This window comes from Gluconobacter cadivus, assembly GCF_015244745.1.
Lineage (GTDB): Bacteria > Pseudomonadota > Alphaproteobacteria > Acetobacterales > Acetobacteraceae > Gluconobacter > Gluconobacter cadivus.
Genome location: NZ_JABCQI010000007.1, coordinates 173,015 through 230,545, shown reverse-complemented (window position 1 = coordinate 230,545; position 57,531 = coordinate 173,015). Strand labels below are relative to the sequence as shown.

General features: G+C 59.1%; 53 protein-coding genes (2 of these 53 only partly in view). 18 read left to right on the top strand and 35 right to left on the bottom strand.

Translation table 11 applies throughout. The features are described from left to right. The 7 genes in view from HKD28_RS11635 to HKD28_RS11605 are tightly spaced (at most 16 nt apart) and all read right to left on the bottom strand, a layout consistent with a single transcriptional unit that may run on beyond the window. Positions 1 to 75, bottom strand: the start of a protein-coding gene (locus HKD28_RS11635; RefSeq protein ID WP_194268252.1) for a FliM/FliN family flagellar motor switch protein. 975 nt of this gene lie to the left of the window's left edge; 75 of the gene's 1,050 nt are visible here — the first part of the coding sequence; it begins with the start codon at positions 73 to 75; its stop codon lies off the left edge, out of view. Next, the gene (locus HKD28_RS11630) at positions 72 to 617 is read right to left on the bottom strand and encodes a hypothetical protein (protein ID WP_194268251.1); all 546 of its coding nucleotides are present in this window, start codon (positions 615 to 617) and stop codon (positions 72 to 74) included. Before HKD28_RS11630 ends, HKD28_RS11635 begins: the two co-directional genes overlap by 4 nt. Then, entirely contained in the window at positions 593 to 2,311 is a 1,719-nt protein-coding gene (locus HKD28_RS11625; RefSeq protein WP_235993438.1) for a FliI/YscN family ATPase, read from the bottom strand. Before HKD28_RS11625 ends, HKD28_RS11630 begins: the two co-directional genes overlap by 25 nt. Then, a complete protein-coding gene (locus HKD28_RS11620; protein WP_194268250.1) occupies positions 2,304 to 2,879 on the bottom strand; it encodes a hypothetical protein in 576 nt (191 codons plus the stop codon). Before HKD28_RS11620 ends, HKD28_RS11625 begins: the two co-directional genes overlap by 8 nt. Before the next feature lie 16 nt (positions 2,880 to 2,895). Continuing rightward, positions 2,896 to 3,513, bottom strand: a complete 618-nt coding sequence (locus HKD28_RS11615) for a hypothetical protein (protein WP_194268249.1) — start codon at positions 3,511 to 3,513, stop codon at positions 2,896 to 2,898. 14 nt (positions 3,514 to 3,527) lie between these two features. Further along, on the bottom strand, positions 3,528 to 4,286 hold the full coding sequence (gene sctJ / locus HKD28_RS11610; protein ID WP_194262435.1) for a type III secretion system inner membrane ring lipoprotein SctJ: 759 nt from the start codon (positions 4,284 to 4,286) through the stop codon (positions 3,528 to 3,530). Positions 4,287 to 4,290: 4 nt separating this feature from the next. Then, positions 4,291 to 4,827: a hypothetical protein gene (locus HKD28_RS11605; RefSeq protein ID WP_194268248.1), complete on the bottom strand. Its 537-nt coding sequence runs from the start codon at positions 4,825 to 4,827 to the stop codon at positions 4,291 to 4,293. 164 nt (positions 4,828 to 4,991) lie between these two features. Between HKD28_RS11605 and HKD28_RS11600 the strand changes: the two genes are divergently transcribed. Further along, positions 4,992 to 5,615, top strand: coding sequence for a hypothetical protein (locus HKD28_RS11600; protein ID WP_194268247.1), 624 nt, complete (start codon positions 4,992 to 4,994; stop codon positions 5,613 to 5,615). 81 nt (positions 5,616 to 5,696) lie between these two features. Here HKD28_RS11600 and HKD28_RS11595 read toward each other — a convergent pair whose 3' ends face one another. After that, entirely contained in the window at positions 5,697 to 6,221 is a 525-nt protein-coding gene (locus HKD28_RS11595) for a hypothetical protein (RefSeq protein WP_194268246.1), read from the bottom strand. Between the two features lie 306 nt (positions 6,222 to 6,527). Between HKD28_RS11595 and HKD28_RS11590 the strand changes: the two genes are divergently transcribed. Continuing rightward, a complete protein-coding gene (locus tag HKD28_RS11590; RefSeq protein WP_194268245.1) occupies positions 6,528 to 7,373 on the top strand; it encodes a tetratricopeptide repeat protein in 846 nt (281 codons plus the stop codon). Here HKD28_RS11590 and HKD28_RS11585 read toward each other — a convergent pair. The 10 genes from HKD28_RS11585 to HKD28_RS11540 form a co-directional block, all read right to left on the bottom strand. Beyond that, positions 7,334 to 8,053, bottom strand: a complete 720-nt coding sequence (locus HKD28_RS11585; RefSeq protein WP_194268244.1) for a hypothetical protein — start codon at positions 8,051 to 8,053, stop codon at positions 7,334 to 7,336. The genes HKD28_RS11590 and HKD28_RS11585 overlap by 40 nt on opposite strands. After that, positions 8,050 to 9,489, bottom strand: coding sequence for a type II and III secretion system protein family protein (locus tag HKD28_RS11580; protein WP_194268243.1), 1,440 nt, complete (start codon positions 9,487 to 9,489; stop codon positions 8,050 to 8,052). Before HKD28_RS11580 ends, HKD28_RS11585 begins: the two co-directional genes overlap by 4 nt. Before the next feature lie 16 nt (positions 9,490 to 9,505). Beyond that, positions 9,506 to 10,207 carry a winged helix-turn-helix domain-containing protein gene (locus tag HKD28_RS11575; protein ID WP_194262442.1) on the bottom strand — a complete coding sequence of 234 codons (702 nt, stop codon included), beginning with the start codon at positions 10,205 to 10,207 and terminating at the stop codon, positions 9,506 to 9,508. A 31-nt stretch (positions 10,208 to 10,238) separates the two neighbouring features. Next, positions 10,239 to 12,380: a type III secretion system export apparatus subunit SctV gene (gene sctV, locus HKD28_RS11570; protein ID WP_194268242.1), complete on the bottom strand. Its 2,142-nt coding sequence runs from the start codon at positions 12,378 to 12,380 to the stop codon at positions 10,239 to 10,241. Beyond that, positions 12,377 to 12,700: a hypothetical protein gene (locus tag HKD28_RS11565; RefSeq protein WP_062029774.1), complete on the bottom strand. Its 324-nt coding sequence runs from the start codon at positions 12,698 to 12,700 to the stop codon at positions 12,377 to 12,379. Before HKD28_RS11565 ends, sctV begins: the two co-directional genes overlap by 4 nt. A 2-nt stretch (positions 12,701 to 12,702) precedes the next feature. Further along, a complete protein-coding gene (locus tag HKD28_RS11560; RefSeq protein WP_194268241.1) occupies positions 12,703 to 13,083 on the bottom strand; it encodes a hypothetical protein in 381 nt (126 codons plus the stop codon). 36 nt (positions 13,084 to 13,119) lie between these two features. Further along, complete coding sequence (locus HKD28_RS11555) at positions 13,120 to 14,022, bottom strand: SctD/MshK family protein (RefSeq protein WP_194268240.1); 903 nt, start codon at positions 14,020 to 14,022, stop codon at positions 13,120 to 13,122. A 108-nt stretch (positions 14,023 to 14,130) separates the two neighbouring features. Beyond that, on the bottom strand, positions 14,131 to 14,319 hold the full coding sequence (locus tag HKD28_RS11550) for a hypothetical protein (RefSeq protein ID WP_141306867.1): 189 nt from the start codon (positions 14,317 to 14,319) through the stop codon (positions 14,131 to 14,133). Positions 14,320 to 14,485: 166 nt separating this feature from the next. Beyond that, on the bottom strand, positions 14,486 to 15,166 hold the full coding sequence (locus HKD28_RS11545) for a hypothetical protein (protein WP_194268239.1): 681 nt from the start codon (positions 15,164 to 15,166) through the stop codon (positions 14,486 to 14,488). Between the two features lie 261 nt (positions 15,167 to 15,427). Beyond that, positions 15,428 to 15,847, bottom strand: a complete 420-nt coding sequence (locus HKD28_RS11540) for a lytic transglycosylase domain-containing protein (RefSeq protein ID WP_194268238.1) — start codon at positions 15,845 to 15,847, stop codon at positions 15,428 to 15,430. A gap of 137 nt (positions 15,848 to 15,984) precedes the next feature. Between HKD28_RS11540 and gspG the strand changes: the two genes are divergently transcribed. Beyond that, on the top strand, positions 15,985 to 16,428 hold the full coding sequence (gene gspG, locus HKD28_RS11535; protein ID WP_194268237.1) for a type II secretion system major pseudopilin GspG: 444 nt from the start codon (positions 15,985 to 15,987) through the stop codon (positions 16,426 to 16,428). On the opposite strand, the gene HKD28_RS11530 is transcribed toward gspG, so the two are convergent. The 5 genes from HKD28_RS11530 to HKD28_RS11510 form a co-directional block, all read right to left on the bottom strand. Continuing rightward, positions 16,405 to 17,262 carry a type II secretion system protein GspK gene (locus tag HKD28_RS11530; RefSeq protein WP_235993437.1) on the bottom strand — a complete coding sequence of 286 codons (858 nt, stop codon included), beginning with the start codon at positions 17,260 to 17,262 and terminating at the stop codon, positions 16,405 to 16,407. The genes gspG and HKD28_RS11530 overlap by 24 nt on opposite strands. A 1-nt stretch (position 17,263) precedes the next feature. Further along, entirely contained in the window at positions 17,264 to 19,573 is a 2,310-nt protein-coding gene (gene gspD / locus HKD28_RS11525) for a type II secretion system secretin GspD (protein ID WP_194268236.1), read from the bottom strand. A 35-nt stretch (positions 19,574 to 19,608) separates the two neighbouring features. Further along, positions 19,609 to 20,238: a type II secretion system protein GspM gene (gspM, locus tag HKD28_RS11520; RefSeq protein ID WP_194268235.1), complete on the bottom strand. Its 630-nt coding sequence runs from the start codon at positions 20,236 to 20,238 to the stop codon at positions 19,609 to 19,611. 5 nt (positions 20,239 to 20,243) lie between these two features. Next, the gene (locus HKD28_RS11515; RefSeq protein WP_194268234.1) at positions 20,244 to 21,170 is read right to left on the bottom strand and encodes a PilN domain-containing protein; all 927 of its coding nucleotides are present in this window, start codon (positions 21,168 to 21,170) and stop codon (positions 20,244 to 20,246) included. Between the two features lie 248 nt (positions 21,171 to 21,418). Then, the gene (locus HKD28_RS11510; protein WP_194268233.1) at positions 21,419 to 22,213 is read right to left on the bottom strand and encodes a prepilin peptidase; all 795 of its coding nucleotides are present in this window, start codon (positions 22,211 to 22,213) and stop codon (positions 21,419 to 21,421) included. Between the two features lie 85 nt (positions 22,214 to 22,298). Here HKD28_RS11510 and HKD28_RS11505 point away from each other — a divergent pair, with 85 nt between their 5' ends. The 8 genes from HKD28_RS11505 (at position 22,299) to HKD28_RS11470 (ending at position 30,612) form a co-directional block, all read left to right on the top strand. Next, positions 22,299 to 23,990, top strand: coding sequence for a GspE/PulE family protein (locus HKD28_RS11505; RefSeq protein ID WP_194268232.1), 1,692 nt, complete (start codon positions 22,299 to 22,301; stop codon positions 23,988 to 23,990). Further along, complete coding sequence (locus HKD28_RS11500; protein ID WP_194268231.1) at positions 23,987 to 25,237, top strand: type II secretion system F family protein; 1,251 nt, start codon at positions 23,987 to 23,989, stop codon at positions 25,235 to 25,237. Before HKD28_RS11505 ends, HKD28_RS11500 begins: the two co-directional genes overlap by 4 nt. After that, the gene (locus tag HKD28_RS11495; protein ID WP_194268230.1) at positions 25,221 to 25,688 is read left to right on the top strand and encodes a pilus assembly FimT family protein; all 468 of its coding nucleotides are present in this window, start codon (positions 25,221 to 25,223) and stop codon (positions 25,686 to 25,688) included. The genes HKD28_RS11500 and HKD28_RS11495 overlap by 17 nt, the downstream gene beginning before the upstream one ends. Next, positions 25,678 to 26,091: a type IV pilus modification PilV family protein gene (locus tag HKD28_RS11490; protein WP_194268229.1), complete on the top strand. Its 414-nt coding sequence runs from the start codon at positions 25,678 to 25,680 to the stop codon at positions 26,089 to 26,091. Before HKD28_RS11495 ends, HKD28_RS11490 begins: the two co-directional genes overlap by 11 nt. Next, a complete protein-coding gene (locus HKD28_RS11485) occupies positions 26,088 to 26,687 on the top strand; it encodes a prepilin-type N-terminal cleavage/methylation domain-containing protein (protein ID WP_328750352.1) in 600 nt (199 codons plus the stop codon). The genes HKD28_RS11490 and HKD28_RS11485 overlap by 4 nt, the downstream gene beginning before the upstream one ends. Before the next feature lie 46 nt (positions 26,688 to 26,733). Further along, positions 26,734 to 27,246: a hypothetical protein gene (locus HKD28_RS11480; RefSeq protein WP_194268227.1), complete on the top strand. Its 513-nt coding sequence runs from the start codon at positions 26,734 to 26,736 to the stop codon at positions 27,244 to 27,246. Positions 27,247 to 27,595: 349 nt separating this feature from the next. Continuing rightward, the gene (locus HKD28_RS11475; RefSeq protein ID WP_407925769.1) at positions 27,596 to 29,272 is read left to right on the top strand and encodes a phospholipase C; all 1,677 of its coding nucleotides are present in this window, start codon (positions 27,596 to 27,598) and stop codon (positions 29,270 to 29,272) included. A gap of 5 nt (positions 29,273 to 29,277) precedes the next feature. Continuing rightward, positions 29,278 to 30,612 carry a cytochrome-c peroxidase gene (locus HKD28_RS11470; protein ID WP_235993436.1) on the top strand — a complete coding sequence of 445 codons (1,335 nt, stop codon included), beginning with the start codon at positions 29,278 to 29,280 and terminating at the stop codon, positions 30,610 to 30,612. A 34-nt stretch (positions 30,613 to 30,646) separates the two neighbouring features. Here HKD28_RS11470 and HKD28_RS11465 read toward each other — a convergent pair whose 3' ends face one another. The 6 genes from HKD28_RS11465 to HKD28_RS11440 all read right to left on the bottom strand — a co-directional run bounded on the left by HKD28_RS11465 (position 30,647) and on the right by HKD28_RS11440 (position 37,375). Further along, positions 30,647 to 32,104: a carbohydrate porin gene (locus HKD28_RS11465; RefSeq protein WP_194268226.1), complete on the bottom strand. Its 1,458-nt coding sequence runs from the start codon at positions 32,102 to 32,104 to the stop codon at positions 30,647 to 30,649. Continuing rightward, positions 32,101 to 32,511, bottom strand: coding sequence for a GlcG/HbpS family heme-binding protein (locus HKD28_RS11460; RefSeq protein WP_194268225.1), 411 nt, complete (start codon positions 32,509 to 32,511; stop codon positions 32,101 to 32,103). The genes HKD28_RS11465 and HKD28_RS11460 overlap by 4 nt, the downstream gene beginning before the upstream one ends. A gap of 95 nt (positions 32,512 to 32,606) precedes the next feature. Further along, positions 32,607 to 34,241, bottom strand: a complete 1,635-nt coding sequence (locus HKD28_RS11455) for a GMC family oxidoreductase (protein WP_194268224.1) — start codon at positions 34,239 to 34,241, stop codon at positions 32,607 to 32,609. A 17-nt stretch (positions 34,242 to 34,258) separates the two neighbouring features. Continuing rightward, positions 34,259 to 35,722 (bottom strand): cytochrome c, encoded by a 1,464-nt coding sequence (locus tag HKD28_RS11450; protein ID WP_194268223.1) that lies wholly within the window; start codon positions 35,720 to 35,722, stop codon positions 34,259 to 34,261. A gap of 19 nt (positions 35,723 to 35,741) precedes the next feature. Beyond that, on the bottom strand, positions 35,742 to 36,293 hold the full coding sequence (locus tag HKD28_RS11445) for a sorbitol dehydrogenase family protein (protein WP_194268222.1): 552 nt from the start codon (positions 36,291 to 36,293) through the stop codon (positions 35,742 to 35,744). A 137-nt stretch (positions 36,294 to 36,430) separates the two neighbouring features. Beyond that, complete coding sequence (locus tag HKD28_RS11440; protein ID WP_207728974.1) at positions 36,431 to 37,375, bottom strand: LysR family transcriptional regulator; 945 nt, start codon at positions 37,373 to 37,375, stop codon at positions 36,431 to 36,433. 151 nt (positions 37,376 to 37,526) lie between these two features. Between HKD28_RS11440 and HKD28_RS11435 the strand changes: the two genes are divergently transcribed. Genes HKD28_RS11435 through HKD28_RS11425 form a run of 3 tightly spaced genes read left to right on the top strand, consistent with a single transcriptional unit; the run spans position 37,527 to position 42,351 of the window. Further along, the gene (locus tag HKD28_RS11435) at positions 37,527 to 39,860 is read left to right on the top strand and encodes a TonB-dependent receptor (RefSeq protein ID WP_194268221.1); all 2,334 of its coding nucleotides are present in this window, start codon (positions 37,527 to 37,529) and stop codon (positions 39,858 to 39,860) included. Between the two features lie 40 nt (positions 39,861 to 39,900). Continuing rightward, positions 39,901 to 41,187, top strand: coding sequence for an MFS transporter (locus HKD28_RS11430; protein ID WP_194268220.1), 1,287 nt, complete (start codon positions 39,901 to 39,903; stop codon positions 41,185 to 41,187). A gap of 27 nt (positions 41,188 to 41,214) precedes the next feature. Then, a complete protein-coding gene (locus tag HKD28_RS11425; protein ID WP_207728973.1) occupies positions 41,215 to 42,351 on the top strand; it encodes a M20 family metallopeptidase in 1,137 nt (378 codons plus the stop codon). On the opposite strand, the gene HKD28_RS15590 is transcribed toward HKD28_RS11425, so the two are convergent. After that, positions 42,348 to 42,749, bottom strand: a complete 402-nt coding sequence (locus HKD28_RS15590) for a hypothetical protein (protein WP_207728972.1) — start codon at positions 42,747 to 42,749, stop codon at positions 42,348 to 42,350. The two genes, HKD28_RS11425 and HKD28_RS15590, sit on opposite strands and share 4 nt — an antisense overlap. Between HKD28_RS15590 and HKD28_RS11420 the strand changes: the two genes are divergently transcribed. The 4 genes from HKD28_RS11420 (at position 42,736) to HKD28_RS11405 (ending at position 50,848) form a co-directional block, all read left to right on the top strand. Continuing rightward, on the top strand, positions 42,736 to 45,513 hold the full coding sequence (locus tag HKD28_RS11420) for a TonB-dependent receptor plug domain-containing protein (protein WP_207728971.1): 2,778 nt from the start codon (positions 42,736 to 42,738) through the stop codon (positions 45,511 to 45,513). The two genes, HKD28_RS15590 and HKD28_RS11420, sit on opposite strands and share 14 nt — an antisense overlap. A gap of 156 nt (positions 45,514 to 45,669) precedes the next feature. Continuing rightward, positions 45,670 to 48,054 carry a zinc-dependent metalloprotease gene (locus HKD28_RS11415; RefSeq protein WP_207728970.1) on the top strand — a complete coding sequence of 795 codons (2,385 nt, stop codon included), beginning with the start codon at positions 45,670 to 45,672 and terminating at the stop codon, positions 48,052 to 48,054. 52 nt (positions 48,055 to 48,106) lie between these two features. Further along, positions 48,107 to 49,870 (top strand): amidohydrolase family protein, encoded by a 1,764-nt coding sequence (locus tag HKD28_RS11410; RefSeq protein ID WP_194268218.1) that lies wholly within the window; start codon positions 48,107 to 48,109, stop codon positions 49,868 to 49,870. Between the two features lie 66 nt (positions 49,871 to 49,936). Continuing rightward, complete coding sequence (locus tag HKD28_RS11405; RefSeq protein WP_194268217.1) at positions 49,937 to 50,848, top strand: LysR family transcriptional regulator; 912 nt, start codon at positions 49,937 to 49,939, stop codon at positions 50,846 to 50,848. A gap of 52 nt (positions 50,849 to 50,900) precedes the next feature. On the opposite strand, the gene HKD28_RS11400 is transcribed toward HKD28_RS11405, so the two are convergent. From HKD28_RS11400 to HKD28_RS11380, 5 genes are all read right to left on the bottom strand, one after another. Further along, positions 50,901 to 51,929: a methionine synthase gene (locus tag HKD28_RS11400; RefSeq protein ID WP_194262467.1), complete on the bottom strand. Its 1,029-nt coding sequence runs from the start codon at positions 51,927 to 51,929 to the stop codon at positions 50,901 to 50,903. A gap of 30 nt (positions 51,930 to 51,959) precedes the next feature. Continuing rightward, on the bottom strand, positions 51,960 to 52,943 hold the full coding sequence (locus tag HKD28_RS11395; RefSeq protein ID WP_194268216.1) for a DUF1852 domain-containing protein: 984 nt from the start codon (positions 52,941 to 52,943) through the stop codon (positions 51,960 to 51,962). A 225-nt stretch (positions 52,944 to 53,168) separates the two neighbouring features. Beyond that, entirely contained in the window at positions 53,169 to 55,598 is a 2,430-nt protein-coding gene (locus tag HKD28_RS11390; RefSeq protein ID WP_194268215.1) for an ABC transporter permease, read from the bottom strand. Positions 55,599 to 55,608: 10 nt separating this feature from the next. Continuing rightward, a complete protein-coding gene (locus HKD28_RS11385; protein ID WP_194268214.1) occupies positions 55,609 to 57,021 on the bottom strand; it encodes a TolC family outer membrane protein in 1,413 nt (470 codons plus the stop codon). 31 nt (positions 57,022 to 57,052) lie between these two features. Beyond that, positions 57,053 to 57,531 carry the 3' end of an ABC transporter permease gene (locus tag HKD28_RS11380; RefSeq protein WP_194268213.1) on the bottom strand. Its footprint extends 1,957 nt past the window's final position, so 479 of the gene's 2,436 nt are visible here — the last part of the coding sequence; its start codon lies off the right edge, out of view; its stop codon occupies positions 57,053 to 57,055.

Below are 57,531 nucleotides of genomic sequence, written 5' to 3'. Positions count from 1 at the left end.
ACCTGCCGCCAAAGCGTCATAGCCTAGCGGCCTCGGCGTGAGGCGATGTATCGCGCGCGGCAGAGACAGCGTCATGGAACGCTGAACCGCGATGCCGTATCGCGTTGGCGAGTAAGCCGTCCGCTGTTCTGACGCATCATGGCGAGCTCTGCGATGTCCTGCTCCTCACGCCGTTCCTGCGCCGTGCGGCGTTCTGTCAGAACGCGCTCCAGCAGGTCGCGCGCCTGTTTCTCGCGCTGTTCGTACTGCATCAGCAGACGACGGGTCGCGGCAGCGAGCTGCCGGGCTTTTTCGACGTCCCGTTCCGCTTGGGCGATCCCGTCTTTCAGGCGTTCTTCGTGACGGGCGAGCTCTTCGATATGCTCATGATCCCGACGCAGGAGCACGGCGCTGACCGGCGCATTCTGCGCGCGTGCGGCGATCTCCGCCTGAACCCCAAGCTGGTGTGCTTGATGGTCGGACAGGATCTGGCTGGCGTGGTTGAGACGAGCCAGACGTTGATCGGCCTGCGACGTTGCCGCCGACAGAAGCTGGCGCGCCTCTGCGGCACGGCACTGGCGCAGCGTCACGAGTTGTCCCGCCGCCTGCGGGCTCAGGCGCAAAGACGGTTCAGCCATTCCAGCATCTCCGCAAAGGATGTCCGCTCGTCGTTGCCCTGACGCAGGAAACCCCGCAGCGCGCCGATTTTGGCAATCGCTTCATCCGCCAGTGCATCACCGCCGGGCTTGTATTCGCCGACCTGCAACAGAAATTCGATCTCCTGATATTTCGCCCACAGGCTCCGGATTTTCGTGGCCGCAGCCTGATGCCGAGGATCGGTCACGAGAGACATCACACGCGACCGGCTGGTCAGGACGTCAATGGCCGGATAATGCCCCGCCGCTGCCAGTGCGCGCGACAGAATGACGTGGCCGTCCAGAATGCCGCGTGTTTCTTCAGCAATCGGATCATCCATCCCGTCCTCGACCAGCACGGTATAAAATGCCGTGATCGACCCCCTCACGCCCATGCCCGCGCGTTCCATGAGTTGGGGCAGGGCCGCGAAAACCGAAGGGGGAAAACCGCGCCGCGTGGGCGGCTCCCCGGCAGCCAGTCCGATCTCGCGCAGGGCGCGGGCGTAACGGGTGACATTGTCCACGAACAGCAGGACCTTCAGCCCCTGATCGCGGAAATATTCAGCGACAGTCGTGGCGGCCTGCGCGCAGACGACACGCTCGGCGGCGGGCCGGTCGGAGGTCGCGACGATCAGGACAGCATTTTTCAGCCCGTCCGCCCCCAGATTATGTTCAACAAACTCGCGCACTTCGCGGCCACGTTCGCCCACCAGCGCCACGACCGCGACATCGGCGGAACTGCCCTTGACGATGGCGGATATCAACGTGGATTTACCCGCCCCGGCCTCGCCATACACCCCGAGCCGCTGCCCTTCGCCACAGGTTAGCAAGCCGTCCAGAGCCCGCAGCCCGACGGGTAGCGGTCGGTCGATAGGCTGACGTTCCATCGCGGGAGGCGGTGCAGCATAGACAGAGCGTGATGGTCCGGCTGGCAGTGATCCCAGACCATCAATCGGCGTACCAAGCGCATCAAGCACCCGGCCCAGCAACCGTTCGCCGACCGGGAAGCTGCGTCGCCCTCCGGTCGTGACAACTTCCGTGTCCACTGAGACGCCTTCGAGGCCGCCCATTGGCGTCATGAGGACTTCGTTTCCGTCCAGCCCCACCACCTCGGCATCCAGAGACCAGTCGCGGTCGCGGTTCTGCAACCGGCACAGATCGCCCACGGCCACATTTGGCAGAATGGCGCGGATAATGGTTCCAGTGGCGCTCACGACGCGCCCCTGCATCGGATGTGTGTCGATTCCCGCCGCCCGTGAGCGCAACATGGGCAGGAGGGTTTTCATCCGCGCGATAACATGATCCGCCGTCTGCGACGGATCGCGGCTCATCTGCATCCGGGGCAGAGGATCAGCCTGCCGGTCCTCCGTCACGGGCGCGCCGGAAAGACGAGACATGTCTTCCGGTTCCGGGTTTTCAGAAGCCGGATCGCGTTTGATGAGAGACGCTCCGGACTGATCGGCCCGGGCGTTTTGTGCTTCGGGATCGGGACGAGAAACGGGCTGCTCCGCGTCTTCCGGGGGCAGGTCCTGCTCCGGCAGCGTTCTATCCGTCTGCTGAAACATGTGCAGGCGGACGAAATCCGCTTCCAGCGCACTGGCGAGAGACACAGCCGGATGCGCGGCCTCCATGATCCCGTCCGCGGAAACCGTGTCATCCGGAGCCTGAGAAGACGGCGTGAGCGGGATGTCAGTCATGCTGCATCCATTGTGCGCTGAGATGCTCCCGTAGCACGGCAAGCTGGGCGTCCACGCCCAGTTCCGCCACGCCCAGTTCGCTCTCCAGCACACACCGTCCGGGCGACAGCATCGGGTCGATCTCAAGACGCAGGGCGGGATTATGGACCGTCAGGTCTTCCACGACCGGGCGCAGGATGTCAGCACAGTCGGACGCCACCCGCAGCGTCGCGAGCGTGCCATGCCGGATTTTCCCCAGCGTATGTCTGATAGCAGCCGGAAGAGCGCTCCCGATATCAAGCCGCCCGAACAGATCCGTCACGACGTCCGTCACAATGGCCGGAAGGCTCGTTTCCAGATCCCGAAGCACTTTTGCGACCGCTTCATCGGTCACGAGAAGACGACGCGCCATTTCTGCTGAGGCTTTGTCATGGCCGGTCTGATAACCACGCCGACATTCCGCATCATAGGCGTTCCGTGTGGCGGAAAGCAGCATCGTGGCGTTTCGGATAGCGGTGTCATAGACCAGAGACGCGTCGCACCAGGCGCTCATGTCTTCAGGGCGCAAGACCGTCGTGGAAGGTCGCATTCGCGAAAACATCCGTTCAGACATGCGCGGCAATCCCTTCCGCGACCTTCAGGATGATCGGGTCGTACGCGCTGGAGGCTGCGGGCAGAAGAGTCCTTGCGGGCAGTTTTAGCGTAGCGAGACGCCCGTAATCTCCAGCCAGACTGTCGCGCCAACGGATCAGACAGGACCAGCCGCAGTCGGTGACGGCTCTGGCAAGGCCGGGAAGGTCCGTGTCGGGTTCGGTCGGTGTTCCTGCGGACGGGATTGACAGACCGGCCTGCGCCCAGTGAGCCCCGTTGCGGATGCCAAACAGCCTGACGTCTTCGCCCAATGTGGCATCAAGGGCCGTAATCGCCTGACGGTCCACCTGTTTGGCCAGACTGCGCCAGTGAACGACGGCGCCCATACGACGTCCTGCGCTCTGCAGACGATCCTCTGGCTGAAGCGCCAGTGCTTCTAGCGGGCCTTGTGGAGCTTGGGTCGGTGGCAGTCCCTCACAATCCAGCAATTCAATCAGACGGTCAGACAGTCTCGAACAGATCTGGAGTTTCTGAACCGTGTCACGGTGCAGCATCGGCAGGCGCAGTTGCAGATGGGACGGATGGATACTCGCCAGCATCTGACTGTAGTCTGACCCGGAAGATGCGCTCATGCTGTGGGCTACGGTCACGCAGCCTCACGCGGCACGATGGCCAGTTCCGTCGTGGTCGGCACCGGTTTCCTGCGAAAGCGCCGCCACAGGAGACTGGCGCCATATCCGGCAGGGAAGGCGAAAGCGAAAAACCACCCGGTCCAGCCGAGCGGACTCATCCATTCCGTCTGAACCGACGGAAGATGGGGAACCGCGACCGGCAGAAGAATGACGGACACCCGGTCATAGGCCAGATCCTGAACGGCATTGGCAACCATCAGCTTGATCTTGGGGAGCAGTCCCGACACAGCCGTTCCGGAATCGTACCGGATGACGACCGATGCTGTGGCCGGTTTGTCCACACCCGTCACCGGATCGCTCGCGGCAGGCGCGATATGAACACGCGCATCAATCACGCCATCAATGTCATTGAGCGTGTGCCCAAGCTCCTGACTGATGCCGTAATACAGCTTGGCGCGCTCGGCCGTGGGAGTGCTGATCATGCCCTGCTGCTGGAAGATCTTGTCCATGCTGTCATATCCGTTGCGGGGATAATGACTGCTGCGCAGGATGGAGACGGCATCCGCCACATGCCGTTCCGACACTTCCACAGTGGAACTGCCGTCCTTGGCGATCAGACGGGTGGCGGAAATCCCGTGCTGCAGAAGGATGGCGATCATCTCCATCGCATCACGTTCCGAAAGCTCAGTGTAGAGCACCGTCTGACACGCAGTGAGGGAGAGGAGAAGGAGCAGGGCGGGAAAGGTGAGAAACAGACGTCGGATACGGAACATGGTCTCAGCCTCCCTGTGTGAGGAGGCTCTTCAGCGTGGAGGTCATGTTCTGTGACGACACGGTGATGATATGGGTTTCGAATTCGGAGTTGGTGAATGCCATCTGTCGCGTCAGGGCCTCGTTATACATCGCAATCCCCTCCTGCTCGACTTTCTCGAACAGACTGTTCAGAGGGGCGGTCTTTCCATCCGCCTTGCTTGCGGAAGCGACATTGGACGCGCCTGAAAGTTCCGCTGTTCCGACGCTGCCCTGCGGGAGAGCCAGATGTTCCGTCCCTGTCGTCGGAATAACAGTCGGGGCCAGCGTATTGAGCGTCGAAAAAGCGCTGCTGATCCGCCCCAGTCCGGACAGGATCTGATCACCCAGTGTGTCTGTCGTGGAGAGGGGCTGTGTCTCGTATGTCTGGCGGGCAGGTGTGCTTTGCAGGAAGGCAATCTGATCGTCGCCGGGCGCAGGCACCCCTGCGGCCATGCCGCTTGTCTGGTCGGTGAGGGAGCGCTGGGCCAGCGCTGTCGCATCCAATCCCGTAATGCCTGTCATACCTGCGACCCCGAACAATTTCCTGCAACAGGCCCGGACCTATCGGGATCAAGCCTAGGGACGAAAGCTGATCTGAACCTGACCTTCAAACGGGCTGTTCGAAAGTGTCTTCAGGCGTTCGGCAAGAATTGTCGGGCCTCTGCGCGCGGTCTATAGAAGAACAGATGAAGCAGAACTCCAATTGCAGTTCAGAAAAGACGGCGACGCTACACCGGCGATTTCTCTCCGGCGTTCTGCGGGGCTCTGTGGTGTTGGGCTCTGTTGTGCTGGCACTGCCGCATAGCGTCCGGGCCGAGCCGCTCCCGCTACCCGATCAGGGACGCTATACGGTCATCCATCAGACTTTGCCCGACGTCCTGACCCAGTTCTGTGAAGACGTGAATCTGCGTGTCGTCGTGGACCCATCCATTCAGGGGAATGTACGCTCCGGTTTTACCGCCGAGACGCCGCTGGCATTCCTGAATGCGCTGTCTACCGAATACAGGCTGGACTGGTACTATGACGGCAATACGCTGCACGTCACGCCATCATCCGCGACGACCACACAGTCTTTTCCGCTGGGTGGTGTGTCTTATGCGGCATTGATGCGCGCTGTGGATGCGAAGAAAATGCTCGAGCCCCATTATTCGGTCCACACCGATGATCGCGGGCGTTCCGTCAGTGTCTTCGGGCCGCCCGATCTACGAGATCGCATCAGCCAGATGATCCAGTCGCTCAGCGGACCAAGTGCAGGCCATCGGACTGTCAGAATTTTCCGGGGAAGTGCCGTTCAGGAAGTCTCGAAATAGATCGGGACGTTTTTTGACGAACGGATATAAAAACTCTTCCCGGTCAGAAATTATGACCGGGAAGAGAAGTGCGCGCAGGTTTCAGGACGTCTGCTGCGAGGGAATGGGGGCCAGATCCGGCAGCTGTCCGGTCGTGCCGGAAGCATCGGTGCCCGAAGCGTCGCCGCTCGTTGCCGTGTCCTTTGCGCTGGAACTGCTGGAAGAGTCCTTGTTCTTGGCTTCCTGAGCCTGGCCGAAAGAAATCAGGCTGGCAATCTGTGCAGTAGAGCCCAGCGTGACGGTGAGAGGCTTCAGGATCTTGTCAAATTTATCACCGAAATCTTTTGCCTGGTCGCTTTTGGACTTGGCAGGCTTTGCTTTCGGTTCTGCGGTGACAGTCTCGGTTTCAGTATGAGGGGTGTGCGTAGTCGGCGCATGTTCAGACGCTATCGACGCGGGATGCATTCCCGAATCCTGCGAATAAACGGAGCTGGTGGGTCTCGGCGCCGTGTTGTGAAGGGTCTCGTTGAAACCCGTAATTTCGCTCTGCGGGGTGGAGGTGCTGCCGCCCGCGTGGGTTACAGGCGTATGCGGCTCAATTTCACTGGATCCGATTCTACCGGGCATCTCTGGCTCTCTCCATAACTTAATATTGCGCTCATCACCGAAATGCTGAAAGACCGGGAAAGCGGGGCAAATCGGCGTGCTTTCATTCTGTAAGAGAGCAGTCTGTCTTTATCCTGATCTGGTTTTGATATTTACAAAGCCCTGTTCCGGTTTCACGGAACCATAATAATCTGATGAAAATCAGGCTTTTGGGCTCTGTCAAAAAAATCCATATTTCAGAAGGCCGTCTGAAATCGTCAGCGCCGGATAAGATTGATAGGTTGCGCCCCTCAGATCTGTTCTGCGCTTCGTTACGAAAGTTTTTTCATGCGGATTTCTTTTCCGTCACGTGCTGTGGTCCTTGCTTTCACGCTGGCGGTGCCTCTTGCCGGCTGTGTCTCAAACGCTTCACATAACGCACAGGATGTCGCGCGGGAGCGGCAGGCGGCTCGCAACCCCGAAACCATGATGAAAGTCGGCGACAGTGCGCGCGCACGCGGAGACTGGACCACCGCGGCCGCTTTTTATGGCCGAGCCGTTGCACTGCGCCCCGGACAGCCGAATTATGTCGGGCCTTATGCCGAAGCGCTCATGCATCAGGGGCGCACGAACGAGGCGATCGAAGCCATTCAGGGTGCCGAAGCCAACGCAACGTCTGCCGAGCGTGTGCGTCTTGCGTTGCTGCTTGCCCAGTTGCTCAATACCGCACAGCGGTCACAGGAAGCGATCGGGGTTCTCCTCCCCGTGATCCAGCAGAACCCCAATTCCGCTCCTTTGCGTGTGGCGCTGGGAATTTCCTATGAAATTTCCGGAGATGCACAGGGCGCGCGCCAGAGTTATCGCGATGCGCTGCGGATCGACCCGAACAATATCGCCGCCGCCAATGATCTTGCCCTTTCGGAAGCCCTTGGAGGGCAGCCTCATCAGGCGCTGACCGAGCTTCTGGCCCTGCGGACGCAGGCCGTGGAGCGCGGGGCTTCGGCGGCCTCGCTTTCCACGATCGATGGAAATCTGGCGATTGTGTATGCTCTTGAGGGCAAATTATCGGATGCGCGGCAATCCGCACGCTCAGCGGCCCTCAGCAGCGAACAGATCCAGCAGAATATGCGGTTCTATACGCTCCTGCACGCCGCTCAGGGCGTGGACGCCGCCTCGTCCGCTGCGGGAGACTGAGACGCATCAGTCTGCGTCGTGGTGTTTGTGGATGTTGCCGGGGTGTCGCTTCCAGTCGTCGCAGACGAACTGGCTCCCCCCGTGCTTCCACCACCGACGGCGGACGGGAAATTCGACGTCGCAGGCGTTCTGTTCTGCGAAGTGCGATCCATCCCCGCTTCCCACAATTCCACAACGCGCCCAAACCGCGCGCCATTCGCCGGTTGCAGATGGGCGGGCTCCAGCAGATCTCCCGGATTGGCGATTTCCGCGGCGAGTGCTGCCGCCTGAAGACACTGTCCAAGGGGATAAAGGCTGTCGGATGTGTCTCCCGTCCAGGTCGGTCGGATGGCCTGACGACAATCGGGTTGGGCTACGACATACGCCCTGAGGACGAGTGTGTCGGACGCATCGTGGACCACGCGGATCCGCGCCGGTTCCACACCGGCACGGACGAGTGCGTGCGTCACGAGAGCCGTAATCTGCGGATTTGCACCGTTGATCGTGGCGTGGACGGCGCGCGGATCGCCCAGTTTGGTGAGCGCGGCATCGAGCGCACGGTCTGCGTTGGCGGAATCAAGAGGAATGCGATGCTGGTTGACGCCCAGAAGAAGCGGCGGTGGAGGGCCGGACGAACGGGTGCCGCTGAAGGTGCATCCGGTCAGCGACAGTGCGAGAAGGGCGAGGAGCGCGTGTCTCATTCGTAAAGAAACCCGGCCGCACCCTGAAGATGGGGCATGCGTGTGGGATCGGGCGCATCTATTGCGGCGGCCGCCGAGCGTCGGAGCAGCAGCGCCTCGATGGCGGATGTCGGACGGATATAGTCGGTCGGCAGCGCCGGGACACGATCGGACGGGTGAACGATATAGGCCGTGACGACGATCAGCAGTTCGCTCTCGTTGCGCTGGAACGACGTGGAGCGAAACAGCGATCCAAGTACCGGAATATCCGCCAGCCCCGGCACCTTGGAGATGGTATTGCTGGCATCGTTTGAAATCAGCCCACCAATGGCAAAACTCTGACCCGATGCAAGCTGAATGGTCGTATCAGCCCGGTTGGTGCGGATGGCGGGAACGACGCTGCTGCCGGAAATGGAATACGCCCCTTCCGACGCTTCCGTGGAAACGGAACTGACTTCCGGTGCGACATGCATGCTGATGGTGCCGTCAGACAGGACCGTTGGCGTGAAATCGACGCTGACGCCATAATTTTTGTAGGTAATCCCGACAGTGCCCAGACCCTGCGGGATCGGAACGGGGAACTGCCCGCCGGACAGGAACTTGGCTGTCTCGCCCGACATGGTGGTGAGGTTGGGTTCTGCCAGCATGGTCGCAAGCCCCTCCGTCGCCATGGCGTCCAGTGTGCCCGTGACCGACGAACTCCCGCTCGTATAACTCCCTGAAAGGGCATTTGTTGCGCTCGACAGGGCCTTGATCGCACTGGGGACACCACTCAGTCCGCCCGTTGCGGCACCGATGGCGAAAGAGCCCACACCATTGAAAACCGTTGTCCAGTTAAAGCCTAGATCCTGCGAAAGCTGCCGTTGCACTTCCGCGACGCGCACCACAAGATTGACCTGAACCGGCTCGCCGATGGTCAGGCGGTTGATCAGTTTCGCGCCGTTTCCGCCGTATTGCCGGGCAAGAGCCTCCAGATGTGCGGCGGCTTTAGCATCCGGAACGGAGCCGGACAGGACGACGCCTTCAGGCGACATTTGCACCTGAACATTCCGGCCCCCTTCCTTGGCGATCATGGCGCGCATCGCGTCCATGTTGAACGTGACCGTCACATCGCCGGAAATCATTTTCTGGCCGCTCTGGTCCAGCACGATAAGTGTCGTATGGCCGGGCTTTTTGCCGAAGATGAACAGGCCGTCATTATCGGTGTACTGCACGTCCATAACCGTCGGATCGGCAATCATGACATTACCAGCCGCGCGGGGAAGTTGGATCAGCTGCGCTCCTCCGACAGACAGCGTCATGGACCCACCATGCCGGGCGGGCTGCACCTGGGCGACTGCGTCTTGCGGGATGACTCCGACGCATACGGCGCCCATGAGCAGAAAAGATCCCTGCAATGCGCCTGTGCGGGCGGTCTGCCAGAAGCGTGTGCGGTGTGTTGAACGGCCTGAAATCATACTGAAAAACTGTCCATCATGCCGTAAGTCCCATGTCCTTATCGAGCCGTGCCGCAAGGCGATAACCCACGCCGCGTACGGATTCGATCGTCACGAGAGAGCGTGCCTTTGCGAGTTGCCGTCTGATCCGACTGACACGGACTTCAAGGGAGTTCGGGCAATACTCGGCCTGCGCGCCATAGACGTCGTGCTCAAGCCCGGCGCGGGGCACGACGTGACCACGGCGGCGCATTAAAGATTCCAGAATGAGAGTCTCGCGGCGCTGGAGCGTGAGTTCGAGATTACCGACCCGCACTTCACGTGTAGCGGTGCAGAGGGTGAGGTCACTGAACTGATGCTGCTCTGCCGACCGGATGCGCGGGCGACGCATGATAGTGCGAACACGTGCGACCAGTTCGCGGGGGCTCACATCGCGCGTCACGCTGTCATCCGCGCCCGCTTCAAGGGCCGCGATCCGCTCGTCCTGACAATTGGCGATGAGCACGAGGAATTCGTCGCCGTCATGTCGCCGGCAGCGACAGCGCGCCTGCCACCAGACGCTGTAGACGCCATCGCCACTTGTGGAATCCAGCAGGACAAGACTGTAATTCGAAGCCGTCAGGGCCTCGTTTGCATCGTCGAGCGTCGTGAAAACATCTGCACCGAAACCGGCGCTCTGAAGGGTTTTGGCAAGGCCGTCGGCATACCCGCTATCGGGGGACATGATCATCAGTCTCATGTGCGTTTCTCCTGCAAAATCCGTTGATCCGTCATTGCTGTCTGGCAATGACTGCATCGGCCCCGAACACGTCCGTTCCAATGGACGCGATGGGATGGACCGGGAATTCGTCGGCAAGGTCCTGATACGAAAGAACGGGGTTGTCGAAGCCGTTCCGGATCAGGAATCCCCTGACGAACCGTCGCGTGTCGACCGAACACACGATGATGGGTTTGGTGGTTTCCGCTTCCGCGCCGGATTTTCCGGGCGCGTTGGCCAGACGCTCGCGGACGGCCTCCAGAAGTTTTTGGGACGCATCCACTTCCAGCGCCAGAAACGAGCCGGCAGGCGTCTCGCGAACGGACTGCCGCAGAAGCTGGTCCGTTGCCTGCGACAGAACGATCGCGGGGATCGCCCTGTGGTTCGTCGCATAACGGTGGCAGATCTGACGGGACAGGGCGTTGCGGACGTGTTCGGCCAGCATCGGCACCTTGTTTTCGGTCTCGCCCCATTCCACGAGCGTTTCCAGAATGAGGCGCATGTTGCGTAGCGACACATCCTCTTCCACGAGACGCCTGAGAACTTCGGCGAGACGCTGGACGGGCACCAGTTTCGTGGCCTCGCGCGTCAGATCGGCATATTGTGCTTCCACGCGCTGGACGATCTGCCGCGTTTCCTGAAGCCCGAGGAAACGCCCGGCATGGCGACGCAACGCAGCACGGAAGCGGAAAGCAATGATCCCGGCGTGATCGTAGAACCCGATCCCCGCCGCCCGGAGCCGCCCTTCACTGACGGAGGGAACCCAGAGGGACGGATCATTGGTCAGCAGAGCAACGCCTTCCTCGCCATCTATTCCGGCAAGGTCCAGATGAACCGGATCGTCGTGCAGCAGCAGGAAATCCCTGCGCAGTTCATGCTCCTCAATGGGAACGTCTTCCAAATCAATTGAAAACCGCAGATCCCCGCTGTCGTCGCGTTGCCGGAGCGTGGGCGGGGGGAACTGGAAGCCCAGATCGTTACCGATTTCCATGCTGACACGCGCCAGAAGACGGGTCAGATGTCCCTGATCCAGAGTGGCGTTCAGCTTCTGGCTGAGGGTGATCGCCATCAGGGGGGTGAAATTTTCCTGAAGTGTCGTGCTGGTCTGCCCCGCCGGTGAGGCGGCGGAGAAGACATCGTCCTGCGCGCCGGTATTGGTCTCGGCGGAGCGTCGGAACACGCGGTTCGTCAGGCTCTTCCAGTCCGGGCGGCTACCGCAGAAGAAGATTGCCGCCAGAATGAGGAAGACGGGCTTGGGAAAGCCGGGAATAAGTCCCATCGCCAGAAGAACGACTGACGCCACGCGGAGGGCGCTGCTGTTGGCCGTCAGCTGGGTCGCCATATCGCGACCCAGATCCATCCCATGACCACCCACGCGCGTGACCACGACGGCCGCTGTGATGGACAGCAGAAGGGCCGGAATCTGCGAGATCAGAGCATCGCCAACCGTCAGCAGCGTGTAGGTCTGCATGGCCTGACCGATCGCCATGCCATGCTGCGCCACACCAATGCCGATCCCGCCCACCAGATTGACCACGATGATGATCAGCCCGGCGATCGCATCGCCCTTCACGAATTTCAGGGCGCCATCCATGGCACCATGCAGGGCGCTTTCGCTGGCCAGTTCCGTGCGACGGCGTCTAGCCTCGATCGCGTCGATATCGCCCGACCGCAGATCGCTGTCGATGCTCATCTGCTTGCCGGGCATGGCATCGAGCGTAAACCGCGCACCGACTTCGGCAACGCGTTCGGTGCCTTTTGTGACGACAATGAACTGGACCGTAGTGACGATGGCGAAGACCACCAGACCGACGACGATGTTTCCGCCAATGACGAATTCGCCGAACGTTTCAACAATCGCCCCGGCATCGGCTGTCGTGAGGATCAGCCGCGTGACCGTGACTTCAAGCGCCAGCCGGAACACGGTCGAGACGAGGATCATGCCGGGAAGCGCTGTCAGATCCAGCGGCGACCGCAGATAGACGGCCACCATCAGAAGCAGGACCGACAGGCTGAGATTGCATCCGATCAGCACGTCCGCAAAGGCTGCAGGCAGCGGCATGATGAGCATGCCAATCGTCAGGACCAGCACCAGAACGAGGGCCAGATCCTGCCGCTGGCTCATGACCCGGAAAAAGGGCGTGAGATGCTTCATGCCGCAGCGTGCCGCGTATAGTGCGCAAAACAGGTCCGCGCTTCGTCGAGCCGACCAAGCTGATGCAGCGCCCGCGCTCTCAGAAGGGCATTGCCCGCATCGGGAGTGGTCTCAAGCCTGTCGAGACAGTCAAGCACGACGAGGGCGAGTTCACTGCGGCGGATGACGGTATAGACATGCGCCAGCATCCGCAGACATTCATGGTCTCCCGTGCGCTGGGCGAGCACCAGCAGCAGCATGGGCAGAGCCCGCCAGGGCCGTCCGCAGCAGATATAGAGATAGGCCAGAGACAGCAAGAGATCGCGTTGATCGCTCTCCATGCCTAGCCGCCGATCAGACTGTTGGACACCTTGAGCAACTGCTCCAGAGCCGCAAGCTCATGCCTGAGCGTTTCCAGGCCCCCGGGAACGACAGGAGCCGAGCTTGAGCGTGAGGAGGCCTGTTCTTCCAGACGTCGCAGCAGTTCCTGTCTGCGGGACGGCAGAAGAACCGCCGGGTTGCGGAGATGCGGCATGATATGGGCATAGACCGCGCCGATGACGGTGGGTGGGTCGATGGTTTCAGACAGTGCGTTTTCAGGCGCAAGCGTCTGGCGAAGGGCAGCAACTTCAGCGTTCAACAGACTGTCGTCATGCTGAAGCGACAGATCCTGCAGAGCGCGGTCGAGACGAACAGTGCCTTCAGACCAGACTCTCTGAACCATCTGTACTGTCTCCGGCTGATCTACCGGTGAGGCAAATCAGTACTTAAAGTTAATAGGCCGTAAACCCTTGTGCATTATTACGGTATGTTTCCGTATCTCTGAAAGAGACAATCCTGTGACAATTTCAGTGCCAACCCGATAGCGCTGCGAATGCACGACAATATTGGGATTTTTCCCGCTCCAGACGGCCTGAATGGGCACATCAACCGGCGCAGCCTCTGGCGCAACTGAGACGTTCGAAACCCAGACTGCCTGCGTTCCAAAGGATGCATCGAACCATTTTTCGACGTCCCGGAATGTTTTCATCTCCTGAGCCGAGAGGCTTCCATCGATGATGATGACGCCGGAAGATACACTGACCTTCAGTTCAGGAAGATTGTTTTTCGTCAGTTGTTGCACGACGAGACGGCCAAGTTCGGCATCGCTGACCGGCTGCTGAAGTGAAGCTGTTTCCAGATCGGGCGCGCGGGAAGGGGAGGCGCTGGCTGTTTTGTGCGCGGGTGTCGCGGAGTGTGACAATGCCTGTATCACGACGAGCATTAGAACCGTTGCCATTCCCCCGACAATCATGAGTGTGGGATTGGTTTTCCGTTTTGCATTGGGAATATCTTCGGCTTCGGGGACAAACGTTCCTAGCGAAGCCGCGATGGTGCCATCAGAATCCAGATGAAGCGAGACGGGACCAAGCCGGAGTGTTGCAGGACCTGTGACGGTCGTGCTCTCATCAGGCGGAAGCGCCACCGTATTCACTACGACATCCGGTGCAAGAGCCTGTAAAAGATAGGTATCACCAGACTGTTGCCTGATCGAAAGATGTTGTGCCGCGATGCCGTCATCGAGCAGCGCCATGCTCGCATCCGGGCCTGAGCCGATAATGACAGGCTCTGTGCCGAACGTCATGACGGCATCGCTGTGCAATCCGTTCTGAACAACCAGCATGATGCATCCCGGCTTGGGAGGACGGATCCTCCAGATGGTAAAAACGGAAAATGGCCTGCATGCCGGGGTCTGTCCCCGGCATGCAGGCCATGTCCGACGATGCGGAAATCAGTCCTTCGTAAAGGCGGACTTCGCGTTGCTTTCCATCGTCTGGGCAAAGTCGTTTGCAAATGTCTGGGCGTTGGAGATTTCAGACATCTGTTCCTGCTTCTGCAGGTTCTGGTCTTCCATGGCTTCGGACTCCTGCATGATCTGCTGCATGGTTGAGTCGCTGCTGGCAGAGATGGAACCGCTCATTTTGTTCTCCATGACATTGTTAGTGACTAAAAACAGCGCCGTTTTCTCTCAGCGCCATTCGGAAGCTCACATGAACTCCCGAAAACCGTGACGTTCGTAACGAACGTCTGAACACGCTCTGCATTCTCCCGCCGCCCCGAAGAAGCGTCGGGCAGAATGCCGGGCGTCACCCCAGTGCAGACTTCAGTTCGGATGCAGCAGAGTTGCTGTTGAACGTGCCGGACTGAATTTCGCTGGCGAGCATCTTCGCAACATCGGCAAGGTTGTTGTTGCCGGCGTTCGAGGCTTCGCGAGCCAGAGCATTAAGGTTGTTGAACTCATCCGAGCCGGACTTGCCGGACTGCAGGGCGTCCGCAATCGTGTCGACGTTGTTGCTCAGCGCATCGACGCTGTTGCCCTGAAGAGCCTGCTTGATGGCATTGCTGCTGCCGCCCTGGTCGTAGGTACCATCCGACAGGCTGCGACCGATATTGCCCGCAACGGAAGAGTCGAGGCCGTTACCCTGCTGGCTGGCTTCCGACGAAACAGCCTGGGCGTACTGCTGCAGGGTGTTGCCGTTCGTGCCATTCATGTCGACGAGCGTCTTCAGCGTTTTCATGTCGTCGCTGAGATTGCCGGTCAGGGACAGGCCCGTGTTTCCGACGGGTGTGGGCGTCGAAGACCCTGTGTCGGACGAACCCGTGCCCGAGGCGTTGCCGCTGGCTTCCATTTCCTGCAGGAGCTGGATCAAGGCCTGCTCCATTTCCTGTGCCGTTTCCGTGCTCAGGTTCTGGCCGGTTGCTGAAGTGTTGAGGTCGCCCGTGCTCGTCGGGCTAAATGTTGTGTTGTAACTGTCAACCGTGGACATACTGCTCTCCACATCAGGAAATCTGCGATCAGAGAGAAAGGTATTACTTACCCTCTTGCCCGAACTTCCCATCGGCTGCGGTTGCAGATCTCATGGTCGTTTCGGCCTGAAGAAAGAGATATTTGAGCAGTCTGACCGGAACCTGACGTAAAATCCGCCAACACTCATTTCCGGTTAAAACGCGTCAATATTCACTGAATTGCAATCAAAGGGACAGGACCGGGGTGTCGCGGTTTCCACCCCTGAATGTTCGGGCAGAGATCATTCCTGAGGGCTGTTTCCAGCCGCAAACAGACGTCTGGCCTGCTGGAGCACCCGCTTCTGATAAGCGGAATTCAGCTGGGGCGTATGGGAATGATAGTCTCCCACGGCCTGAAGAAGGTCTCCATGCGTCTCGTTGAGGTAACTTCGAAGAATAAGAGCCGAAGCGGCGATATTGAAGCATCCGTCCGAGACAAGACGCGCAGCCGTCTGTGTAGCGGGCATGCGGGTGATCTGGGAAAGGAGGCCGATCCACTGTGTGTTGATCTGCATCAGCCCCAGATCGTCGGAGCCGTTCGTATTGTGATGCACGAGGCCGATGGCACCGCGTTCGACTTCCCAGATGGCGGGCAGGACCCGTGGAGGGAGATCGTACCGGATGGCGGCTGCGAGCATGCAGGCCAGAAGGGGAGCGGGCATGGCAGACCTGTCGGGATGCTTTGTCCCGAATGAAGAAATTATGAAGACAGCATTGTGAGCCCCGTCATGCGCTGGGCAGAGAAGGTTCGAGGCTTTAGTACCGTTTGACGAACGGTTAAAAAAGGTACGTCATCAAAATGTCATGTCCCAGACAGGTCTCCCGTGCCGAGCATCGCGGCGATGCCGGTTTTACCCTTCTGGAAATTCTTGTGGTTCTGGCCATTCTGGGCCTGCTGGTCGGGCTTGTGGCGCCGGCTGCATTGCGCCAGCTGGGGGGCGCCCGCCAGTCCGTCGTCAAGCAGTCGATCGCGCGGATCGGTACGGTTCTGGACATGTATAAGCTCGATACGGGCGATTATCCCTCCACGGAGGAAGGTCTGGACGCGCTGGTCCATCGCCCGTCATCGGTGGAGAACTGGAACGGCCCCTATCTGAAGGGCGGCGCTGTTCCTGCCGATCCGTGGAACCATGCCTATGTCTACCACGCCCCTTCGGAGCGGGAGGGGCATGACTATGATCTCTGTTCTCATGGACCGAACGGCCGGGGCGAGGCCGGGTCAGGAATGATCTGCAATCCCTGAGGAACTGCTGTCTGGCGTCATGGTTTCCAGACGGACCAGACGCCAGGGAATGGGGCGTTCATCAGGAAGCATGATGGCCTCGGCATGACGCCACATCCTGAAAGCGCCATGGAAGACGAAGGCGTCCACGGAAACAAGAACGCCACCGTTTCCTTCGCTGTTCGGATCCGTCTGATCCGCGCCACTTGAAATTCCGGATTTCAGCAGAGCCTGCCGGACGGATGGATCGCCGGTGTGGAGATCGGGCAGTTCCTGCTGGGCAAAAGACAGATGCGGCTCCAGCCCCTCAAGCAGCAAAGGTGTCATGCCGGGAACGGCCGAAAGATCATCCAGATCATGAAACGGCAGGCCCTGTGACACACAGGCCGACGCCTTGTCCGCCACATGAAATCCCTCACTGCGCCACGCCAGAAGCGTGGCTGCCAGAGAGGCGGCCTGATCGGACGGAAAACCCTGCGTCATCAGGAGCGCCGCCATCAGCGGCTGACTGGCAATGTTGGGATTGATCCTGTCCCGTCGGATCTGACTGCGCGTCCTGACCTGAAACTCCGTGGTCTCAGGGCTGGAAGACCATTGACCCGCTGGGCGCGTGCGTCCCGTGGCGACGGCGTAGAGTTCCGTCGTGATGGCGGCGTCTGCCGTTGTCTGGAGCCGCGCTTTCCAGAGTGCCGTGCTTTCGAGGTTCAGGGATGCCCGGCCCAGCATCAGGGCCTGCGTGCCGATCAGGGCCAGAAATGCGAGCGTCCAGAGCACCAGCAGCAGCGCAAACCCTGCCTCCGGTCCGCGCAGCGGGCCGCGTAGACGCAAGGGGAGCGATGGAGTGCCGGCCGGCATGTCAGTCGTGTAGTCCGACCGCTTTGAGAATGCGGTGCTGCGGATCTGCCGAGCCGGTCGGGGACATTCCGTTCATTTCGCTGGGCAGGAGCGCTGCGTGAAGAAGCTGTTCGCGCAGATCCTCCGTCAGGGCGTAGGCTTCGCTCTGGCTGTGGATGATATGGGGCGTGATGAGGATCAGGAGCTCCGTGCGGTTTCGCGTGTTGGTCTGGTTTGCCCCCAGCATCCCAAGGAGCGGAATGTCTTTCAGCCAAGGCATTCCGCTGTTATTGCGGTTGGACGTGTCCGAGATCAGCCCGGCCAGTCCGACCGTCTGACCGTCCGCAATGACCACGCGCGACGTGACCTGACGCTGAGAGAAGGTTGGGCTGTTGATGGACCCGCTGCCGGTTGTCGTCGTGTTGGAAGCCACGGAACTGACCTGCTGGGAAATGTCGAGCGTGACTGTCCCGCCGTTGCTGACATGGGGGGTGACCTGAAGGATCACGCCCGTGGGCTGATAGTTGATCGAATTCGTGATGGTGGAATTCGACGTCAGAACCCCCGTGGTTGAGCCAGTCAGATATGGCACCATGTCGCCCACCATGAGGGAGGCGGGCTGGTTGTCTACGACCATCAGTTCAGGCGAGGACAGGACGCGCACTTTCGTAACGGCCTGTAGTGCGTTGATGACGAAGGGTGCGCCCCCCTGTCCCGACCCGCCGAGAACGAAGCCGGGGAACGAACTGGAGAGCTGTGACGACACCAGATTGGCGCTTCCAAGGGACTGGGACGCATTGCTGAGAATGCCGTTTATTCCGCCCGATTTGAAAAAGAACTGCGTGCCGTAATTGAGCGAGTCATTGAGCGTCACTTCGGCGACCGTGGCATCCACCCGGACCTGAAGGGGCATGATGTCCACCTTGCGGAGCATGGAGGCCACGGTTTCCATCTCGTTGGCTGTGCCATAGACCAGAACGGCATTGTTCTGGGTGTCGGGAATGATGCGGATTTCCGACGTTTCGGAATTGTTGCCCGAACTGCCCAGACCTAGACCCCCGAGCAGGGGATTATTTGAAATTCCGTCCTGTGCGGTCTGCGTCTGGCCGGACTGGCCGTCCGAAGAGGAGCCGTTCTGACCGGAGCCCGAGAGCTGGTTGCCCTGCTGGGACGTTCCGCCACTGGAAGACCCGAAGCCCATCCCGTTGCCGAAACTTCCCGAACTCCCGGAACCGGACGAGGAATTCTGGAAACCCGAAGAGGAGGTCTGGGCTTTTGCCGTGGGAACGGCCGTGACATGGCCGGGGGTGAAGGCCTGTTGCAGAACGTAGGCTACGTCGTTCGCCCGGCTGTTCTGGATGTAGAACACATTCCATTTCCGAACGGTTCTGCGACGCTGCGCCTCGATGACGGAAAAGGCACGACGGGCCTGATCCAGAAGGGCGGGGGTTGCGGCAATGACCATCACCGCTTCGATATGCGGCATGGGCACGACCTGCATCCGGCCTGCCAGCGCCTGTTCCTTTTTGCTGCCCAAAGCAGCCTGAAGGGCCTGCGAGACTTCGCTGGCATTTCCGCTGGTCGCGGGGAACAGGGCATAGGACTGTCCGGCCAGCACATCGGAATCGAACGTCCGGACCAGTTCTTCCAGAGAGGCTCGCGTGGCGGGATCGCCCGAAATTACGACGGCATTTCCCGCCGGGGCCGCAACGATGTGGTCCCCACCCTTGAGGATGGGCTGAAGCGCCTTCACCAGACTTTCAGCCGAAGTGTAGCGCAGCGGAACGATCGTGTTGCCTGCCGTTCCGCCGCCGGTTCCTGCCGTGCCCGCAAGGGTGGTTACGCGGTAAATGCCGTTTTCTTCGACCAGCGCCGCACCGGCGCCCGCGAGTGCGGTCCGGAAAACGGGCAGAAGCTGGTCCTGACGCAGCGGATGCGGTGTACGCAGGGTGATGGTGCCATGGACGTTTGAATCAACGAGATAGTTGGCCTGAAGCAGTCGCCCGAGAATTTCGTCCGTGACCGACTGGATATCGGCATCCACGAAATTGAGGGTCAGGATTCCATTTTCGGAGGCGCCACCGCCCGTCTGGCGAGTGCCGGAGGCCCGGCCATAACTCAGCATGCCGCCCCGAGCGGATTCCATGCTCCCGACCGGACCGTCAACGCGGGGCGTGGCCGTCTGACCGTAGAGATGTTTCGAGATCGGCAGGGGTGTCAGGTGTGGTGGCGTGGACGAACAGCCCGCCAGCAGCGCCAACGGCGGAAGTGCCGTCATGAGGAGGAAACGGCGGGACATCCCGGAGATGGCAGGGAACAGGGAAGCAGGCACGTTGTCTCTCAGTCTGTTCTGTCGGCGGAAAGGGATCATGGCCGGGGAGCGGTGGACGCCGCGATGGAGCGAGGGTCCCGCAATGCGAGGATGGTGAAGGAAGCATCCAGGGCGCGCCCTTCAGCCGTTTCGTCAATCGCCTGCGGGTTGCCGGATACGTCGATCCGAAGATCATCGACCAGCAGGCGCGGAGCAGTACTGTGGTCCAGGGCGTCCAGAAGACGGACCAGCACGGCATAAGATGTGGTGAGGGAAATCCTCACGCCGAGCCGCTCGAACGCTCCGGTGCGGGAGACGGGGAGCGGTTCCATGCTCGTCGGCAAGGCGTGACCTTCAAGGGCGGCGTCGTGCACGATTTGCTGGAGGCGGGCAAGGGCCGTTTCCTGCGAGGTTTCACTGATCAGGAGCGTGCTGCCACGGGCCTGAAGCGATGCCGTCTGGGCCCGTTTTTCAAGATCGGGCAGGGTGTCCACGAGGATCTGCGTATGGGCGAGGATGTCCTGCTGTTCGGCCAGATCGGCTTGTCCTTCGGCATACTGGTTCAGCAGAAGGGAGGCGGCAGAGGCGACCAGTACGAGCAGAACGACCGTCATGCCGAGGGCGAGGGCGCGTCCTTTTCGTCCGTCGGGAAGGCAAGAAATTGTGGGTGAGGCGGAAGCGGACATCAGGATCAGCCCGGAGCGTCAGCATGAAGGGTGAAGAGATCCTGCCGACGGTCTTCGGAGCGTGTGATCGGCCCCGAGAAAGCTGCGTTCGAAAACGCGGCGCGATGCTCCAGAATACCGATCAGTTGCGTGGCCTGTGCGGACTGCCCTTCCAGTGAGACATGACGTTCATGGAGATGCAGTTCCGTCAGGGACGTCTCTTCCGGCAAGGCCTGCGTGAGCGTCTGCAACACGAGGAGGGACGATCCCAGTCGGTGTTCTTCCCGGCGGATGGCGGCCGGCCCCTGTGTGAAACCGGCAATGTCCCGTCGCAGCGCCTCGGCCTGCTGTTTTTCTGCGGATAGCGCGGAGAGGGCGTGGTCGAGCCGCAGTCGCGAGATTTCCTGACCGATGAAGGGGGCCGCGATCAGGGCAAGACCCAGCAAGACGAGCAGGGAAGGCCGGATTTTCTTGACTTTCGAGGGCGTGCCGAGTGGCAGGGCGCCCTCCAGACCTTCGCACCGCAGATGCGTCGGGATGACGGCATGCTCTGCCAGTTCCTGCATCGCCGCTTCAAAGGCACGACGGGGTGCCACGAGAAGGCGGAAGCTCACCTGACCGTTGCGCAGGGGAAAGGCTTTCCCCGTTGGCGTGACAGTCCAGACGACGTCTTCGGGGCGGAACGGGGTCAGTCTGTCCAGATCGTAGCCGATGGTCTGCACTGCATGGGGGGCGGCTGCGCGGGGCAAAGTGAGTTCACGCGCAAGCATGGCACCGGCAGGCAGGACAAGGCAGACCGGCGCGGGACGGGCTGAAAGAAGGCTCTTCTTGCGGGAGGCCGGGAGCGGAAGGCGGGACAGGCTGTTGGGCGCGAGGGTGCCGTCACGCCGGACCGGGAGGCGCACATCCTGCCGCTGGTCCCGCCTCAGGGCGGCAGGCAGGAGCTCCGCCATACGGCTCACCCACCACCGGAAAACAGCCTCAGGCCCCGGTATCGACAGGATCATGCGTTAAGACAGAACATGGAAAAAGCGGGGAGGGGCCACCTGATGAAACGGTCCACATGAAAGGCAATGAAAAGCTTCGCGAGGCAATATCATTCCACCCCTGCACGATGACAGGGCTGGAATATTATAAATTCATGACAGTTCGAAAACCTCTCTGGCCCCTGCACAAGCGCATCGGGTAAGTCATCGCAGGATCACGAACGACACAGCATGAGACGCGCCAGCCAGATCGCCACGGCAAGGCACGGGCCAAAGGGAACAAGGATCGTCATGTTGAAGCGCCCTGAGCGCATGGCCGTTGCCAGAGCCAGCACGATACCGAAGGCCGAACCCGCACCGATGACGACAGGCAGAGCGCCCAGCCCGACCCAGGCTCCGCCCATAGCCAGCAGCTTGACGTCTCCACCTCCGAGGCCCTGCCTGTGACGGATCATCCGGTATCCGGCGGCAATGAGCGCGAAGATCAGCCACCCCGCCGCACTGCCGAGCGCACGATCCAGTGCGCCGTCCGTTCCGGTTGTGACATATCCTTCCACAAGTCCCACCAGAAGAAGCGGCAGCGTCAGCATGTCCGGAAGCCGCAGGCAGGTCAGGTCAATCACGGACAGGGCCAGCAACCCCCAGCCAAGGATGCAGTCTCCCACAAAGGACAACGCGTCCCAGTCGGCCAGCTGGAAAGGAAGACCCTGAGAATGACCGGCTATTATGCGGGCCAGAAGGGCCATGGCGGGCACGGTGAGCGCTGCAAGTTCGATCCACAGATGGTCTGGGGTAATCCGGCTCTTGCAGTGACGGCACCGCCCCTTCTGCATCGCATAGGACAGGATCGGGATCAGGTCGCGGGCAGACAGCGGAACACGGCAGCTTTCACAATGCGAGCGGCCGGAGACCACGGTTTCCCCCCTCGGAATCCGGCGTATAAGCACGCCCAGAAAACTCCCCGCAACCGGGGCCAGAAGGAAGATGGCAACAAGCAGGGAAACGGTCATGGCGGTGGGACACTGGCGGATTTGCAATCGCACGACAAGCTCATGAGAAGCGTCCGTCTGTCTCGCAAGACCGCGGGAGTTTTGCATGGTTTCGGCTGATGCGCGCCTTGAGGCTGCTCTGAGCGAGCGCGGTGTCTGCGAAGGTCGCGCGCTGGAGCGGGCCCGCAATGTCGCGACCGAGACCGGGCAGTCTCTGGCGCTTGTTCTGCTCCAACTCGGTCTGGTCAGCGAGGGCGATCTGGCTGCGACCTACGCCGCCATGCTGGACGGAACCGTTCTGACACCGGAGGATCTGGCCGCCGTGCTGGAACCGGTCCTGCCCGACGATCTGGGGGCACGGTTCCTGCGTCAGGCGCGCGCCGTTCCGCTGGACTGTGTGCAGAGTACGCTGCGTCTGGCCATGGCGGATCCGCTGGATGATTACACTGCGGCTGCTGTTCAACTCGCCACGGGCTGTGACGTCCGGCGTGAGGTGGGACGGCCGTCGGATATTACGGCGGCCCTGAACCGGCTTTATCCTGAGGACGGCGCGGACGGCTCCGAAGGGCAGGGTGTTTTCGATGCGGAAGGGTCTGCTGCGGAGGACGATACGGACCGACTGAAGGACCTCGCCAGCGAGGCGCCGATTATCCGGCTGGTGAACCAGCTGATTTTTCAGGCCGTGGAAACGCGGGCGTCGGATATTCATATCGAACCCTTCGAGGACCGGCTTGTGGTTCGGTATCGTTATGACGGCGTGCTGCATGAAGTGGACAGCCAGAGTCCGCGTCTGGCGGCTGCGATCGTGTCGCGCATCAAGATCATGGCCAAGCTGGACATTGCGGAGCGCCGGTTGCCGCAGGACGGGCGCATTAAGCTGGCCGTGCGTGGGCATGAGGTGGATTTCCGTGTCTCGACCGTTCCGTCGCTGCATGGGGAGACGGTTGTCCTGCGTGTTCTGGACCGCACGACCGTGAGTTTCGACTACAGCCGTCTGGGCCTTGCGCCCTCCATTATCGCGGCGTTCCGCTCTGCGCTGGAGATGCCCAACGGGATTGTTCTGGTAACGGGGCCGACGGGTTCGGGGAAGACCACCACCCTTTATACGGGGCTGGCCGGGCTCAATGCGACCGAGCGTAATGTCATGACGGTCGAGGACCCGGTGGAGTATCAGCTCTCGGGGATCAACCAGCTTCAGATCAGACCGGCCATCGGTCTGACATTTGCCAGTTTGCTCCGGGCCATTCTGCGTCAGGATCCGGATGTCATCATGGTCGGTGAAATCCGCGATATCGAGACCGTCCAGATTGCCGTCCAAGCGGCTTTGACCGGGCATCTCGTGCTGTCCACGCTGCATACGAATTCGGCTGCGGCGGCGGTGACGCGACTGCGGGACATGGGGCTGGAAGACTATCTTATGACGGCCGTTCTGCGCGGTATTCTGGCGCAGAGGCTTGTGCGGCGGCTGTGTGGACACTGTCGCCGTCCCGAAGCTGTCGATCCGGCACTGGCGCAGCGTCTGGGTCTTGATCCGGGGGCGTCGCACACGCTGTGGCATCCGGTGGGCTGTGCGGAGTGTCGTCAGACCGGCTATAGCGGCCGCAGCGCCGTGGCGGAATTTCTTCCGACATCGCGGGAGATTTCCCGTCTCATCATGGCAGGGGGGGACCATTCCGAGATCGAACAGGCCGCCGTTGCGGCAGGGATGGAAACGCTGTTTCAGGCGGGTCTGAGGCTGGCGCTTCAGGGAGAGACGTCCCTTGAAGAGGTTTCGCGCATCATCGGGCATGACGGATGAATACGGCGTCGGGTCCTTCCGAGACGTGGCACTACAGCGCGGTTGGTCCGGACGGGCGGCTGGTGCATGGCGACATGCTTGCCAGCACCGAGCAGCAGGTGATGCAGCGGCTGCAACGGCAGAAACTGATGGTTGTGCAGGTTGCGCCCGCAACGCGGCGGGGCGCAGTGCAGGGTGGTGTACGGGTGTTGCTGGGGCGACGTCATACGCTTCGGCTGCGGCCTGTGGAGGTTGCGGATTTTACCCGCAAACTGGCAACCATGTTGACCGCCGGGCTCGATCTGGACCGTGCCCTCAGGTTTCTGGGGGAAACGGCCGTGGGACCGCGCAATGGTCGGGTCATCGGGGCGTTGCGGGACCGGGTCAGGGATGGTGAGGCCTTTGCCGAGGCCCTTGAGACCATGCCCTCCGTCTTTCCAAAACTCTATGTCGGCATGGTCCGGGCCGGGGAAGCGGGGGGCGCGCTGGGAGAGGCTTTGCTGCATCTTTCGGAGCTGCTCGAACGGGAGAGAAAGCTGCGGGCGACCATTCAGTCCGCGATGATCTATCCGGCGGTTCTGGTCGTGGCGTCCGTGTTCTCGATCGTGCTTCTGCTGACGCAGGTGCTGCCGCAGTTCGTGCCTCTGTTTGAAGAAAATGGCGCCACTCTGCCGCTGGCAACGCGGATCGTGATTGCGACGGGCAGTTTCCTGACGCATTGGGGGCTGGTGCTGCTGGTCGCTTTCGGAATCGCTGGCGTCAGTATTCACGCAATACTTCGGAAGCCTGAGCGGCGGCTTGTCTTTGACCGTTTTCTGCTGCGGGTTCCAATCCTTGGATCGCTGCTGCTGGAGATCATGGCCGCCCAGTTTACCCGCACGCTCGGCACGCTGATGCAGAACGGCGTGCCTATTGTGGGGGCTCTGAGAATCACGGAAGGGGTGATTGGCAATATGGCGGGCGCGGCGTGTGTGAGTGAGGCCACGCGGGACATGCGCGAGGGGCGGGGCCTGGCCTATTCTCTGGAGCGGACGAAGGTTTTTCCCGAAGCCATGATCCATTTTCTGCGTGTGGGTGAAGAAACGGCACAGCTTTCGGCCATCGCCCTGCGGTCTGCGGATATTCACGAGGATGCAAGCCGCGTCATCATCCAGCGTCTTCTGGCCATTCTCGTCCCGGCAATCACCATCATCATGGGCGTTCTGGTGGCCGGAATTGTTTCCGCGCTGCTACTGGCGATGCTGAGCCTCAATGATCTTGCCCATTGACGCGCAGGGCCGGGGGGATGCCGGTTTTACCCTTCTGGAAATCATGGTGGTGCTGGCCATTGCCGGAATCCTGCTCGGTGTTGCGCTGGAGCGGGGACCGCTGCGGAGTGAGGCCCTGTCCTTTTCCGTGGCGCGGCGACAGGTCGTGGATCTTCTGCATCAGGCGCAGGATCTGTCCGAAACCCGCGGTGAAACGGTGACGGTTCTGCTGGACAGCGCGGAAGGGACGTTCCTGACGGTTGAGGGGCACACACTCCGGACGACGCGCATTCACAAGCCTGCGCGGGTGTTTGTTCCGACGGTCTCGGGCGGGATGATGGCGCGGGCGTCTTACCGGTTCATGGCGGATGGGCGCGTGACGGGGGCGCCGCTGATGGTTGTTCTGGGGCATCATGCCGCCCTTGTCAGCTTCAGTGACGTGACGGGACGGATTCAGACCGATGAGCGATGAACGACCGGTCCGCACTTTGCGCCCGGATCAGGGCTTTACGCTGCTGGAAGTCATCGTGGCCCTGATGATTGCGGGTTTTGCGCTGGCCGCCATGCTGGGCTCGATCGAAGCGGGGCTGGCGGGTGGAGGACGGGCCGATCATGGTCTGCGTCTGCTCTCTGTGGCCCGGTCGCAGCTGGATGGTGCATTGGCCATGCCGTCTTTCCGACCGGGGTCGCAGACCTATGACGTCCCGCCGCATTATCATTCCAGCGTGGACATCCGCCAGATTGCGGCGTCTCCGGCACGAGGGGAGAGGGCGTCACTGGGGCTGTTTTCGGTCGAGGTGCGGGTATGGGAAGACGGCGCGGCGCGGTCTGTGTCCCTGTCGGGGAGGGCAGTCGGGGCTGCGGCGCAGGAGTGAATCCAGATTCGGGAGAAGACGGCTTCACGCTGCTGGAAATTCTGGTCGTGACGGTCGTGTTCGGGCTGTTGTCCGTCGCCCTCTGGCAGGGTGTGGGAGTGGGAACGCGGGGCTGGTCGCAGGCGGAGCGACGTTATGCAGACGAAGCGACGTTTCAGGGGGGGGAGGATTCTCTGCGCCGTCTGATCGAGCGCGCGGAGACTCCCGATGTCCGGGGAGGCTCCGTTTTTTCAGGAGATTCGGAGCGGCTCGGTTTCGTGTCGTGGCTTCCGGAGCAGGGCGGTTACGGCAAGCAGGTTCAGGTGGCGTTTGGCGTGGATGCGGGCAAACGGCTGGTTCTGCGCTGGCGGCGGTTCCGCCGGGCGGACTGCGCCCTGCAACCTGAAGTTCCGCATGAAGAAACGCTGGTCCGCGACGTGGGGCGCGTTGAATTTTCTTATTACGGCGTCGTTGAGGGACATTATGTCTGGCAGAAAACATGGGAAAGCCGGGTGCTTCCCCTGCTGGTCCGCATCCGGATGGAGCGCATCGACGGGCGGGAACTCTGGCCCGCCATTCTGGTGCGCCCGCTGCTCGCCGCTCCAGCGGGAGAGTGAAGACATGAGGGCAGAAAATGTGCTCCGTTCAGGGAAGAGGCGTTCCATGATGATGTTGGTACGACGGTTTCAGGTTGGTCTGTTCGGGAGCTTCCTGCTGATGGGGCCGGCCTGTGCCCAACCGTCAAAGGAGCCGCAGAAGGTTGATGTCGATTCCATTCTGGCGCGCCCCCTGTTCGAGCCTGACCGCCAGCCAAAGGGCAGGGGCGCTGTGCAGGCGGGTGAGCCGCAGGTTGTGGGTATTTCCGGCCATCCGGGAGGATGGCGGGCGATCGTCCGGACCGGCGCTTCTGGCAGTCGCGGCAAGATCGTGGCTGTCGGAGACAAAGTGGGCGACTGGAGCATCGCAGAGATCAGTGGGACCGGGGTGATTCTCAGGCGCGGGCAAAGTGTGCGGCGTCTTGCCCCGGTTTTTACGAAACATCCTGTTCAGACTACGCCCCAGCCGCAAGGGGCCACGGCGCCGGTTACGCCACCGGCCGCTCCGTCGGCTCCCCCCATTTCGGGGCAGCCAAAGCCGACGTTTCATTTCGATCCGGCGTCGGGAGAGGCTCCGTGACAGTGATGTGTCAAACGATATCGCTTTTCACGAAACCATAACACTTCTTTCAAAGGCTTTCATTTAGTTAACGCACTGTCTCATCCACTGTGTTGGCGTGGGCCGGTAAAGATGGTGTTCGCCCGAACCTCTGGCACCTTGTTCCGGTCATGCCGTGCATCATGAAAGATTCCGCGACGTGTCTGCGAAGCGCACCAAAATTGCACTGTCCGTACTTCTCTCCCTGTCCGTTGCCGCTCCTGCCCTCAGCCAGGCCCGTGGCTGGAATCCCTGGAACGATCAGGGACAGAACCAGAATCAGGGTTCATTCCAGCATGGGTCCGAGACGCGGACGCCCATTCGCCATCTCGTGGTGATCTATCAGGAGAACGTCTCCTTCGATCATTACTTCGCCACCTATCCGAAGGCTGCGAACCCCACGGGAGAGCCGGGCTTCAGAGCGCGCCCCGGTACGCCGACAGTCAACAACCTGCTTTCGCAGGGACTGCTGGAGCAGAACCCCAACACCAACACGGCCAACGGATCTGACGCAGCGCTTCCGTTCCGTCTGGATCGCACGCAGGCCAGCACGGCTGACCAGAATCACGCCTATACGGCCGAACAGATGGCCTATGACAACGGCAAGGCGGACCTTTTCCCGCTTTACACGGGTAAGGGCACATCCGGCGGCGTTGGCGCTTTCGGCACCAAGGGGCAGGTTCTCGGCTATTACGATGGCAACACGGTCACGGCGTACTGGCGCTATGCACAGCGCTTTGCCATGAGCGACAATTCCTACACCGACACCTATGGTCCTTCGACGCCGGGTGCGCTTGAAGTCGTTTCCGGTCAGACGAATGGTCTGAAGTTGTTGGCGACCACGCAGAAGCCGTCCACCGTTGCCAAGTCGTCCGCGTATGTGGCTGACGGACAGGGTGGCTGGACGATGGTCAACGACATCGACCCCGGCTACGACGCCTGCTCCTCCACGACCAATCAGGGCATGATGACGGGTCGTAATATCGGCGATCTGCTGAACGAGCGTGGCATTACCTGGGGCGGCTTCATGGGAGGCTTTGACCTCACCGCTTCCAATACGGACGGGTCCACGGGCTGCTCGCGCACGACATATTCCAGCATCGTGTCCGAAAACGTTGCGGACTATATCCCGCATCACAACTGGTTCCAGTATTACCTCAGCACGTCCAATCCGACCCATGCACGCCCGGCCTCGGTCAGCTCCATCGGATACAGCTACGTTCCGGGGACGGCGAAAAAGGAACCAGCAAATCATGAATATGATCTGAAGGATTTCTACGCTGCCGTGAAAGCCGGCAACCTTCCTGCCGTGTCTTTCGTGAAGCTCCCGGCCTATCAGGACGGTCATGCCGGCTATTCCGACCCGCTGGACGAGCAGGTTGGTGTGGTTGATGTGGTCAATGCCGTTCAGAAGCTGCCGGAATGGCAGGATACGGCGATCCTGATCGCTTATGATGACTCCGACGGCTGGTATGACCATGCTTATGTCGCGCCGACACATGGCTCTTTCGATGCTGCTGCGGACCAACTGGGTGGCGCGGGCATCTGCGGGACCGGTACGGCTCCGACAGGTGTTGGCGGAAAGCCGGTCAATGGTCGTTGCGGACCCGGCACGCGTATCCCGCTGATCGTGATTTCGCCCTGGGCCAAGCAGAACTTCGTCAGCCATACCCTGACGACCCAGGCGTCCATCGCGCGCTTCATTGAAGACAACTGGCTCGGCGGCAAGCGTCTGGGGCAGGGGTCCTTTGATGCCACGGCTGGCAAGATCGACGATCTGTTTGATTTCCGTCACGATCCCAACACGGAAACGCTTGAACTCGACGATAACACGGGCGATATCGTTGCCACCCGTCACCCGCATCATGGCGGCGGCCATCATTCTTTCGGGCATGATGACTCACCGTTCGGCCATCACTCGGATGACACGGCTTCCAACGATAACGCGCAGGGTTATTTCTCCTCCCTGCTGTCCTCGATCTTCTCCATGTTCTCACGCTACCTCTGATCTTTATGCCTGATTTTCACCATCGGATGCGGCCTGTTCTGGGTCGCATCACTCTTCTGGCGCTTCTCTGGACGGGAAGCGCTCTGGCGCAGCAGACTGGCTCCTGCCTTCCCGCAGAGGATGGCAGCAATCCCTGTCCTGTGTCGTTGCGGAGGCCGGATGTTCATCCGCTCTCCCAGATGGCGGAAATCGGGAAACAGATCTTTCACGATCCTCTGATTTCCGGGTCTGGCCGACTGTCCTGCGCGTCGTGTCATGAACCCGGAAATCATTACGCATCCTCGGCTGCAACACCTGTTTTTCTGGGTGGTGCGCATCTGGATCTTCAGGGGCGGCGCTCCATTCCGACACTGACCTATGCCGAGCGGAGCCCCAATTTCAGCATCGGTCCTGACAATCCGACCAGTGAAGCCGCGCCAGCCATCGTGGCCAATGCGGCGGCTACGCAGCGTGGCGGAAAAAATGCGGCCAATCCGGGCGCCGCATCAGCGAACATGGTGCCACAGGGTGGCCTGTTCTGGGATGGCCGTGCCGACACCTTGCAAGAGCAGGCGCTCGGCCCGCTTTATGATCCCGCAGAAATGGCATCGACGCCTGAAAAGGTGACGGAGCGCGTCATTCATGCGCCTTATTCGGACACACTGAAACAGCTTGCTGGTGCCAGTGCTAACGCGTCCTCTTCGCTCCTGCTGGCCGAAGCAATTTTCGCCATGGCCCGGTATCAGATCGAAGACCCGGCCTTTCATCGCTACAACAGTAAATTCGATGGATGGCTCGAAGGACACGAAAAATTCTCCCCTCTGGAACGGGAGGGATATCTGGCGTTCAACGACCCCGCAAAAGGCAATTGTGCGGCATGTCATGTCGATACGGTCGCCAGCACGCGCCTGCCGCCACTGTTCACGGATCACCAGTACGAAGCTCTGGGAGCGCCGCGCAACATGGCGCTCAAGGCCAATCACAACCCGTCTTCCTATGATCTCGGGGTCTGTGATCGTCAGCCTGACGGACGAACGGCTCTGAGTCTTTACTGCGGGATGTTCACCACGCCGACGCTGCGGAATGTGGCTACCCGCAAGGTCTTTTTCCATAACGGAGTTTTTCGTTCGCTGGAGGACGTACTTGATTTCTACGCCCTGCGCGACCTTGAACCCAAACGCTTCTATCCGGTTTCAAAGACCGGACATGTCGAGGCCTATAACGATCTCCCGGCCCAGTATCGCGCCAATCTGGACACGACTGACGCTCCGTTCGACCGTAAACCCGGCGAGCAGCCCGCCATGACCCCGCATGATCGCGAGGCCATTATTGCGTTTCTCAAAACCTTGACGGACCGCTGAGGGAATTCTGTAGATCCTCTTTTGCAGGAGGATCTCAGAAATTCGACGTTAACTGTCCGCCGATGACGGCGGCGTCCTTGAACGTCGTTGTTGCTCCCGGGCGCTGAAGGTACTGAAAATCAGCCTGCAGGGTTGTGCCCCGCATGATGTGGGTGCTGTAAAAGGCCTCATAGACATTTTCCCAGTGCTGCACCCCGTAAACAGGGCCCCACTGATTGGCCAGATACGGCAGTCCGAGCGCCAGTGACGATTCCTGCTGAAGGGTCACGGTATGGCTCATGTCCATGTGCTGGAACATGATGCCGGCCTGATCGCCGCTTCGATGCCATGGAGTTCCGCTCTCGACGAAACCAATCCATTCGTGGTCGCGCATGGCAACAAGATTGCCCTGCGCATATCCGACGCCCCCAATCACGATCAGTCCGTCTGTCACGCCTGGTCCGTTGCGGACCAGCATCTGGTCGAACATGAACCAGGCTGATGTCATCCCGGCTTCATAGCGGCGTTCCAGACCCGTGGCCTGAAAGGAGTTGCCGTGGATGTCTTCGTAGAGGTTCGGATAGCGCGAGTTGTCGTACCACGCTCCCAGCTTGTAATTGCCCCGTAATTTGTCTTTGCCAAAAGAGGGCATCCAGCCGATTTCGATCTGTGACGAAACTTTCCCCAGGCCGCTCTGGGCCAGGGCCCAGCCCGAAATACCGCCGTTATAGCTGTGTGGAGACACCGCGAAAACGCCTGCCATGATGTAGGTCTGCTCTGTCGGTCGCAGGCGCAACACGCCACCCAGATTCCCTGACGGCCAGTCACGTCCGCCGGGAACATATTTACCGGGAGCAAAGTTACTGCACACCGAAACGTTCATGAAGGAACAGGCGACGTAATCAAAAGCGAAGAAACTTCCTGTCGGAATGTCGCCAAGAGACAGGATGATACGGTCGTTCAGGAAGGATTTATCCGCATACATGGAGACAAGATGCGCGATGACGTTACCGCGTGCGCCATAAATCTGTTCTGGATTTGTAACAGAATCGCCCAGAGTGTGGCTGAAGCTGCGTCCATGTCCGTTAATCACGAGAAGATGCGTCCAGAGCCCTTTGACGCCTGCAAGCTGTTGCCAGTCCACATCCAGTTCGGCCGCTACCTGACCGGCCAGCACGTTATCTCGCGTCCGGCCGCCGGTAACATTGCCCATGTATTCTTCATTGAGCGCGACATTGAGATACATGCCGTGCTTTGTCAGCCATGTCTGGGCGCCGCCCCAGTCTCCGAACAGATGAGGGTTGCCGTACAGCGATGGCACGAGCGGGCCAACCGCGAAGGTGCCCACGCCTTCCATGGCAAAAGCGCGGGACTTGTAAGAGTCAGGTGTTGCAAGGTTCTGGGAGGTCTCGCTCTGTGCGAGTGCCTGACGGCCGGGGCCAATGATCCCCAGAACCGCGCACAGGAAAAACCCGGCGAGTTTTTTCCTGTGCAGGAGACGTCGGGTTTTCATTCAGTGCTCTTTGCCTTTGAAGCCTGCAGGAACGTGGTGACTGTGGACTGGGCGAGATGGGCGTCGGTTTCGCCTTCGCCACCGCTCAGACCAAGGGCGCCTACGAGTTCGTTGTTCACCACGATCGGATAACCGCCACCTGCGGGAAGCGCGTTGGGCAGTGTGCTGATCATGTAGTTGCCGCTGTTGAGGGCATGTTCCATGTCGGCGGTGGGGCGAGCGAAAGACACGGCTGTCTTGGCTTTACGGATAGCCAGTTCGATGCTGCCGAGTTGTGTGCCGTCCATTTTCTGGAAGGCCACCAGATTTCCGCCTGCATCGACAATCGCTATGGCCACGCGGTTATGACTGGCCGTTGCCAGCTTCTTGGCCTGCTCGATCAGAGTATTGGAAGTTGTCAGATTCACTGTCAGATCCTTCGCTGATGCAAAGCCTGTTGTTGCGATGAGAAAACTGAGGACGACGCCCGTGGTCCTGCGTTGGAACATTGTTTTCAAAAGACCTATCCCTGTTTCAGATCATTGAGAATGGCGTCTGCGGCGCGCAACGAGAGCGCAGCCATTGTCAAAGTCGAATTCACCGTTCCCGAGGCCGCCATCGTGGCACCTGTTGCAAGAAATAGATTGGCGTGATCGTGGGTTCTGAGCCACTTGTCCACGACGGAATCGCGCGGGTCGTGGCCCATGATGGTGCCACCGGTAATGTGGTTGTTAGGCGTGAAATACGGGCTCATCTCAATTTCCGTTCCGCCAAGGGCCTTGGCAATGTCCATGAGACGCTGCCGGGAAATAACAGCCGATTTACGCACATATTCGCCCACATCATAAGTCACTTCGGGGTGTGGAATGCCCAGAGCGTCCTTATGGTCCTTCGAAAGAACGAGGCGGTTGTTCGGGTCGGGCAGGACTTCATGGTTGGCATAGATGTCCACGCCATGCGCCGTACGACGGCGGATTTCCTCATCCAGTTTCTTGCCGACCAGCCCCATGGACAGGGCTTTCATGCCCGCGCGCGAGTTCTGGGCCGTATTGTTGTAACCAATCTGTGTTGCGGCATACTCCGAACGGAAGTCGCCGTCCCGGAAATTGGTGATGGAACTCATCTGGACCGATCCGCCACCCGCCCAGATAGGCTCTGCGGACTGGAAGCTCATGCCGATGCCTGGATGGTCCATCATGTTCCGCCCGACGAGATCGGACGAGTTGGCAATGCCGTTGGGATTGCGGTCGTTTGCGGCGAGAAGCAGCAATTTCGGGGTTTCGATACCGTTGGCCGCTATGACGAATGTTTTGGCAACGACACGATGAGACTGTTTTTCGGGGTCGTAAAAGCGGATGGCGGTGATCTTGTTTTTCGCGTCCGTTTCCATCGCATAGACGACGGCGTTCGGAATGATCTTCGCGCCGAGCTTTTCAGCCTTCAGCGCGGCATAGACGCCATTATACATGGCACCGATGGGGCAGATTGGCATGCAGTTGTTGTTGCCGCAGCACTGGGGGCGTCCGTCATAGGGCCGGCTGTTACGGGCCTGTGGAACGGGCGTGTTTGAAAAGCCGAGCTTGCTGACCACCTCGGTAAAGGTGCGGTCTCCATAGCCGTAGGGCATGGACGTCATGGGCCAGGGGCTTTTGCGAGGTGCTGATGGTATGATTTCTTCATCATTCGGCCCCATGACGCCCATTTCGCACTCGGCCTCATAGTAATAGGGTTCGAGTTCGTCATAGCTCATGGCGTAGTCGCGTCCGACGCCATAGGTGGAATGCAGTTTGAAATCGTTGGGCAGGTAGCGCCAGCTCGACGCGGCCCAGTGCCATGTTGTGCCGCCAACGCCCTTGATGATGCCCTGCTTGTAGGCCGTCTGGTCCGGTCCTTTGACGATCAGGTAATTGTTGTCCGGAAAATAGTTGGTATGCGGAGCCCACGGAACGCTGGGATAAGGCGTTGCGTAATCGTACTGGGATTTATTGTCGGGCGGCATGTTCCGCCAGTTCTCTACGATCTGCGAGCGGTCGCGGCGCGGACCGGCATCCAGCAGCAGAACGGAAAGCCCGTTGCGGACGAGTTTATGGGCAAGCAGGGAGCCGCAGATTCCTGCACCAATGATGACGACATCAGCCGAAAGCGTTTCACCAGACATGATATGATCCTTGAATTCTATTGAGCGACACGCTGTTTGCGACGGCTGACCAGCCACCAGATGCCACCCACCACGATGATGACCCCAAGGACACCACCGGCCCCGAGCAGGAGCATCACGCCCGGATTTGCGAGCTGAGCGAGCGGAACCTGCTTGCCGCCCATGCGGACCTGTTTGACAGCCTCTGCGGAAACGGTGGCCTGTGCATTGCCAAAATGGCTGAGAACGTAATCTGCGATCGTTGCGATCTGTTCATCCGTCAGCGGCTGAACCAGAGAGCCTGGGCCGAAAGCGGGCATCAGGATTTCGTGATTTTCCGTCGTACGATCCACGCCATACAGAATGCTGGCAATCAGGTCGTTCGGATTGCGCTGACCCGTCGTCGTGTTTCCCACGAGGGAGGGATAATATCCGTCAGGCGATCCTTTGCCGTTGGATTGATGGCAACTCGCACAAACGGCTTCATACAGTGCAGCGCCGTCTGTGGTCTGGGCCAGAGTGCTGTTATTTCGGCGCGCATTGGCGTCCGCCACGCTGTAGCTGGACGGACGGCCGGAATGTGCGAAATTGGCGACGGTCTCTCCGGCTTCGGCTTTGGGCGGAACGGAACGGAGATAGGTCACGATTGCCGAAATGTCCGAATCTGGCAGATATTGAAGGCTGTGCTCGACCGCCTCAGCCATTGGACCAGCCGCACGGGCATGCGCTGTCTGGCCGGTTTTCAGATACTGAGAGAGATCCTGATCCGACCAGCCGCCGATGCCGCTCTGGGGATCATTGGTGATATTGGGTGCGCGCCAGGAGCCTATGTCCGCACCGGCGAGATAGGCGGACTGGTCCGGAGCGAGGAGAAAATTACGAGGTGTATGGCATTCGCCGCAATGGGCCAGTTCATCGACCAGATAACGGCCACGGTTCCAATCGTCGTTATGGGTATGGTCGAAAACATAAGGCTTGCCTTCGATCCGTGCAGCAATTTTCCAGATGCCCAGAGAGGCGCGGATGGAAAACGGGAAGGGAAGCTGCGTCTTGGGTGAGGGGGCGTCTACAGGCTTCACCTCATTCATGATGTAGGCGTAGAGCGATTTGACGTCTTCATCCGTCAGACGGTTATAGGCGTCATATGGCATGGCCGGGTAAAGCTGTGCTCCATCGGCGCGGATACCGTGCCGCAACGCCTGTGAAAACTGCTCGAGCGTGTAATTTCCGATGCCATATTTTTTCGATGGCGTAATGTTTGTGGAATAAATATTCCCCATTGGGGAGGAAATGGCATATCCGCCAGCCAGAAACTGACCATCCCGTCCATTGGTATGACAGGCTGCGCAGTCCGCTGCGATCGCGAGATAGTGACCGCGACTGATGGAGGGACGATGGGCTGAGGCGGGTGTCGGCTCTGTCGGTTGCGCCAGAGCGGATGTCCCGGAGAGGAGCAGGACTGTCGTCAGGGCCGTGCCGGACAGGGGACGAAAATATCGCATGATCACTGAGATAATTCCCTTAGAATTCCGGCATGACAGCAACGGAAGCGGGCTCTGCAACCCAGTAATTCGGCCCGTTATGAGCATAGGTCGGGATGACGACGACATCGCGGGATGTCTGGTACATCAGCGCTTTTTCGAAGGCGTAAACCTTGGCATTCGTTCCGCTTTCAATGACGCCCGAGTACCAGCCGCGAATAATCTGGAGGAGCGTGGCGTGCAGAGGATCACCGGCGAGAGCCACCTCCAGCGCTTCGACATCCGGATATCCGTTTTTGGCGATACGCTCACGAAGGGCTGCGACCTGCGTTGGAAAATCCGCTTTCTGAGCCTCAAAAGCCAGGAAAAGTGCCGATCCCATACCGAGATCCAGGTTTTTATGGCCGGTTGCAAAGGCGGAAAGCAGCATGAAGTCGGAAATGCCATCACGATTTGAGGACACTATTTCTTGAGCGGAACTTTTTTTGGCCGATCCTATGGCTACCGCTGTCAGACAGGCACCGGAAAGGGCCAGAAGCTGCCTGCGAGAGAGCGTGGCCGAAACCGGATTGGGATCAGAGAATGTGTCCAATGGCGCTCTCCTCAAGGAATAGCGTGATGTGTGATGCGCTTTCTTCCTGAGTTTTCGCCAATAATGGAAATGACTATTTCTTGTTCGCTCTGACAAAATGGTGATGCCAAATGTTTTTAAGAGGCAACGACTACGAGTCAGGCAGGAGTCTGGAACACTCCTGAATTGGCAGTCAGAATATCCCGCCACAGGTCGAATGCCGCTGGCATCAGACGTCGGCCAGCGCGCACGGCGGCATAACGTTCAAAGGATTTCGCAATAGGATGGTCCAGAGGAACGGCGCAGACGCGATTGAGATCAATATAATCCTGTGCGGCACCTTTGGTCATGAAAGCGATACCCAGATTATGCGCGACAAGGGACAAAGCCGTTCCGAACAGATCGCACCGGTAAGCCGGGAAACAGTTAAGCTGCCGATCTTCCAGAATGGCATCGACATAGGTCTGTGCGGCAAAGTGGGACTGAAAGAAGATCAGCGGACTATCCACGATATCCTCCATGGTCACGGTGTCTCTCGTAGCCAGCGGGTGTGCGGCTGGCAGGATCGCGCATAATGGTTCGGTCTGGAACGGGCGGGCGTTCAGGATGGGGTCGCGCGCTGTGCCAGCGTAAATACAAACATCGACTTCATCATCACGCACCATCTGAACAAGCTGGGGCAGGGGGGCGGTGCGGATTTCAATGGTGATGCCGGGATGACTGGCAACGAACTGATGCAGAACGGCCTTTATCAGAACGCTGACAATTCCTTCGCCGCTTCCGATCGTGACATGCCCCCGCTCCAGCGTGCGGTATTCCTGAAGACTGTTCTGGAAGCGCCGCGTCAGGCGGGCCCGTTCGCGTCCATAATTGCAGACGACTTCCCCCATTTCCGTCAGGGCCGTTACGCGACCGCGTTTCATGAGCAGGCTGAGGGCCAGTTGGTCTTCAAGGGCCGCAATCTGACGACTGATCGTGGACGCATTGACACCGATGGCCGTAGCTGCGGAGCGGATGCTGCCAAAACGGGCGACTGCGTCCAGATATTGCAGGGTTCGCTCGCTTAATTCATGCCCCCCAAACATTTCGTTACTCCGTTGCATTGAACGCAACATTCTTGTCGATGTTACGGCATGGATTCAATCGTTTTTTTAATATTTCATTTAAGAAACGAGAGGGGTTTTCCGGCTGTCATCTGGGGCGTCCAGCAATTCGCTCTTACGTTATAGACAGGCCCCTACAAGGAAGCTTTTCATGGTGCTGCGCGTTCTTTCCCGAAGCTGTAAACTCACAACAGCGCTGGTCTTCGGTACGGTTGGCGCAACTCTTTATTCCGCCGAAGCCGCGCCAATGCATCCGGCGCATGCCGTCAAACACGCGGCACCCTTGGGGAGCGCTTCGGTGCGTCACAGGAATGCAGGCCATGCAACATCCCGGACAGCTACGGATGCCGAAACTATCAAAGTGACAACGCGTAAGCTGCCGACGCGCTTCAATACAGAACAGCATGTGGGTTCCTCGACCACAATGATCAGTTCGGAAACGCTTCAGCAACGCGCGGTCATCACCACAACGGATATTCAGAAACTGGCGCCAAACCTTCAAATTGAAACTCAGTACGGTTCAAGCGCGCTGAATTTTCATCTTCGGGGTGTTGGTTTCAACGATCTGACCATGAACAATACGCCTTCGGTCATGCCCTATATTGATGGCGTGGCGTATCCAATTTCGTCCATGACATCAGGGCCTCTGTTCGATATCGAAAGTATTGGGGTTGATCCCGGACCATCCGGCTTTACGCATGGTCAAACCACGACGGGAGGCGAAGTTCGTATTACGACCAAGGCGCCGGAAAAACAATTCCATGCCAGGATCGCCGAAGACTTCGCGTCTTACAACAGGAGCAAGACCGATGCGTTCGTCACCGGCTCCATCACGCATAATCTTCAGTATCGTCTGGCGGCCGAGCTTCTTGAGGGGGGCGGGTACTATACCAACCGTGATACAGGGCAGTCTCTCGGGGACCAGCATACCGGGGCGATCCGCGGCAAGCTGGCCTGGCAGCCGGATGAACACACGGACGTCAATCTAACCGGATATTGGTCTTTGAACCGCTCGGAAGCTCCGGGTTTCAGGATCAATAACAACCTCTCGGCTTTTGCGGGACAGTATGGGCGCGATCTTGGCTATTACCAGACGGGCTGGGACATCAAGCCGGCGTTTGCGAAGCTGATCGGCTATCATGATACCAAGCCCCAGTTCAATGATCTCAACTGGGGTTTCCATCTGGCGATGGCGCATCGGTTCCGGTTCGGGCAACTCGACATTTCAAGCGCCTACGATGCCGTTCAGCTTCATGAATATCAGGATCAGGACGGTATGCCGTATGCCACGGCAGATGATTATCGCACTCAGGTTGCGAATTCCTTCACGCAGGAAGTCAGTTTTCACAACCTGAAAGATAGTACGAGCCGATTCAGTTGGGATGCCGGTCTTTATTACAACCGGATCATGCAAAAACAGAACAACTATTATGATTTCTCGGATTATGCCCTGCGTGGGTACATGTCTGAAACGAGTTTCAGTTCGCCGCAGGAGACGTTCAACCAGTATGTTACGCTGGGGTACAAGGTTCTGAAAAACCTGCGTTTTGTTGGCAGTATCTCACATGAATCGGACTCCCGGCAGCTTGTCGATCTCACGACAATTCACTTTGGGCATAACGACCTCAATTTCGGAACGCATGGTGCGCTCGCCAACCAGTTTACCGGGAAGGTCGGGATTGAATATCAGGCAACGCCGACCAGTCTGTTTTACGCGGATATTCGCAAAGGCATGAAGCCCGGAGGGTTTACGGCCAATAATACGGTCGTGGCGCAGCAGGCACAGCCTATCAAGCCGGAAACAATTCTGGCCTATGAGATCGGGACGAAGAACGATTTCTTCGCCCATCGTCTACGGTTGAATGCCGCGGCCTTCTATTATGATTATCGTGATCAGCAGGTACTCGGGAACATTGTTGTTCCCAGTTATGGGTCTGTGGGGTCTTATGTCAGCGTGCCGCGCTCGACCATCTGGGGCGTTGAAGGTTCCATGGAGGCGCATCCCACGCGGGATCTGACCCTGACGCAGGTCGTGGGATATCAGCGGGGCGTTTATGACCAGTTCCATTCGATCAATGCGGCACAGGTGAACGCCTATTATGCCAAGACCGGTATCTGGCAGGCATTTTACAGCAACTATCATGGTGTTGACAGCGGCATTCCCAAGATTTCAATGAACGGTTCTGCTGTATATACCATTCATGTGCTTCCGCATTATCATGTTCTCTTCGATGTTGATTATTCCTATCGTGGGGCAGAAGGTCTGATTCCCGGCAACCCGCCTTACCGAACTGTCCCTGCCTATTTCCTTCTGAACTCGTTCCTGACGTTTGAGCCCAATTCGAGAAAATGGTCCGCTACGGTTTATGCGACCAATCTGGCCGACCGGAAATATGATCTGACGCGCTCTCAGGCCACGAATGTGCAGACAGCGATTTCAGGGCCGCCCCGTTTTGTCGGTGGCCGTTTGAATTATAATTTCTGATGATGCCGAACGTCGTTACAGCCCAGAAGGGACAGCATGTATGACAGGCAGAAAAACCGCCCGAACGATCGCTGCCGCGACTGTCGGCAATGCGCTGGAGTTCTTCGACTTTACGGTCTTTACGGCGTATGCGGCCTATATCGGGGATTATTTCTTCGGCAGTACGGATGATTACGTCCGCGTTTTGCAGGCGGTTTCCGTGTTCGGTCTTGGTTTCGTCGCGCGGCCTCTGGGGGCTCTGCTGATCGGTTATTATGCCGATACGCGCGGGCGGAAAGCCGCCATGACCCTGACGCTGCTTTCGATGTGCGTCGGGTCTCTGCTGATTGCCATTCTGCCGGGCTACAAAGCGATCGGGATTGCCGCACCGGTCCTGCTTCTTGTGGCGCGGCTGCTTCAGGGGTTTTCGGTCGGCGGGGAGATGGGGCCTGCCACGGCGTTTCTGGTGGAGTCCGCACCCGATACGAAAACTTCGCGGCGGGCGGCGTCCTGGCAGCTTGCGAGCCAGTCCTTTGCGACCATCGCTTCCGGACTTCTGGGAGCCCTGCTCAGCCTTGTACTGACCCATCATGAGCTTGCCAGTTGGGGGTGGCGCATTCCGTTTGCGATCGGGGCCATGATTGGGCCGATCGGACTCTGGTTGCGTGGTGCGCTGGAGGAAACTCTTGTTCCCGAACCAGGGCAGCAGAAGACGCCTCATATTCTGTCCGTTTTCACCGGAATGCCTGTTGAGGTTCTGTCGGGCATGCTGATCACGGCGGGCGGAACCGTGCTTCAGTATTTCTTTCTCTACTGTGCGCTGTTTGCTGAGAAAAACCTGCATTTCCATGCGCTTCCGGCCCTATCAGTGAATATTGCGATCGGTGCCGGTACGGCATTCGGAGCAATTGCCAGTGGGTATCTGGTGTCAACATTTGGCCAGACCGCGATTGTCGTGACCTGTCGTGTCATTCTGGCCTGTACGATTGTTCCGGTTTTCATGCTGTTTTCTCATGGCGCAGGGTTTCCGGTCGTTTTTTCGCTTCTGGGATTTCTGGCCATTTTCCATGGCGCGGCCTCGGGAACGGGTACCGGTATTCTCACGCGGCTGTTTCCAATGCCTGTCAGAACCGTGGGTGTGGGCTGTGCCTATTCTCTGGCCGTGACTGTGTTTGGCGGTTCGGCTCAGCCCATTTTCACCGTGATTATCAACCGGACAGGCAGCTCTGTCTCATGGTGTTTTTATGTGGTGGTCATGGCCCTGCTGTCCACGGTTCCGTTCCTGTGGATGAGGAAGCGCCTGCGCGATAGGCCTGTCTCTTTGGCGACTGGCCTCAATACGCCCTGATTTTCCAGTTCTCTGAAAGTTTTCTTTATGAAGATGTCATCTGAAGACCTGTCGTCGTTTCTTGCGGAACTTAAAGAATGGGTCAGTATTGAGACGCCGACCACTAATCCTGACAAGGTAAACGAACTGGGGCGACTGATCATGTCCAGCGCCCGCGATGTCGGGTTGGCGGCTGAAATTCACAGCGGCAATATGGACACCCGTGGTGTTCCGCTAGGGGATCATTTCGTTCTTTTCGATCCCGAACGGATGTCGAATGAAAAAGGTATTCTGCTGCTCAGTCATATCGATACCGTCCATCCCATCGGTACTCTTGCCCATAATCTGCCTTGGAAACAGGAAGAAGACAGGCTGTACGGGCCGGGTATTGCTGACATGAAAGCGGGCGTTCTTCTGGGGTTCCGGGCGCTGGTCAGACTGTCCCGGCAATCGCCTTTGCCCATACGAATGTTGGTTGTGTCAGATGAGGAAATCGGCAGCCCGTCATCGCGTCAATTGATCGAAGAGGAAGCCTCCAAAGCCAGATATGTGCTGGTAACGGAACCGGGACGTCCTGGAAATGGCATCGTGAGCGGCCGAAAAGGCGTTGGGCGGTACTTCCTGTCATGTCATGGCCGTCCCGCTCATTCCGGGCGGGCGCATGCTGAAGGCCGCAGTGCAATCCGTGAACTGGCTCATCAGATTCTGGCGCTTGAAGCCATGACGGATGAAAGCCGGGGCATCACTGTCAATGTTGGTCTCATTTCCGGAGGCACAGGCGCCAATGTTGTGGCGGAGCATGCGTCTGCGGTCGTTGATCTGCGTGTTCCGGATGCCGCGACCGGCACAGAAATGAATGAGCGTATTCTGGGCCTCAAAGCGGTTGATCCGGATGTCGGTTTCGTTGTCGAAGGTGAGATCAACCGCCCTGGATATGTGAAAAGCGCTGGAATCGCCGCGCTGGTTGAAAAAGCGCAAGCCATTTCCATTGCGGACGGTCAGACACTCTTTGACCTGTCCACGGGTGGCGGCTCGGACGGAAATTTTTCGGCCGCAATGGGAGTTCCGACCCTTGATGCGCTCGGCATCGTGGGAGACGGGGCACACACCCTTCAGGAATATATAGAAATCTCCAGTATCCCTGTGAGATGGAACCTGCTGACCGAGTTGCTCCTACAGCTTTAAGGTTTTTCAGGCACCTGCCAGAATGTCTGGGAAACCTGCAGTCTGTGGGAAAAGACGTTCTGGTAGTGTTCTAAATAATACAAAGCGCAAATATCTGACAAATTTCTTGTTTCAATCGGGTAACTTTCGTAAAAGTTTTTTTCATAATACCACACAGGATGTCTTAGAATGGCACAAACAGAGTTTCCGCTGGGCCGCTTTTCCCGCTCTCTTCTGTCGACGTCGATCCTGTGTGTTTTTCCGATGACGGCTGTGTGTGCGGCTGATGTGAAAGATGCTGCAACGCCTTCAGCAGAAGTCAAAAAAAATTCCTCAGAACGTTCCGGTGTCGAACATAGATTATCTTCTGGAACCAGCGTAAAGGCTTCTGCAAAAAAGAAGGAATTGCAGAAAGTCACGTCTGTCAAAAGCAGTGCGGCGGAACAGGTGACGGTTACGGGGAGCCATATTGTCCGTAACGGCTTCAGTTCTCCAACGCCGGTGACAGTATTGGGACATGAGGATATCGCTGCCCAGGTTCCGGCAAATATCTCTGATCTGGTGAACCAGCTTCCTGCGGTGACGCAGGGAAGTACGTCTGCGACCAGTTCGGGCTTTCTGTCTTCGGGGCTGGCCGGGATCAACTCCGTCAATCTTCGCGGTCTGGGGGCCAACCGGACGCTGATCCTTATTGATGGTCAGCGGTCGGTGCCGTCGTCCATCACGGGGCTGGTGGACGTCAACACCATTCCGCAGAACCTTGTCGAACGTGTGGAAGTTGTGACAGGGGGCGCTTCCGCGCAGTATGGTTCCGATGCGGTGGGCGGTGTCGTCAATTTTGTTCTGAACAAGAAGTTCTCGGGCGTGAAGCTCTCGGCCAATACCGGTTTTACGACTTATGCGGATGATCCGAATTACACGCTCAACGCAACCATGGGAAAGACTTTCCTGAACGGGAAGCTCCATGTGCTGCTGGATGCGCAGTATTACCAGCAGTTCGGTGTGGATACGATTGATCGTTCTTGGAACGACAGCGGATATTTCCAGATCAACAACCCGGCCTATACCGCAACCAATGGTCAGCCACAGCGGCTTGTGGGGTCAGGATTTGGTCCCTCGACCTATACGTCGGGTGGTCTGATCAGTTCGGGGCCGCTTGCAGGAACATATTTTGGAGCACCGGGGCAGACCGGGCAGCTCAAATATGGTGTGAGAAGTGCGGCTTCGAGCCCTTACATGATTGGTGGGGATACGGAGGAGACGCTGAAAGGGCATGTGGGGACCAACTCGCTGACCCCGAGCGAGGAGCGCATCAGCGTCTTTAACCGCACGTCCTACGACATCAGCGAGCATACCGAAATCTTCGGCCAGTTTTCCTGGAACAAGTATATCGGGAGCAGCTATTACCAGCAGACTCCCAGTACTGGGGTTACGATTAATCGCGACAATGCCTATCTGAACCGCGATTATTCACAGGTCGCCAGCCAGATGGCTGCTGCCGGTCTGAATTCGTTCAATATGGGAACGAGCAATGCGGGCTTTCCGGTGCCGGGAAGCGATGTAAGCCGTCAGGTGTTTCGTTATGTCGGCGGGATGAACGGGAAGTTCAAGTTTGCGGGAAATAACTGGCACTGGGACTGGTATTACCAGTATGGCCGGACTCTTGATGATATCCGGCTGAAGAATACTTGGAATGTGTCGCGGATGGCTCTGGCACAGGATGCCGTGATGCATAACGGCCAGATCATGTGCCGTTCGACGATCAGCAATCCCGGCAATGGTTGTGTGCCGATTGACCGTCTTGACACGAGCGGGCCGTCTGCCGCCGCGCTGAATTATATTTATGGTGGCCAGACGGGACAGCCAGCGCGTGAGCAGGTGCTTCAGCAGCATGTCGCCTCCTTCGATATCGGGGGGGACATGTTCCATCTGCCGGGCGGAAATGCAGCCATTGCCATGGGGGGCGACTGGCGGCGTGAGTCGGTGTCGGGCTATGTGAACTCCGCCTATCAGTCAGGCTGGCAGTACGGGAACTTCCTGGCCAACAAAGGCTCCTATAACGTCAAGGAAGGCTATGTGGAGCTTGATCTGCCGGTTCTGAAGGGCGTCGATATCAATGGTGCCGGGCGTTATACGGATTATTCCACATCCGGAAGCGTCGAGACCTGGAAGACGGGTGCGACTTATGCGCCTATTCAGGACATCAAGTTTCGTGGGACGTACAGCCATGATATCCGCGCGCCCAATCTGAACGAGCTTTATGCTGCGGGAACATCGCTGAACAATACCGTGGTTCTGCCGGCGAATTCGCCCGATCCGGGTTCACAGCCGTTCACGCAGATCCGGACTGGCAACACCAGTCTTTCACCGGAAACCTCTAACACCTGGACGGTAGGAACGGTTCTCAGTCCGCGTTTCCTGCCCGGTTTTATGGCGTCGGTTGATTATTACAGCATCAATATCAGCAATGCGATCGGGACCGTCACCGGGCAGAACGCTGTTGATTTCTGCTATTCCGGCGGAACGGCCTGGTGCAACAACATCCATTATTCGAATGGCGTGTTGCAGAGCATTCTGTTGCAACCGTTCAACTTTGCCAGCCAGAAGGAGCGAGGGCTTGATATCGAGGCGAGCTACAGGTTTCGCCTTGCGAAAATCTGGAAGAAGCTGCCGGGGACATTCTCGGTCCATGGCGAAATCACGCACTACATCTCCAATACGGTTGATAACAACGTCTATCCGATCAACTATGCTGGCGTGAATGGCGGTAGTCTGTCGGGCGATTACAGCGCGCCGAAATGGAATTACCGGATCAGCTCTTTCTACAAGGTAGACAACTATACGTTCAATCTTGTGGCGCGTGGTTTCAGCTCAGGTGTTTATGGCAACGACTATGTCCAGTGCACCACGAACTGCCCGGTTTCGACGCCGCAGCATCGGACGATCAACAACAACCACATCAAGGGTGCTGTCTATTTCGATACGTCCATCGCCTATGATTTCACGGCCTATAACCACCCTGTCAGAGCAACGTTCGTCATGAACAACATGCTCAATTCGAAACCGGTTCTGATCGGGAGCGGGCCTGACGGAAACAACGTGCCTGCCTATGCCCAGACCAATGAGTCCCTCTACAATTATCTGGGAAGGGTTTTCCGCGTCGCCGTTACTGCGAATTTCTGAAAATAATCCCCTCTCTGGAGAATGCAGGAAGCCTTCATGTTTTCTTTGAAATGTCTTCGACAGTCACGAAATCTCCGTTTCCTGCTTCTCGTCAGTACCATTGCAACCGCAAGTTCTGGCATTGGATCGTGGGCATATGCTCAGGATGCGAAAGAGGTGCCACTGCTGACGGTCCGTGTCGATGCCCATAACGGAAAAACGCTGGTTTCGCTTCCTGCACCGGACAGCGACGGGCTGTATGGACGCTATCTTTATGCCAGTGCGCTGCGGACAGGGATCGGGTCGGCTAATATCCGGCTGGATCACGGGATGCTCGGACCGACGCATATTCTGGCTTTTCGCCGGATCGGCTCGCGGGTTGCGGTAATTTTTGAAAATCCGAAATTCATGTCTCAGGGGGATGCGGAGGTTCGGGAAGGGGTCAGGCGGAGTTTTCCGTTCAGTGTGATTGCGATGCTGGATATCGTTTCGGTCGATCAGGCCGGGCATACGGTGGTCGATCTTACCCCTTTTTATACCCATGACACGATGGCCATTGCCGAAACGCTTAATGGCGGAGGGATGAAGCTGCCGGATACGGTTGAGGCCGGGGGGAAGGGATTTCATCAGCTTGCCGCCCTCAGTCAGGTGGACTCAGCCAGCGTCAAGGCTTTTCCGGATAATATCGAGGCGGAATCCGTTCTGACCTTTGCGTCCGACAGTCCGGGAAAGGAAGTCAGCCAGCTTTCCCCAGATCCGCATCAGATCAGCTTCATTGTCCATCATTCGCTCGTGCGTCTTCCGGGGCCGGGATATGTGCCGCGCAGGCTGGATATCCGCTCGGGCAGTCATGGGACGGCGGTTTATGATTTCGGGGCACCGTTGGGGCAGAATGTTCTGATCGAGTATGCCAACCGTTTCCGTCTGGTCAAAACCGATCCGTCCGCAGCACGCTCGCGGGTTGTAAAACCGATTGTTTATTATATCGACAACGCCGCGCCCGAGCCTGTGCGGACCGCTCTGGCCGAGGGGGTCGCCTGGTGGAACAACGCGTTTGACGCTGCCGGGTATATTGATGCGTTTCAGGTGAAGATCCTGCCGCCGGGCGTCGATCCGCAGGATATCCGCTATAACATCGTCAACTGGAATGAACGTCAGACCCGAAGTTATTCTTACGGGATCAGTGTGATTGATCCGCGGACGGGCGAAGTGCTGCGCGGAAATGTGGTGCTGGAAGGACTTCGGCTTCGGCAGGATCTGATTATCTTCGAGGCGCTGGCGGGGACTGAGGACGAGAATACCGGCCGACCCGATGATCCTGTCCGGATTTCGCTGGACCGGCTGCGGCAGCTTGGCGTTCATGAGGTCGGCCATACGCTTGGCCTTGTGCATAATTTTTATGCCAGCACGCAAGACCGGGCCTCCGTCATGGATTATCCCGGCCCCCGGATTGGGATAACGGGAGATAAGCTCGATTTTTCCGATGCGTATGCGAAGGGTGTCGGCTCCTGGGACCGCTATGCCATCGACTGGTTGTACGGTCAGCCGAAGCCTGGCGAGGATCCGGAGAAGGCCGCGGCGCTCAAGGCCAAAGCGATCGAGGCGCAGGGCATGCGTTTCGGCACCGATATCGACGGCCGGGACAGCGATTCCGCACTCGCGGGCAACAATATGTGGACGGATGGCGGCGATACGCCGGACGATCTGCGGCAGATGCTGAAGGTGCGTGAGATCGCGCTGTCGCATTTTGGGCCTCATGTCCTGCATCCGGGAGAGCGGCTATCTGACCTGCGTCGCAAATTCGTTCCGCTCTGGCTGGTGCATCGTTATGACGTCGAAGCTGTCGGCAAGCTGATCGGCGGGCTGGATTACCGCTATGCCGTTGTTGACGGACAGAGTCCGCTGCCGGTGTCGGTGGATGCGAAGCGGCAGCATGCGGCGATGGATGTCCTGCTGGAGACGCTGTCTCCGAAGGTGTTGAGCGTTTCGCCCGCGCTGACGCTCATGCTGTCGTCTGGCGTGAATGGCAATTCTGATCCGCAATACGATACCGAAGTCTTTCGGATGGCTGGGTCTTCCACTTTCGATCCACTCAATGCGGCGGAGACGGCGGCCGAGATCACGCTACATTCCCTGCTCGGGCCGGGCCGTCTGGAGCGGATGGTTCTGCAAAATGCTCGCGATCCTGCGCTGCCCGGCCTTGGCGATCTGCTGAACAGGCTAACGGCTGATGTCGCGTCCCGGCACCAGACGGCTCTGGAGCGGCGGATTGCCTATCGGACCATTCTCAGCATGGCCCAGACGCGCGACGATCCGCATACCTCGCCGGATGTTGCGCTGGCTCTTTCCGGGGCTATCCGGCAGGCGGCCGGGAATTTCGCGGCGTTTAAAGGGCAGGGGGATGAAGCGGTCTGGTGTCAGGAAATGAGTGTCCTGCTGCATGATCAGGCACGTCTGGGGCGTGAGGCGTTAAAAACAACGCGGCCAGCCGCCAATATTCCGCCCGGAACACCCATCGGCGGGGGCGAAGGAGGGTGGCTTTCGGAAGACGCCCCGATTTGAAACCGGCCATTTCCGAGCCAGACTGAACGCCAAGGACTGAGAGACGCAGACGATGAAACGAACCCTGATGACCGCGAGCCTTGGAGCGGCGTTTCTGTGCGCTGCTGTTCCGGCGGCGATGGCGGAGACGACTGCAATCGTGGGAGGCGTCGTTTTTGACGGCACGGGCGCTCCGGCGGCGCGGAAGACCATTGTGATCCGTGATGGCAGGATTGCGGAGGTCGGAAAGGATATCGCCGTTCCTTCCAATGCGCATGTCATTGATGTGCACGGCATGGCTGTCACGCCGGGGCTTTTCGATCTTCATACGCACTGGACCGTGGCGGGGGACCCCACTGATTTTCCATCCATCGCCGCCGCCTATCTGCGTTCGGGTGTGACGACGGTCAGCGATTTCAACGAAGCGCCGGAAGCCTATGCGCCCTTGCGGGCATGGCTGGTGAAGCTTGATGCGCCGCATGTCAATTTTGCGGCCCGGATCAGCACGCCGGGTGGCCATGGTGCGGACTGGGCGGACCAGAACACGACGCGCTGGATCAGTTCTCCGGACAGCGCGAAAGCCGCGATTGACGCGGTGGTTGCTTATCATCCGGACCTGATCAAGATTTTCTCGGATGGCTGGCGCTATAACCGCATGCCCGACAACACCAGCATGAACGAAGCCACGCTGGCGGCGGCCGTGGCGGAGGCTCACGTCAAGGGTCTCAAAGTCATGACCCATACCCTGACCGTCGAACGGGGCCTGATTGCGGCGCGGGCAAAGGTTGATTCGCTGGCGCACGGTCTTCAGGACCGGGTGCTGACCGACGGCGAAGTCGGCGTTATCCGAGAGAGCGGGATGGGTGAGATCCCGACACTTTCGGTTTTCGATCCGGACAAATGGGTTCATTCTTCCGACCATAAGGTCGTTGCGAACAGTGTCCTGTTCGACAATGCACTGCGCAATGTCCGCAAGCTTTTCCGCGCGGGCGTCGTTATCGGCGTGGGAACGGATGCGGGAATGCCTGCGACGCCGCATGGTCTTTCAACGCTTCATGAGCTTGAACTTCTGGTCCGTGCCGGTCTGACGCCGGCGCAGGCCCTGACGGCTGCGACGCATTCCAGTGCGGTCCTGATCGGACAGGACAAGGACCGCGGTGTTATCGCACCGGGTCTGCGGGCGGATATGACGGTTTTTGATGGACGGCCCTGGAAGACGATTTCCGACATTCATCATGTGGCAATGACCATGGTGGATGGAAAGCCGCTCTACGGGCTCGAAGCTCCGCCTGCCGATGGACGGCCCGGATGGCCTGCGCCGATGCCTGCTGCGAAACTTGTGGATGATTTCGAGCGAACGGATGGGCGGTCCTCGTTGGATACGCTGCGGACCGACACGATGGATCGCGGACCGGACCGCACGGTCGAGGTCTCCGGAGTCATGCCGCGCGAGGCGGGCAAAGGGCATGTGCTGTTCATGACGGCGACCATGGCGCAGCAGAAGACGCCTTATGCGGGTGTTTCCGTGCCGCTTTCGACCGGCGCGATCCTGCCCGTGGATGTCTCGGCCTATCATGGGATTTCCGTTGAGGTGCGGGGATCGTCCTGCGATGCGCGCATGACGGCCAATGGAACGGTCGGAGCGTCCTGGAGCGCATCCCTGCCGATGTCTGGGCACTGGCAGACGATCCGGGTTCCGTTCACCAGTCTGGCAAGCGTGGACAATCCGCATCACAGGCCCTGGACAGGCCGGGACATCACCGATCTGGAGATCGGTCTATCCTGTGCTCCGGGAACGACCGCGTGGCTTCAGGCCGACACGCTTAAATTCTACTAGGCGCAGGGCTTCAGGAAGAACATTTCCCTGTCGGCATATGAATTTTGTGCATATGACTGACAGGGTATGGCCATTCTCGAACGCAATCATCTGACCATTATTCAGGAAGTCGCCCGGGAGGGATCGCTGACGGCGGCTGCGGCGCGACTGAACCTGACGCAGCCTGCTCTGAGCCATGCGGTCCGCAAGATCGAAATCCAGCTTGGCGTGAAGATCTGGCGCCGCGAGGGGCGGTCGCTGGTTCTGACGCAGGCCGGGCAGTGGCTGCTTTCGCTTGCGAACCGGCTCCTGCCACAGTTTTCTCTGGCTGAAGAGCGGCTGGAGCAGTTTGCCAATGGAGAGCGCGGTACGCTGAGGATCGGGATGGAATGCCATCCGTGTTATCAATGGCTGCTCAACGTTGTCTCGCCGTATCTGGAACGCTGGCCGCAAGTCGATGTGGACGTCAGACAGAAATTCCAGTTCGGGGGGATTGGGGCGCTGTTGGGCAACGAGATTGATATTCTCGTAACGCCGGATCCGCTCTACAAGCCGGAACTGAAGTTCACCCCCGTCTTTGACTATGAACTCGTTCTTGTTGTCGGAAGCGGCCACAGATTGCGCGATGTTCAATCCGTCACACCTGAGCAACTGGCGGATGAGATCCTCATCACTTACCCGGTGCCGACGGAACGACTGGATATTTACACGCAGTTTCTACAGCCCGCCGGGATTGCGCCGCGTCAGCAGAAGCAGATCGAAACGACGGATATCATGCTGGTGATGGTGGCGCATGGCCGGGGCGTGGCCGTTCTTCCCCGATGGCTGGTGGAGGAATACGCCACACGCTTTGATCTGCATGCCATCAGGATTGGCAAACATGGCATTGCAAAGCAGATTTTTCTGGGACGGCGCGAAACGGACGAGGACGTCCAGTATCTCACCAATTTCATAAAATTTGCGGCCAGTCCCGGGGATCAGGACGTTCTGATCCCGTAAAACAGGACGTGGAGTGGAGGCCGCTATGCCGACCTCCACTCCGTCAGACAGGTCAGCCCAGAAGTTCTTTCCGAACGATTGCAGCACCTGCGCTCAGGGCGTTTAGCTTTCCCGTTGCGACCTGGCGGGACAGCGGGGTCATTCCGCAGTTGGTCGACGGATACAGCTTGTCCGCATCGACGAACTGAAGGGCCTTTCGCAGCGTGTTGGCGACGTCTTCTGGTGTTTCAACGGTGCTGGTGGCTACGTCGATGGCGCCGACCATCACCTTCTTGCCGCGGATAAGTTCGATGAGATCCATCGGAACACGCGAATTCTGGCATTCCAGCGAGATCAGATCGATGTTCGACCGCTGCAGCTTGGGGAAAATCTCCTCGTACTGTCTCCACTCCGAGCCCAGAGTGTTCTTCCAGTCGATATTCGCCTTGATGCCGTATCCGTAGCAGATATGGACGGCGGTTTCGCATTTCAGGCCTTCAATGGCCTTTTCCAGCGTGGCGATGCCCCAGTCATTCACTTCGTCGAAGAAAACGTTGAAGGCAGGTTCATCGAACTGGATGATGTCCACGCCAGCCGCTTCAAGTTCACGGGCTTCCTGGTTCAGGATGCGGGCGAACTCCCAAGCCAGCTTTTCACGGCTCTTGTAATGGGCGTCATGCAGCGTATCGATCATGGTCATGGGGCCGGGGAGAGCCCACTTGATCGGCTTGTCCGTGAGCTTGCGCAGGAACTTGGCGTCTTCGACGAAGACGGGCTTTTCGCGCGACACGGCGCCCACGACGGACGGCACGCTTGCGTCGTAACGGTTGCGGATCTTGACCGTCTGGCGGTTCTCGAAATCGACGCCGCTCAGATGTTCGATGAACGTCGTGACGAAATGCTGGCGTGTCTGTTCGCCGTCACTGACGATATCAATGCCGGCACGGTTCTGGTTATCCAGCGTCAGGCGCAGGGCATCCTGCTTGCCTTCGACCAGTTCTTCACCCTGAAGTTTCCAGGGGGACCAGAGGGTTTCCGGCTTTGCGAGCCATGAAGGTTTCGGCAGGCTGCCAGCGGTCGAGGTCGGGAGAAGTGTTTTCATGATGATTGCGGCCTTGGTGTCTTTGATGGATCAGGCGGGAAACTGGGCAGACCACTGTCCCAGAATGTCCTGATACGGCTTGATGAAACGTTCTTCCGTGAACACGCCCTGTTCAACGGCCAGCCTGCTGCGCTCCTCACGATCGTAAACGATGCGGGTCAGCGAATAATCCTGATGCTTCAGGGTGGGCTGATAGCAGTCGGATGCCGGGGAATTGGCATTGTAGATTTCCGGCCGGTAGATTTTCTGGAAGGATTCCATCGTGCTGATCGTGCTGATCAGTTCCAGATCGGAATAGTCTGACAGAAGATCGCCGATGAAATAGAATGCCAGCGGCGCGGTGGCAAAAGCGGGCATGAAATACCGGACTTTCATGCCCATTTTCCCGAAATACTGATCGGTCAGGGAAAATTCGCGCTGTTCGTATTCGGTCCCCAGAACCGGGTGCTGGTTTTCGGTTCGGTGATAGGTTCTGTTGCTGGAAACGCTCAGGCAGATGACGGGTGCCTTGCCAAACAGGGCTTTGTAGTCAGCCGAATGGATCGCCGCCTTGAACAGATTGCCATGCAGATCGCCGTACTGATCGGGAACCTGAAACTCTGAACGGCCCTGATTGTGTTTCAGAAGCAGGACGCTGAAATCATAATCGCGAACATAGGACGAAAAACTGTTTCCCGAGAGGCCCGGGATCCGCTCGTTTTTAACCTTGTCGACAATGGTCGTGTTGAGAATTTCAATGAGCGGAAAGACGTCACGCTTTGCATCAGCATTGATGTTCATTTCGATGGAAATGATTTCAAGCTCAATGGAATAGCGATCTGCCTTGGGGTTGTCCCAATGCGCGAGGGAATTGAAGCGGTTATCGATCATCTGCAGAACTCTCTGCAGGTTTTCCCGCCGGTGTTCACCTCTGGCCAGATTGGCGAAATTGGTTGTCAGGCGTGTGTCGTCCGAAGGCGTATAGTCTTCGTCAAACCGGGTTTTTTTGATAGAGAACGTAAATTCGGCAGACATTCCTGTTTCACCTTGCTCGGGCAGAAATTCTCCAGATCATGATGGGATCTGTAGAGAATTTTACGTGTGTGCAGCTTCCAATCGGCAGTTTTCAGGCCGGTTATGTTGAGACGCGTTGGATGCTGTTATGCCCGAGAGGTTCAGTGAGCAAAAATGATTTTATTTCATTGTTCTATGAATTTAATTCATGGTTGGGTTTCGTGAGGGAGCTGTCTGTGCGGCCTGTTATCCGTTTTGGCGCAGGGCAGTGGCGGGGGGCAGGGTTGCGATGCGCCGGGTCTGGGTGATGATCGTCAGGACGGCGATGAAGATGGCCGCGGCCGTAACGGCGAGGAAGGGCAGGGGCGTCAGACTGATCCGGTCATCGAATGTGGACAGCCAGATCCGCATGAGGCCCCAGGCGACGGGCCATGCGATCAGGCTGGCGAAAGCGACCGGACGGAGAAACTGTGTGAGGAGAAGCCACAACACGTCCCGCGTTCCTGCACCGAGGACCTTGCGGATGCCGATTTCCTGACGTCGTCTTGAGACATTGAACGCCGAGAGGCCGTAAAGGCCCAGACAGGCAATTGCGATAGCGATCGTCGAGCCGATACCGAAGAGTGCGCCGTGGCTTTCATCTGCACGATAGTCCTCGGCGAAAATGTCTGACGCTGTCCGGGCAGAGAAAGCCACGTCCGGTGCGATTTCGGCCCAGGCTTTTGCAAGGCGCTCCATTTCGATCTGCGCGGACGCGCCGTTATAGCGGATCAGGCCGCCGATATAGGGGAACGAGCCAGAGGCCCCTGTGAACAGCAGCGGTTTCATGGGGGCATTTGCCGAATGGATCCGGATATCGTCGATGACGCCGATGACATGATAGGTCTGAGGCGCGCCTGATTCCTGAATATCTTTTCCGATGGCAGTCTGCGGAGACGCAAACCCGAAGCGTTCGGCGGCGAGGCGCGTCAGGATGACGCTGGTGCCGTTGCCGGCGGTGAACGGGTTGGCGGGATAATCCTGCCCATGATGGGGATCGAAAAACCGCCCCGCGAGAAGATGCGCGCCGATCGCGTCGAAATACCCTTCGGTTGCGCGTCCCCAGTTCATCGAGTGCTTTTCGGGATGGCCAACGCGTAGCCAGTCTTCGTTGTTGACGGCGTTATAGGGATAAATGTCTGACCGCGTTGCGATCCGCACACCCGGCACCTGGGCCAGACGCGCCATGATGTCGCGCTGGCGATTGAGGAGGGAGGAATCATCGAGCGCAGGGATGACGATCAGCCCGTCCTGCGTCATGCCACGATCCAGTGTCCGGACATGACGCGCCTGAAGACTCATGACGAGGCTGCAGATTGCGAGTGTCATGGCGAAGCTGAACTGCAGCACGACCAGAAGGGAGCGCAGTCCGCTCTCGATCCGCCCGCCCGCGGGGGTTTTGCTGGCGGCGAGAACCGCAGCCGGACGAAAGCCAGAAATGACCAGAGCGGGATAGAAGCCTGCCAGTGTTCCGGCACCCAGCACGACCAGCCCATCAACCGACAGGACAAATCCCCAGTCCATCGACAAGCTCCAGCCGCCCCACAGATTGACCCAGTGCAGGGCGAGCTCCGTCAGAGCCGTGCCCAGAGCGGCAGCGATCATGACCATTAGATAGGCTTCGCTCATGAACTGCGCGATCAGGCGCGGACGTGTCGCGCCTAGAACCTTGCGCACCGCCACTTCACGCGCACGCAAGGCCGAGCGTGCCGTGGCCAGATTGACATAGTTGATAATGGCTGTGGCCAGACCAGCCAGTCCAATCAGACCCAGAATGCGGATGAGAGCCTGGCTGTTGCCGCCTTCCCCGATGGCCGCCGCATGAAAATGAAAATCTTTCAGCGGCAGCAGGTTCAGTCCGCCGGTCCCGAACATTTCCTCAAGTAGAGCCTTCGTCCAGTTTCCGGGATGGGTGTAGGGATAGTGCGCGAGACCGGCGCGGATGCGCAGGAGGGCGCGCGGGTCATCGATACGGAGCCAGATCGTGCCCCAGAGCGAACCCCAGTTCGTGAAGGCGTAGCGGGAGAGCCAGTTCGTCGGAATAACTTCGATCAGATCGAATTTCATCGTCTGGTTCGGTGGCTGGGGGGCGAGAATACCGGTTACGATCGCGTCCGTCTGGCCATTATCGATGCGCAGCCGCTTGCCCAGCGCCTGTTCGGTTCCAAAGTATTTTCGCGCCATATCGGCTGAAATCACGACCTTCCCAGGGCCATCCAGTGCGGTGGCGCGGTCTCCGGCGAGAAGGGGCAGTGCGAAGACGGAAAAGAACTCCGGGTCCGTCATCGTCACCTTTTCCTGCGCGAGGAGTGCCCCGCCCCGCACCACGAGCGTTTCCTGCATGATCCGGATGACGGCGCTGATTTCCGGGAAGTCCTGCTTCAGGAACGGGAAAGGCACGAAGCTGATGAAATCGCTGTCGGCCGGTGCGTGTCCGGCCGGGCGGAAGGCTTCGTCCACGGCATAGAGATGCGAGACGTTGGGAACGCTGGAATCATAACTGGTTTCGTACCGCACGATCAGCGCCATCGTGAGGAAAACGGCGATGCCGAGCGCCAGACCCGCCAGATTGAGAAGCGTATAGCGTTTCTGGGCGGTAAGGGTGCGCCAGGTTGCTCTGAAGGTCTCTGCGAACATCGTTTTTTCCTTACCAGCCGGCTTTGTCGATGGCGGAGATCGGCGCCTGAAGGGGCTCCCAGCCGCGCGTGCGGGCGCGCTGGAGCTTCGCTGCGGCGTCATAATGCGGAAGGTTGGGCAACAGGTCTTCGGCCTGCAGACGGCCCATCGAGGCGAGGAGGGTGGCTTCGGCGACGATGGTGTCATGGCGGCTTCCGGCGAGTTCCACCTGTGCCGAACGCAGATTCTGATCGGCATAGAGCACGTCGGTCGTGCTGCGTAGGCCGTAGCCATATTCGATCTGATAGCCTTTGAGGGAAGTCTCGCCGGAGCGGACTTCCGTCGTCCCGGCGCGGATGGCTTGCAGCCCGTTTTCGACCGCGTGCCAATTGGTCGCCACGTCCTGCAAGGCGGTGCGCCGGGCGAGTTCGACGCTCTCGCGGGCCTGTTCGTCCTTGTTGCGGGCCTGACGGATCTGCGAATTATACAGATCGCCATTATAGATCGGCTGCACGAGCTGGACGAGGCCCGTTACCTGCTCGCCATACTGGTCGCCGTGGAACGGGGAGGCCGGGCCGATCGTTCCGAACGTGCCTTGCACCTGAATCTGAGGGCCCCATTGCGAGCGTGCGGTGTCGATATCGGCGGCGGTGGCTTTCTTGGTTTCCTGCATCTGGATCAGCTGCGGATTGAGCGCCAGTGCGGTTCTCAGCGCCTGATCCAGTGTCGCGGGTAGGCCGGGCAGGCCGTTCGGCATCGTCAGTGTGTCCGGCTCCGTCCCGATGACCGCGCGGAACTGCGCAACCGAGGCCGCGAGCGTGGCCTGAGCCTGTGTGACGGCGACTTCCGCTGAACGACGTCGCGTTTCCGCCTGTTCGACATCTGTGCGCGTCACCTGCTCGGAGGGCTGCCCGCCGAGGGTGTAGCGGGAGGTTGTGAGCTGTACCTGACGGGTGAGCATGTCCAGATCGGCCCGCCGCACGTCGAGAATGTTCCGGTCTCGCAACACGTTCATATAGGCCGTTACCACACCGGTGAAGACCTGCGCCTCGGTCAGTCGCAACTGGTGCAGCTCCGCTCGCGAGCGCGCATCCGCCGCGCGCACCTGATTGGCGACGTGACCGAACGAATAGAGCGTCTGTTTGGCCGAGACATACCCTTCAGCGGAGTTGGACGTATAGGACCCCAGGGCGAAGGCGCTGGTATAGGGTCCCTGCTGATAGGAGGCGTCCATGTTAACCTGAACGGTCGGTCGCCAGCCGGACCGGGCTTGTGCGGAGTTTTCGGTGACGGCGCGCTGGTTGGCCTGTTCCCCCCGCAACGTTGGATTGCTGCGATAGGCAAGTGCCAGCGCCTCCTGAAGTGTCAGGGCGTCCGCCGGAGCGGGCAGAAGAGCGGGGACCGAGGCCAGCAGGGTGAGGATGAGGGCTTTACGGTAAGTCATGGGCGTATCGGGTCCGGAAGAAGCGCGGGGCTTACTGGGAGCTGAGAGCGATGGCGGGCGCGCTGCGGGCGCCGCGGCGGATCTGGAGCAGGGTGGTGAGTGTGGCGAGCGTCAGCACGATCAGCGCGGTCAGGGCGAAATAGAGCGGGGAGAGGCTGATGCGCCGGTCGAACCCGGACAGCCAGCCCCGCATCACCCACCAGGCGACCGGCCAGGCGATGAGGTTTGCGATCAGGACGGGGCGCAGGAATTGCAGCACTAAAAGCCGCGTGACCTGTTGCGCCGTTGCGCCGAGCACTTTGCGGACGCCGATTTCGAACAGGCGGCGGCGCACGTTGAACACGGCGATGCCGTACAGACCGATGCAGGAAATCGACAGCGTCACGAAGGACGCGACGATCATCAGCGTCCCACGCTGTTTTTCCGGCCGGGTGTCGTCGTCGATGATGTCGCCGACACTGCGCAGGTTCAGTGCGCTTTCGGGATAGACCTGCTTCCACACCGTGGCGA

Bases quoted from the DNA above. Each gene is read 5' to 3' on its own strand.
- HKD28_RS11560 (WP_194268241.1), bottom strand. From the start codon at position 13,083: ATGGTTCAGAGAGTCTGGTCTGAAGGCACTGTTCGTCTCGACCGCGCT.
- sctV (WP_194268242.1), bottom strand. From the start codon at position 12,380: ATGAAGCATCTCACGCCCTTTTTCCGGGTCATGAGCCAGCGGCAGGAT.
- HKD28_RS11465 (WP_194268226.1), bottom strand. From the start codon at position 32,104: ATGAAAACCCGACGTCTCCTGCACAGGAAAAAACTCGCCGGGTTTTTC.
- HKD28_RS11590 (WP_194268245.1), top strand. From the start codon at position 6,528: ATGCGGATTTCTTTTCCGTCACGTGCTGTGGTCCTTGCTTTCACGCTG.
- HKD28_RS11425 (WP_207728973.1), top strand. From the start codon at position 41,215: ATGAAGATGTCATCTGAAGACCTGTCGTCGTTTCTTGCGGAACTTAAA.
- HKD28_RS11555 (WP_194268240.1), bottom strand. From the start codon at position 14,022: ATGCTGGTTGTTCAGAACGGATTGCACAGCGATGCCGTCATGACGTTC.
- HKD28_RS11585 (WP_194268244.1), bottom strand. From the start codon at position 8,053: ATGAGACACGCGCTCCTCGCCCTTCTCGCACTGTCGCTGACCGGATGC.
- HKD28_RS11545 (WP_194268239.1), bottom strand. From the start codon at position 15,166: ATGTCCACGGTTGACAGTTACAACACAACATTTAGCCCGACGAGCACG.
- HKD28_RS11530 (WP_235993437.1), bottom strand. From the start codon at position 17,262: ATGCCGGCCGGCACTCCATCGCTCCCCTTGCGTCTACGCGGCCCGCTG.
- HKD28_RS11390 (WP_194268215.1), bottom strand. From the start codon at position 55,598: ATGTTCGCAGAGACCTTCAGAGCAACCTGGCGCACCCTTACCGCCCAG.
- HKD28_RS11440 (WP_207728974.1), bottom strand. From the start codon at position 37,375: ATGCAACGGAGTAACGAAATGTTTGGGGGGCATGAATTAAGCGAGCGA.
- HKD28_RS11630 (WP_194268251.1), bottom strand. From the start codon at position 617: ATGGCTGAACCGTCTTTGCGCCTGAGCCCGCAGGCGGCGGGACAACTC.
- HKD28_RS11405 (WP_194268217.1), top strand. From the start codon at position 49,937: ATGGCCATTCTCGAACGCAATCATCTGACCATTATTCAGGAAGTCGCC.
- HKD28_RS11510 (WP_194268233.1), bottom strand. From the start codon at position 22,213: ATGACCGTTTCCCTGCTTGTTGCCATCTTCCTTCTGGCCCCGGTTGCG.
- HKD28_RS11430 (WP_194268220.1), top strand. From the start codon at position 39,901: ATGACAGGCAGAAAAACCGCCCGAACGATCGCTGCCGCGACTGTCGGC.
- HKD28_RS11450 (WP_194268223.1), bottom strand. From the start codon at position 35,722: ATGCGATATTTTCGTCCCCTGTCCGGCACGGCCCTGACGACAGTCCTG.
- HKD28_RS11550 (WP_141306867.1), bottom strand. From the start codon at position 14,319: ATGAGCGGTTCCATCTCTGCCAGCAGCGACTCAACCATGCAGCAGATC.
- gspM (WP_194268235.1), bottom strand. From the start codon at position 20,238: ATGTCCGCTTCCGCCTCACCCACAATTTCTTGCCTTCCCGACGGACGA.
- HKD28_RS11410 (WP_194268218.1), top strand. From the start codon at position 48,107: ATGAAACGAACCCTGATGACCGCGAGCCTTGGAGCGGCGTTTCTGTGC.
- HKD28_RS11515 (WP_194268234.1), bottom strand. From the start codon at position 21,170: ATGGCGGAGCTCCTGCCTGCCGCCCTGAGGCGGGACCAGCGGCAGGAT.
- HKD28_RS11600 (WP_194268247.1), top strand. From the start codon at position 4,992: ATGAAGCAGAACTCCAATTGCAGTTCAGAAAAGACGGCGACGCTACAC.
- HKD28_RS11505 (WP_194268232.1), top strand. From the start codon at position 22,299: ATGGTTTCGGCTGATGCGCGCCTTGAGGCTGCTCTGAGCGAGCGCGGT.
- HKD28_RS11455 (WP_194268224.1), bottom strand. From the start codon at position 34,241: ATGTCTGGTGAAACGCTTTCGGCTGATGTCGTCATCATTGGTGCAGGA.
- HKD28_RS11480 (WP_194268227.1), top strand. From the start codon at position 26,734: ATGATGATGTTGGTACGACGGTTTCAGGTTGGTCTGTTCGGGAGCTTC.
- HKD28_RS11385 (WP_194268214.1), bottom strand. From the start codon at position 57,021: ATGACTTACCGTAAAGCCCTCATCCTCACCCTGCTGGCCTCGGTCCCC.
- HKD28_RS11395 (WP_194268216.1), bottom strand. From the start codon at position 52,943: ATGTCTGCCGAATTTACGTTCTCTATCAAAAAAACCCGGTTTGACGAA.
- HKD28_RS11595 (WP_194268246.1), bottom strand. From the start codon at position 6,221: ATGCCCGGTAGAATCGGATCCAGTGAAATTGAGCCGCATACGCCTGTA.
- HKD28_RS11435 (WP_194268221.1), top strand. From the start codon at position 37,527: ATGGTGCTGCGCGTTCTTTCCCGAAGCTGTAAACTCACAACAGCGCTG.
- HKD28_RS11500 (WP_194268231.1), top strand. From the start codon at position 23,987: ATGAATACGGCGTCGGGTCCTTCCGAGACGTGGCACTACAGCGCGGTT.
- HKD28_RS11615 (WP_194268249.1), bottom strand. From the start codon at position 3,513: ATGAGCGCATCTTCCGGGTCAGACTACAGTCAGATGCTGGCGAGTATC.
- HKD28_RS11620 (WP_194268250.1), bottom strand. From the start codon at position 2,879: ATGCGACCTTCCACGACGGTCTTGCGCCCTGAAGACATGAGCGCCTGG.
- HKD28_RS11490 (WP_194268229.1), top strand. From the start codon at position 25,678: ATGAGCGATGAACGACCGGTCCGCACTTTGCGCCCGGATCAGGGCTTT.
- HKD28_RS11625 (WP_235993438.1), bottom strand. From the start codon at position 2,311: ATGACTGACATCCCGCTCACGCCGTCTTCTCAGGCTCCGGATGACACG.
- HKD28_RS11470 (WP_235993436.1), top strand. From the start codon at position 29,278: ATGCCTGATTTTCACCATCGGATGCGGCCTGTTCTGGGTCGCATCACT.
- HKD28_RS11565 (WP_062029774.1), bottom strand. From the start codon at position 12,700: ATGGAGAGCGATCAACGCGATCTCTTGCTGTCTCTGGCCTATCTCTAT.
- HKD28_RS11605 (WP_194268248.1), bottom strand. From the start codon at position 4,827: ATGACAGGCATTACGGGATTGGATGCGACAGCGCTGGCCCAGCGCTCC.
- HKD28_RS11400 (WP_194262467.1), bottom strand. From the start codon at position 51,929: ATGAAAACACTTCTCCCGACCTCGACCGCTGGCAGCCTGCCGAAACCT.
- HKD28_RS11580 (WP_194268243.1), bottom strand. From the start codon at position 9,489: ATGATTTCAGGCCGTTCAACACACCGCACACGCTTCTGGCAGACCGCC.
- sctJ (WP_194262435.1), bottom strand. From the start codon at position 4,286: ATGTTCCGTATCCGACGTCTGTTTCTCACCTTTCCCGCCCTGCTCCTT.
- HKD28_RS11575 (WP_194262442.1), bottom strand. From the start codon at position 10,207: ATGAGACTGATGATCATGTCCCCCGATAGCGGGTATGCCGACGGCCTT.
- HKD28_RS11540 (WP_194268238.1), bottom strand. From the start codon at position 15,847: ATGCCCGCTCCCCTTCTGGCCTGCATGCTCGCAGCCGCCATCCGGTAC.
- HKD28_RS11495 (WP_194268230.1), top strand. From the start codon at position 25,221: ATGATCTTGCCCATTGACGCGCAGGGCCGGGGGGATGCCGGTTTTACC.
- gspG (WP_194268237.1), top strand. From the start codon at position 15,985: ATGTCATGTCCCAGACAGGTCTCCCGTGCCGAGCATCGCGGCGATGCC.